This window comes from Nocardiopsis sp. NPDC057823 (assembly GCF_042797335.1).
Lineage (GTDB): Bacteria > Actinomycetota > Actinomycetes > Streptosporangiales > Streptosporangiaceae > Nocardiopsis > Nocardiopsis changdeensis.
Genome location: NZ_JBHVLR010000014.1, coordinates 57,672 through 113,445, shown reverse-complemented (window position 1 = coordinate 113,445; position 55,774 = coordinate 57,672). Strand labels below are relative to the sequence as shown.

Here is a 55,774-nt window from a genome sequence, read left to right as displayed (position 1 = left end):
GGCCGCAGCGGAAGGCTCTGCACGCCGCCGTCGCTGCTGCGGACCTCCAGCCGGTGGCCGATGAAGTCGAACTCGATCTCGAAGGCCCCCGAGCGGTGGGGGACGGCCGAGGTCGTCAGCCCGCGCGGGCTGACGTAGAGGGTCACCTGCCACCAGTGGTTGACCAGCGGTGTGTGGGCCATGCGGATCTTGCCCACGATCTGGGTCCACATGTGCAGGGTGTCGCGGGTGGGCGTCCAGTCCGAGACCCGCAGGACGGGCCAGTTCGTCGTCGACGGGCCGGTCATGGTCGTCACTTCCTTCGCTGTGTCGCCGGGGTGGCGGGGCGGTCGTGTACGTGTCCTGCGGGCGGGCGCCGCCCCGCCCCTCCCGCGGCGCGGGTGCGACGGCGGTGATCGACGCGCCCTCCGGATGGTAGATGATGAATCAACTTTTCGGTAGCGGGAATCCCCTGTACGGCGGGTTCCGGGGTTTCCGAGGCCTTGAGGTTGACACGTCAAGTACTGACCCTGAATAGTGGACGCGTCATCCACTTGGATGGAGCCGGGCCGCCCGCGCCGCGGGCGCCCGACACCGGTTCGCCGCATCGGCGAACCGGTGTGCCGACAGGATCGGGCGGCGCGGGGAGCCGGTCGATCGAACAGAGGGAGGGGCCGCATGGCGGTCGAAGTGAGGGACGCGCCCGAGGCCAAGCGCTACGAGGCCCGTGTCGACGGGGAGTCCGGGGTCGCGGGCGTCGCGGAGTACATCCGTACGCCGGAGCTCATCGCGTTCGTGCACACCGAGGTCGGTCCGGAGTACGGGGGCAGGGGGGTCGGGTCCGCGCTGGCCCGCGCCGCCCTCGACGAGGCGCGGGCCGCGAACCTGCGGGTGTTGGCGACCTGCCCCTTCTTCGCGGGCTGGATCGCCCGCCACCCCGACTACCAGGACCTGCTGTACCGGTCCCGCAGCAGGGTGGAGGACTGAGCGGACCGGGAGCCGCGCCGTGCCGCCGCGACGGGAATGGTTGAACGTTCAAGTGAGTTGACGGGGACATGAGCACACCGACACGTCTCGCAGCCGGCACCTCGATGGGCGCCGTCACCCTCAACGTCGCGGACCTGGACGCGATGACCGCCTACTACCGCGACGGGGTCGGCCTGTCCGTCCTGGAGCAGGCCGGGCCGCAGGTGACCCTCGGCCGCCCCGGCCGACCCGCCGTCGTCCTCGTGCACACCCCCGGCCTGCGCCACGCCTCACCGCGGGACGCGGGGCTGTTCCACACCGCGATCCTCTTCGACACGGAGGCCGCCCTGGCCTCGGCGGTCTACTCCGTCGCGCGCCTGCGCCCGGGGTCGTTCACCGGCTCCAGCGACCACCTGGTCAGCAAGGCGTTCTACTTCGACGACCCCGAGGGCAACGGCGTCGAGCTGTACTGGGACCGCGACCGCACGCAGTGGAGCTGGACCCACGGCCGGGTCGAGATGAACACCCTCTTCCTCGACCCGAACGCCTTCCTGCGCGACCACCTCGACGAGCGCGGGCTCGCCGGGGAGCCGATCGGGGACGCGCGGGTCGGCCACATCCACCTCTCCGTCGGCGACGTGGAGACGGCGCGCGACTTCTACTCCACCAAGCTGGGCTTCGACGTGACGCTGTCCCTGGGGGACCAGGCCGTGTTCGTCAGCGCCGGCGGCTACCACCACCACATGGCGATGAACGTGTGGAACAGCCGCGGGGCCGGGCGGCGCCGGCAGACCCTCGGCCTGGGGCGGGTGGACATCGAGGTGCCGTCACCCGACGACGTCGGCGAGCTCACCGAGCGCATGCGGCACTACCGCGTCCCGGTCCGCGACGACGGCCGGACGGTCGCCTTCGAGGACCCGTGGGCCAACGCCGTCCGCCTCAGCGTGGCCGCGACCCCGCCCGCCACGGCGGAGACCCCGACCCCGGAGCCCGGCCCGGAGGCCGAGCCGACCGGAACCGGCCCCGACCAGGACTAGAGCCCCCGGGCGGGCGGGTCACAGGGGCGGGGCGGGGAGCCAGGGGGCGATGGGGCCGAGGTCCAGGAGGGCGCTGCCGGCGGCGCGCTCGGCGGCGGCCGGGCGCAGGGCGTCGGCGGCGCGGCGCAGGGCCTCCGGGTGGCCGGCGAGGCGGGCGGCCTTGAGCACGAGGAGCCACAGCGCCTCCTGGAGGAGGTCGTGCGGGGGAGCGGGGACAGCATCCAGGAGGACCCGGGCGCGGTCGCGGTCGCCGGCGCGGACGGCGAGCCAGGGCAGGACCCAGGGTGCGTACGGGCCCGGGTCCAGGTCCGGGGCCGGGCCGGCCCCGCCGCCGTCGGGGAGGGACGCGGCCTCCAGGAGCGCCGCGGTGCCCTCGGCCAGACCGGCCATGCCGGAGCGGGCCAGGACCGCGGCGGCCTCGGCGGGCGGGCGGTCCTCGCGCATGCGGCGGTAGAGGGCCGTGAAGACCCCGGCGAGCGGCCGGTCGAACCGGTCGGCCAGGGCGTCCACCCGCTCCGCGTCCGCGTCCGCCTCGGCGAACAGCCCCAGCGCGCTGAGCGCCTGCATCCGGCTGATCCGCCCGTGGACCTCGAACGTCGCCAGGTCGTGGTCCACCGCCACGTCCACGACCTCCGCCGCCAGGTCGCGGCGCCGCCCCGCCAGCCCCGTGCGCCCGAACTCCTGCATCAGCCGCCCCGCCAGCGCCGTGCACAGCAGCCGCGGGTCCCCCAGCTCCCGGGCGATCCGCTCCGCCTCGCGCGCCTGCGCCCCGCGGTCCGCGGTGCCGCGGCTCTCCATCGCGACGGTCGCCAGCAGCCGCGCCCGCGCCGCCCGGCTCCCGCCGTCGCCGAGCCGGTCCAGGGTCCGCTCCGCCGCGGCGACGACCGCCGCCGCGCCCGCCGGGTCGTCCGAGCGCGTCCACACCCCCGGGACGTCGAACCGGCCGATGACGCGCGCCGTCAGTTCCGGGTCGCCGAACCGCTCGGCCGCCGTGATCGCCTCCAGCCGCTGCTCCGCCGCGGCCGCCACCGCCCCCGACACCGCCAGGTCGGAGATGAGCGCGGCCGTCGTCTCCAGCCGGCTGCGCGCCGGGACGGCCGCGTACGCTGCCGCGGCGTTCGACCACACGTCCCGCTCCGACGCCGGCGACCGCAGCGCCGGGTCGCCGCGCAGAATGCGCACCTCCAGCTCCGCCAGCCGGGGGTCGGGGTCCAGCCCGAGTTCGTCGACCAGCCGCGCGCGGGCCCCGGCGAGCGCCGCCAGGGCGTCGCGCCGCCGGCCGCCTCGGTACAGCCCCAGCGCCAGCAGCCGCCAGGCCTCCTCGCGCCAGGGGTGGGAGCCCACCAGGGCGCTCAGCGAGGCGACCGCCTCGTCGATCCGCCCGGTGTCCAGCCGCGCCCGGGCGAGCCGTTCGACCGTGCGCACGCGCAGCTCCGCCAGCCGGGCCCGCTCCGCCCGCGCCCATTCCGCGTCGGCGAACTCCTCGAAGGGCTCCCCGCGCCACTGCGCCAGGGCGTCGCCCAGAAGGCGGGCCGCCTCCTCGGGCGGCGCCCCGCCCGCCTGCTCCGCCCACCGCTCCGCCCGGCGGACGTCGACGCACTCCGGCGGCGGCCGCAGCGCGTACCCCGCGCCCTCGGTGACCAGCACCCGCGGCCGCCGCCGGTCGGCCTCGAGCGCCCGCCGCAGGTCGGAGACGAAGGTGCGCACCGCGCCCTTGGCGCGCGGCGGCGGGTCGTCCGGCCACAGCTCGTCGACCAGCCGCTCCACGCCGACCACCCGCCCGCGGGCGGTCAGCAGCAGGCAGAGCAGTTCGCGCTGGCGCCGGCCGCCCAGCGGGACCGGCCGCCCGTCGGCGCCGACGACCCGCACCGGGCCGAGGACGCGCAGATCCCAGGTGTGCACCGTCGTGACGCTAGCACCGGTGCCCGGCACCGGTACTGATCGGACACTGATCGGCGCCCGCGATGCTCGTCGGTGTCAGGCTCCACGCACCGAGAGAGGTATCCATGTCCCGCACCATCCCCGGCTCCGAGACCGTCACCGTCGAGGTGGCCCCCGGCGTCCCGATCACCGCCGCCGTCCTGGGCACCGGCCCCGCCGTCGTCCTGCTGCACGGCTTCCCGCAGACCCACCTGATGTGGCGGCACGTCGCCCCCGCGCTGGCGGCCGACCACACCGTCATCTGCCCCGACCTGCGCGGGTACGGGGCCAGCGGCAAGCCCGCCGAGTCCGGCCCCGACACCTACGCCAAGCGCACCATGGCCGCCGACATCGTCGCGCTGGCCGCCGCCCTGGGGCACGAGCGCTTCGCCCTGGCCGGGCACGACCGGGGCGCGTTGGTCGCCTTCCGCGCCGGGCTCGACCACCCCGGCACCGTCACGCACCTGCTGTCCCTGGACGTCCTGCCGACCCTGGACATGTGGGACGTGCTGCACGGCGCCGACGCCCGAGTGGCCTTCCACCTCTACCTGATGGCCCAGCCTCCCGGGTTCCCGGAGCGCATGATCTCCGCGGTCGCCGACGACTTCTTCGCGAGCTTCATCGACGGCTGGGGGGCCGACGACCGGGCGATCCCCGCCGACGTCCGGGCCGAGTACCTGCGGGCCTCGCGCGAGGCCGTCCCGTCGATCGTGGCCGACTACCGCGCCTCCGCCGGGATCGACCTCGAACACGACCGCACCGACCGCGCGGCCGGGCGGACCCTGGACATGCCGGTCACGGTGATCCAGCAGGACTGGGGCGCGGCGCTCGGCTACGACGCCGCGGGCCTGTGGGGCCGGTGGGCCACCGACCTGGAGCACCGCACCCTGGACGCCGGGCACTTCATGGCCGAGTCGGCGCCGGAGGAGATCACGGAGGCGATCCGCGCCCTGCTGCGCAGGTGAGCGGGCGCTCCCCGGGGGCGGGGCGTTCTTTGCCGATCCCGTACCGAACCGGGATGTGCCCGCGCCCCGCCCTCGGGGACACCTGACCCTGCCGCCGCGTCGGGATCCGAGCCCGTCGCGGCGCGTGCGCCCGCCCCCCACCGCCGACGGCAGAGCCCCGGCACGACCGCCCCGCCGCCCGCGCGCGGCGGGCCGGCACGGGCCCGGGGCGGGACGACGAAGGGTGAGGGTATGGATTCCACCGGGACGGCTCCCGGGGACCGCCGGCGTTGGGTTCCGCCGGGCTTCCGGGGGTACCGGCGGGCATGGCTGCGCGGCGACGTGGTCGCGGGGCTCACCGTGTGGGCGGTCCTGGTCCCGGAGTCCATCGCCTACGCCACCATCGCCGGGGTCCCGCCGATCGTCGGCCTGTACGCCGCCCCCGTCGCCCTGGTCCTGTACGCCCTGCTGGGGTCCTCCCGCCAGCTGGTGGTCGGGCCGATGTCCTCCACGGCCCTGCTGTCCGCGTCCGTGGTGGCCGCGGCGGTCGGCGGTGGCGGGGACGCGGTGGCCATCACCGCGGCACTGGCCCTGGTCACCGGTGTGATCGCGCTGGTCGCGGGCCTGCTGCGCCTGGGGTTCGTGGCCTCCTTCATCTCCGAGCCCGTCCTCAAGGGGTTCGTGATCGGCCTGGCGCTGACCATCATCGTCGGCCAGCTGCCCAAGCTCACCGGGACGGAGGGCGGCGAGGGCGAGTTCTTCGGCAGGCTGTGGGGGTTCCTCTCGGGCCTGGGGGACACCGACCCGCTCACCCTGGCCGTGGGCCTGTCCGCCCTGGCCGCGCTGCTGCTGCTCAAGCGCTTCCTTCCGGTGGTCCCCGCCTCCCTGGTGGTGGTGATCCTGGCCGTGGGCGCCACCTGGGTCTTCGGCCTGGACCGCCACGGCCTGGACATCGTGGGCCCGCTGCCCGGCGGGCTCCCGCCGGTGGGGCCGCCGGACCTGGCGCTGTCGCAGTACGGGGCCCTGGTCGCGGGCGCGGCGGGCATCGCCCTGGTGGGGTTCGCCGAGGGGCTCGGGGCGGCCCGCACCTACGCCGCCAAGTCGGGGGACCGCATCGACCCCGACCGCGAACTCCTCGGCCTGGGCGGCGCCAACCTGGCCTCGGGGCTGTGCTCGGGCATGGTGGTCAACGGCAGCCTGTCCAAGACCGCCGTCAACGGCGCGGCCGGGGCCCGCTCCCAGGTGTCCGGGCTGACCGCCGCACTGCTCACGGTCCTCACCCTGCTGTTCCTCACCGGCCTGTTCGAGAAGCTGCCCGAGGCGGTGCTGGCCGCCGTGGTGGTCTCCGCCGTCCTGGAACTGGTGGACGCGGCCGCGCTGCGGGAGCTGTACCGGCTCGCCACCCCGGCGCTGACCGCCGTCTACGGCCTGGCCGCCCGGACCGACTTCCTGGGCGCCGTCGCCGCCCTGCTCGGCGTGCTGCTGCTGGGCACCCTCCAGGGCCTGCTGGTCGGCGTGGGCATCTCGCTGCTGCTCCTGCTGCGCCGCTCCTCCCGCCCCCACCTGGCCGAACTGGGCAGGGTCACCGGGCCCGGGGGCGCCTCCCCCCGGTGGGTGGACCGGGCGCGCGACCCCGCCGCGGCCCCCGAGGACCGGGTGGCTGTACTGCGGGTGGAGAGCGGCCTGTACTTCGCCAACTCCGAGTACGTGCACGACCGGCTCGTGGACGCGGCCCGCCCGCGGGACGTGCGGGCGGTGGTCCTGGACATGCGCGCGGTGCCCTTTGTGGACGCCACCGCCGCGCGCATGCTCGACCGGCTCGCCGACGGGCTGTCCGGACACGGGGCCGACCTGTTCCTCGCCCGCGACCTGGGCCAGGTCCGTGACCTGCTGCACCACCCCGAGGTGCTGTACCCGTCGGTGGAGGAGGCGGTGCGGGCCGCCCGCGCCCGCATCCGCGGCGGTGCCGACCCGGGTGAGGGATCGTGAGCGGGCGCCGCCGGTTCCTGCCGCGGCCCCCGTCCCCGCCGCCGGGTGTGCGGCCCGTCCGGGGGTGGACCCGGGCGGGCGCGGCCCGGGACGTGTTCGCGGGGGTGTCGGTGGCGGCGGTCGCCGTCCCGGCGGGGCTGGCCATGGGCGAGCTCGCGGGGCTCTCCCCGGTGGCCGGGGTGTACGCCACCCTGCTGCCGCTGCTCGCCTACACCCTGTTCGGCTCCTCCCGCCACCTGGTGGTCGGACCCGAGGGGGTGCTGGCCGCGCTCACCCTGGGGATCGTCGCCCCGCTCGCCGGAGGGGACGCGCTGCGCTACGCGGCGCTCGCGGCCGCGCTGGCCCTGCTCGTGGGCACGGTGTACCTGGCGGCCGCGCTGCTGCGGCTGGGCTTCATGGCCGACTTCCTGTCCCGGCCGGTGCTGCTGGGCTTCGTCAACGGCACCGCCCTGCTCATCGCCGCCGTGCAGCTGGGCAAGCTGTTCGGGATACCGACCGAGGCCCGGGGGTTCTTCCCGGTCCTGTGGGAGGTGGCCGCGGGGCTGGGGGACACGCACGTGCCCACCCTGGTCCTGAGCGCCGCCCTGCTGGCCCTGGCCCTGGTCCTGCGCCGGTTCGTCCCGGCCGTCCCGGGCGCCCTGGTCGTGGTCGCCGCCGCGATCGCCGTGTCGGCCCTGGGCGACCTGGCCGGCCGCGGGGTGGCCGTGGTGGGCGAGGTGGCCGCCGGGCTCCCCGCGCCGCGCCTCCCGGACGTGGGCCGGGACGACCTGTCCGTCCTGCTGGCGCCCGCCCTGGGCCTGGCCATGGTGGGGTTCGCCGACGGGGCGGCGCTGACCCGCGGCTACGCCCGCACGTTCGGGTACACGGTGAGCGCGAACCGCGAGCTGGCCGGGCTGGGCGCCGCCAACATCGCCGCCGGGTTCACCCAGGCGTTCCCGGTCGGCTCCAGTGCGTCCCGCACCGCGCTCAACGTCTCCGTCGGGGGCTCCTCGCAGCTGGTGGGGGTGACGGCCGGGGTCGTGGTGGCGGCCGTCGCCGTGTTCGCGATGCCGCTGGTGGAGCCGCTGCCCAAGGCCGCGCTCGCGGTGGTCATCATCGTGGCCTGCGCGGGGCTGATCGACCTGCGCGGGTTCGGGGAGCTGCGCCGCGTCTCCCCGGTGGAGGCGGCGCTCGCGGCGGTCACCCTGCTCGCCGTCCTGCTGTGGGGGGTGCTCACCGGGGTGGGGATCGCGGTCCTGGTGTCCGTCGGCGTCTTCGTCTACCGGGCGGTGCGCCCGCACGACGCGGTCCTGGGCACCTCCGAGGACATCGACGGTTACCGCGACGTCACGACCACCGGCGCGCTCACCCACGAGGGGCTGATCGTCTACCGGTTCGACGCCCCGCTGTTCTTCCCCAACGCCCCCTACTTCGCCTCCCGGGTCCGGCGGCTGGTGGCGGAGTCCCGTGCGGAGGGGGAGGAGGTCCGCTGGTTCATGGTCAACATGGAGGCCGTCACTCACATGGACGCCACCGCGGTGGACATGCTCCGCGACCTGCGGGCCGAACTGGCGGCGGAGGGGGTGGAGCTGTCCCTGGCCCGGGTGAAGGGGCCGGTCCGGGAACTGCTGCGGCGGACCGGGCTGCTCGACGACATCGGCCGGGACCGCGTGTTCTGGTCGGTGCGCTCGGGCGTGGACGCACTGGGCGCGCGACCGCCCCGGAAACCGGGGACCGGAACCGAACGCGCTCCCGCATCCGACGACTGACCGGAGGAACCGTGCTCAACGCACTCGCGCAGGTCCTGCCGTTCGCGCTGGGGCTGATCGCCGCCCCGCTGCCGATCGTGGCCGTGATCCTGCTGCTCATGGCCCCGGGCGGCCGGGGCAAGGCCCTGGTCTTCGTCCTCACCTGGGCGGGCGTCGTCTTCGTCGTCTCCACCGCGGTGGCGCTCATCGCCGGAGCCGGGGACACCACCGCCGCCGGGGACTCCCCGGCGTGGGTCGGCTGGGTGCAGCTGCTGCTGGGCCTGCTGTTGCTGCTGGTCGCGGTCAAGAACCTGAGGGACCACATGAAACGGCCCGAGGGGGCCGACCCCGCGCCGCCCGCCTGGCTGACCGCCATCGACTCCATGGGCGCCGGCAGGGTCGTGGGGCTGGCGGCGCTGCTGGCCGGGGCCAACCCCAAGAGCCTGGCGATGGCGGCCGGCGGCGGCGCGGCCATCGCGGCGTTCGGCCCGGGGGCCGGTGGGACACCGGCGGCCGCGCTGGTCTTCGCCGTGCTGGGCAGCCTCGGCCTGCTCGTGCCGGTGGCCGCGGCCGCCGTTTCCGGGGAGCGCGGGCGCCGGGCGTTGGAGCGGGCGCGCACCTGGCTGATCGCCAACAACGACACCGTCACCATGACGGTGCTGTTCGTCTTCGGCGGCGTCTTCGCCGCCAAGGGGCTGGAGGCGCTGCTCTCCTGAACACCCCGTCCTCGACGCCCCGCCGGACCCTCCTTCCTCATGTGCGGATATCCGGCATTTCTTCGAAGGATCCCCCTGCCCTTTTCGTCCCTTCGAATTTGCGTTTTCCTTGGGTTCTCTTGGCGTGAAACTTTCACCGCCGGACCGAAACCCCGTAAAGGGGGATGGAACAGTGGGAGCCGTTCCATCGGGAAAGCATGAAAGGGAGGGCCATGCCCTACGGATCGGCAACGGGGTCGGGAGCCACACTGGCGGCCACGGGCCTCGCCACGGGACACCTGTGGCTCATCGCCATCGGGCTGGTGCTGACGCTCGTCGGAGCGCTCTTCATCAGGTTCTCGTTCCGTCCGGACCGGGGTCCGACCGAGTGACGACGGAACACGGCCCCGAGGAGCTTCCGACCGCGCGCTGCGTGCGCCCCGGAATGGCCGCCGCGCTCGCGGCGCTGGCCCTGAGCGGATTCTTCGCCTGGGGTGCGGCGCACCTCGTGGTGACGGTCCGCCACGGGATGGGATCCGAGACCAGTCTGGGGCTGGTGTGGCTCGCGTGCTTCGCCCTGCTGTGGTGGGTCCCGCTGGCCTGGTTCGAGCGCCCGATGCGGGCCACCGGCGAGCAGGCGGCCGAACTCGACCGCCTGTTCGTCACCGTGCAGATCCCGGTCTACAACGAGGACCCCCGGGTGCTGGAGATGTGCCTGCGCTCGGTCCTGGAGCAGAGCCGCCCGGTGGACCGGGTCCGGGTCGTCGACGACGGCTCCGCCGACCCCGACACCGGGGAGGCGGTCGACTACGCCGACATCCGGGACCGGTTCCTGGAGCGGGCGGCCGCCGCGGGGGTGGAGGCGACCTGGGACCGCACCCCGAACCGGGGCAAGCGCTACGCCCAGATGCACGTCCTCGCCCAGGACGACGCGGACGTCTTCGTGACGCTCGACAGCGACTCGGTCATGGACCGGCACGCCGTGCGGGAGGGGCTCGCGCCCTTCGCCGACCCGAAGGTGCAGTCGGTCGCCGGGCACGTCATCGTCCTCAACCGGAGCACCAACCTGCTGACCCGGATGACCGGCCTGCTGTACCTGCCGTTCACCCGGGGGCTGCGCAGCGCTCAGTCGGTCCTGCGCCGGGTCACGATCAACTCGGGGACGCTGGCCTTCTACCGGGCCCACCTGGTCCGCGACCGGGCCGGGGTCTACGAGAACGAGACCTTCATGGGCCGTCCGATGCAGATGAACGACGACTCCATGCTCACCTTCTACGCGCTGCTCGAAGGCGACACGGTCCACCAGCCCTCGTCGCTGGTCTTCACCCTGGTGCCCGAGCGCGCCGGGCACTACTTCGGCCAGCAGCTGCGCTGGATGCGCGGCACGACCGTCCGGCACCTGTGGTGGCTGCGCTACATGCCGGTGCGGGGCGTCGTGTTCTGGGTGACGGTGCTGGAGTACCTCCACCTGTTCCTGGGGTACGCGATCCCCCTGCTGATCCTGGCCCACCCGGGGCTGCGGGCGCAGGCGGGGGACATCGCCGTGGCCGCGCTGGTGATCGGGACGGCCGTCGGCTACCTGATGACGCTGCGGATCTTCACCATCGTGCGCTCGGACGAGACGGTGCTCCAGAGGTTCCTGCTGTTCCTGCTGGCACCGGTGGCCACGCTGTGGAGGCTCGTCCTCCTGAGGCCCCTGTACCTGTACGCGATGCTCACCTGCGGGCGCATCGCCGACTGGGGGACCCGCGACCGGGTCGAGGTCTCCCTGCCGTCGGAGGCCGCGGCGCGGTGAGGCGCCGGAGGGCGGCCCCCGGACCCGGGCGCCGCCCTCCGCGCCGCCCCGGCAAAAGAGACGTTGACCGCCCCTTGGCCCTGATCCGGGCGCGGGACGGGTAGATCCGACCCGGAACTTTCACGGTTCGGGGGTTGCCCCGGACCGAACAGCGCATCTTCAGGAGGGGTCCATGGCGCGTGCCACCGAGACCGGGAGCAGGACCGCAGGCGTTCCGCGGACCAGGGCGGGGGACGACCACACCGCCTCCGCGGAGCCCTCCCCGGACGACACCGCGGACTTCGACAACGCCGGCCGCGGGTTCATCGCCCCCGGCCCACAGCACATCACCGGTGAGGACGGCAGGACCGTCTGGGACGTGCGCGACTTCTCCTTCCTCCTCGACGGCGCCGAGACCGCGCCGCCGACCGTCCACCCGCACCTGTGGCGGCAGAGCAGGCTGACGGCGATCAACGGCCTGTTCGAGGTCGTCGAGGGCGTCTACCAGATCCGCGGCATGGACCTGTCCAACATGACCCTCATCGAGGGCGACACCGGGGTGGTCGTCATCGACCCGCTGGTCTCGGAGGAGGTCGCCGCCGCGGGGCTGAAGCTGTACCGCGAGCACCGCGGCGACCGCCCCGTCACCGCGGTCGTCTACACCCACCCGCACCTGGACCACTTCGGCGGCGTGGCCGGGGTCGTGGACGAGGCCGACGTCGCCTCCGGCAGGGTGCCGATCGTGGCCCCGGAGCACTTCATGGAGCACGCGGTCTCGGAGAACGTCTACGCCGGCACCGCCATGATCCGGCGCGGCATGTACTTCACCGCCTTCGCGCTCGACCACGGCCCCGAGGGGTTCGTGGGGGTGGGCCTGGGCCCGGGCACCTCCCAGGGGAAGGTGGGGCTGATCCCGCCGACCCTGGAGATCACCCGCACCGGCCAGGAGGAGACCCTGGACGGGGTCCGGTTCGTCTTCCAGATGACCCCGGGCACCGAGGCCCCCGCGGAGATGAACTTCCACCTCCCCGAGCGCCGCGCCCTGTGCACCGCCGAGAACGCCTGCCACACCCTGCACAACCTGCTCACCCTGCGCGGCGCCCAGGTCCGCGACGCCCGCATGTGGTCGCGCTACCTCAACGAGACCATCGAGCTGTTCGCCGACGACTCCGACGTCGTGTTCGCCTCCCACCACTGGCCGACCTGGGGCACCGAGGACATCCGCGGGTTCCTCACCGAGCAGCGCGACATGTACGCCTACCTGCACGACCAGACGCTCCGGATGATGAACAAGGGGTCGACGGGCATCGAGATCGCCGAGGAGCTGCCGCTCCCGCCCGGCCTGGAGCGGGCGTGGAGCACCCGCGGCTACTACGGCTCCGTCTCGCACAACATCAAGGCCGTCTACCAGCGCTACATGGGCTGGTTCGACGGCAACCCCGCCCACCTGTGGCAGCACCCGCCCCAGGCCCAGGGGGAACGCTACGCCAAGGCCATGGGCGGGGTCGACGCCCTCGTGGACCGGGCCCGCTCCTTCGCCGACGAGGACGACCTCAGGTTCGCCGCCGAGCTGGCCTCGCACGCCGTCTTCGCCGACCCCGACCACGCCGGGGCGAAAGACCTGCTGGCCGAGGTGCTGACCCGGCTCGGCCACGGGGCCGAGTGCGCCACCTGGCGCAACTTCTTCCTGGTCGGCGCGCAGGAGCTGCGCGAGGGGGTGCCGCCCACGGCCATCGCCCTGGCCGAGAGCATGGAGTCGGCGCTCAGTGTCACCCAGATCCTCGACTCGGTGGGGATCCGCGTCGACGGGCCGCGCGCCTGGAAGGAGAAGCTGTCGCTGGACCTGCACATGACCGACAGCGGCGAGCGGTACCGGGCGCTGCTGTCCAACGGGGTGCTCATCCACTACCCCGACCCCAAGGGCGGCGGCGCCGACCTGACGCTGACCCTGTCCAAGCCGGAACTGCTCGAGCTGCTGTCCACGGGCGACCTGGACGGGATCGAGCACGAGGGGGACGCCGGCGTGCTCCGGCGGCTGACGGCCGTCCTGGACGAGGCGCGCCCCGACTTCCCGATCGTCACCCCCTGAGGGGAGGCGGGCCGGGCCGGCGCCCCCCGCGGGCGCCCGGGACCCGCACCCCGCCGACGGAGCGGTCCGGCGGCCGGGGGCGTTCGTACGCCCCCGGCCGCCGCGTCGCGCCGGCCCCGGTCACCGTCCGACCGGGCCGGCCTCGACGAACTCGCCGCGCGTGGTCTCCACCACGATCACGAGCCGGTCGGGGACCCGGCCGCGCAGGTCGGCCAGCAGGGAGCCGACCGGCGGCACCTCCCGGGCGCGCACCTCGACGTGCATCGTCCGGGAGGCGGTGTACACGCGGGTGACCGACGCGTCCGGCTGCCGCGCGATCCAGCGGTCGGCGGCCTCCTCGACCCGGTGCGTCCACACCGCGATCAGGACGGTGGCGGTGGTGTTGACGGCCAGCAGGACGAACACGACCGCGAACAGCGCGCCCAGGACGATCCGCGGCCTGCGCCCGGACCGGGCGGCCCCGTCCCCGTCGGGGACGCCGTGCCCGGAGGCCGCGAACACCACCATGCCCGCGAAGACCAGGGCGAGCAGGTTGGACAGGAACAGCACCGCGGCCCCCGCCGACAGCCACAGCGCGCCCTGCCCCAGGCACACGCCCACCACGACCAGGGGCGGGACCAGGGAGATCGCGATCGCCACCCCCGGCAGGACCGCGGCCACGTCGCGGCGGCACAGGCCCACCGCCCCGGCCGCCCCGGTGGCCAGGGCGGCGACGAGGTCCAGCAGCCCCGGGGAGGTCCGCCCGGCGACCTGGCCGTTCTGGAGCAGGTCGTAGCCCCCGGGCACGACCAGGGAGAACACCACGCCGACACCGATCACGAGCAGGCACCCCAGCACGACCGTCCGGACCGAGTCGGTCCGGCTCCGGCGGACGATGCCCAGGGCGATCCCCATGATCGGGGTGGACAGCGGCGCGATGATCATCGCGCCGATCACCGTGGCCGTGGAGTCGGTCAGGACGCCCCCGGCGGCGATGAGCGCGGACAGCGTGAGCATCGTCCAGAACGCCGATCTCTTGGCACGGCTGTCCCCCGTGGACAGGTCGAGGTCGTCCAGCAGGTCGTCCGGGCTGCGCAGTTGCGAGGCGGGCAGGACGCGTTCGAGGATTCCGCTGAGCATGGGTCGAGTATCGCGACGCGCGTCCCGGGAGCGGCGAAGGCACGACGGGGGCGCCCGCGGCGGTCCGGACGGCGGCCGGGCACACGGAGCGGCCCCGCGCCCGGCCGGAGCCGGAGGCGGGGCCGCGCCCGGGCGACGCGGGGGTCAGCCCCGCACGTCCCGCACCCCGTCGGCGTCCACGAACGCCTGCTGCGCGGTCCACTCGCGCGCCCGCTCGCTGAGCGAGAACCCCAGCCCCGGCCGGTCCGGGACGCGCATGCGCCCGTCCGCGATCTCCAGCCGCTCCTCGAAGAGCGGCTCCAGCCAGTCGAAGTGCTCGACCCACGGGTCGATCTCGTAGGCCGCCGCCAGGTGCAGGTGGATCTCCATCGCGAAGTGCGGGGCCATGCGCACCCCGGCCCGCCGGCCGCGCGCCATGATCTCCAGGAAGGGGGTGATCCCGCCGACGCGCGGCGCGTCCGGCTGCATGAAGTCCACCGCGCCGGCCCGCAGCAGCTCCTCGTGCTCGGCCACGCTGGTGAGCATCTCGCCGGTGGCGATCGGCGTGGCCAGCTCGCGGGCCAGGGCCGCGTGACCCTCGGCGTCGTAGGCGTCCAGCGGCTCCTCGATCCAGACCAGGTCGAACTCCTCCAGCAGCCGCCCCATGCGCACCGCCGTGCTCCGGTTCCACTGCTGGTTGGCGTCCACCATGAGCGGGAAGTCGCCGAGCTCCTCGCGGACCGCGGCCACCCGGGCCAGGTCGACCCGCCTGTCGGGGTGCCCGACCTTGATCTTGATCCCGCCGATGCCCGCCGCCCGGGCGGCCCGGGTGTTCTCCACGACCTCCTCCAGCGGCGAGGACAGGAACCCGCCGGAGGTGTTGTAGCAGTCCACGGCGTCCCGGTGCGCGCCGAGCAGCTTGGCCAGGGGCAGGCCGGCCCGCTTGGCCTTGAGGTCCCACAGCGCGATGTCCATGGCGGCGATCGCCTGGACCGCCAGGCCGCTGCGGCCCACCGACGCCCCCGCCCACACCAGGCGGGTCCACAGGCGCTGGATGTCGCTGGGGTCCTCGCCGACCAGCTCGTGCGCCACCTCGCGGGCGTGGGCGTACTGGCCCGGCCCGCCGGCCCGCTTGGAGTAGGTGTAGCCGATCCCCTCCAGCCCCTCCTCGGTGCGGATCTCGGCGAACAGCATCGACACCGAGGTGAGCGGCCGCTGGCGCCCGGTCAGCACCTTGGCGTCGCTGATCGGGGCGGCCAGGGGGAGGTCGACCCGGGAGAGGGAGACCGAGGCGATCCGGTCGGCCGCGCCGCCGCGCTCCGGCGCGGCGCTCGGGGTCCCGGCGGACGGTGAGGGGGTGTTCATGAGGGCTCCAAGGGAAGGGGGCGGTGTCAGCGGACCAGGGCCGGGCGGTCGGGGTCGAAGGCCCATCCGGGGATCAGGTACTGCATCGCTGCGGCGTCGTCGCGCGCGCCCAGCCCGTGCTCCAGGTAGAGCCGGTGGGCCGCGTCCAGGGCGTCGCGGTCCAGCTCCACGCCCAGGCCGGGCGCGGTCGGGACGGTGATCCCGCCGTCCTCGATGCGCGGCGGCCGCCGGGTCAGCGCCTGTCCGTCCTGCCAGATCCAGTGCGTGTCCAGGGCCGTGATCGGCCCGGGGGCGGCGGCGCCCACGTGGGTGAACATCGCCAGGGAGATGTCGAAGTGGTTGTTGGAGTGCGACCCCCAGGTGAGCCCGAAGTCCCGGCACAGCTGGGCCACCCGCACCGAGCCGCGCATCGTCCAGAAGTGCGGGTCCGCCAGCGGGATGTCCACCGCGTGCGTGCGGACGCTGTGCGCCAGCTGCCGCCAGTCGGTGGCGATCATGTTGGTGGCCGTGGGCAGGCCGGTGGCCCGCCGGAACTCCGCCATCACCTCGCGGGAGGAGTAGCCGTCCTCGGCGCCGCACGGGTCCTCGGCGTAGGCGAGCACGCCGTGCAGGTCCGAGCAGAGGGCGACCGCCTCGGCCAGCGACCAGGCGCCGTTGGGGTCCAGGGTGATGCGGGCGTCGGGGAAGCGCGCGGCCAGTGCCCGGACGGCGGCCACCTCCTCCTCCCCGGAGAACACCCCGCCCTTGAGCTTGAAGTCGCGGAACCCGTACCGGTCCGCGGCGGCCTCGGCCAGCGCCACCACGGCCTCCGGCGTGAGCGCGGGTTCGCGCCGCAGCCGCTCCCAGTCGTCGGCGGGCTCCTTCTCGGCGAGGTAGGGGAGCGGTGTCAGGGCCCGGTCCCCGATGTAGAACAGGTAGCCCAGCATGGGCACCCGGTCGCGCCTGCGGCCCTCGCCGAGCAGGTCGCACACGGGCACGCCCAGGTGCTGCCCCAGCAGGTCGAGCAGGGCCGACTCCAGGGCGGTGACCGCGTGCACGGTGGTGCGCAGGTCGAAGGTCTGCCGCCCCCGACCGCCCCGGTCCCGGTCGGCGAAGGCGTCCTGCACCCGTCGCAGGAGCGGGTTGAGCTCGGCCACGGGGCGGCCGACGACGAGGTCGGCGGCGTCGGCGATCGTGGACCGGATCGCCTCTCCGCCCGGCACCTCGCCCAGCCCGGTGCGCCCCTCGCTGTCGGTGAGGATCGCGATGTTGCGGGTGAAGAAGGGGCCGTGCGCGCCGCTGAGGTTGAGCAGCATGCTGTCGTGCCCGGCGACGGGGACGACCTCGACGGAGGTGATGACGGGTGTGCTCATCAGGCCTGTCCTCCCGGCACCAGCGTGCCGTCGATCCGCCGGTCCAGCCGCCAGGGGTCGCCCTCCCGCAGCGCGGGCGGCAGCAGGGCGTCGGGCATCCCCTGGTAGGAGACCGGCCGCAGGAAGCGGTTCAGGGCGAGGCCGCCCACGGAGGTGCCGCGGGAGTCGGAGGTGGCGGGGTAGGGGCCGCCGTGCACCATGGCGTGCGCGACCTCGACCCCGGTCGGCCAGCCGCCGAACAGCAGCCGCCCGGCGCGCCGCTCCAGGACCGGCAGCAGGGCGTGCGCCGCGGCCAGGTCGCCGGGGTCCCCGGCGTCGGCGTGCAGGGTGGCGGTGAGCTGGCCCTCCATCCGCTCCAGGGTCCCGGCCAGCGCCTGCGCCGAGGAGTGGCGGACCAGCAGGCCCGCGGCGCCGAACACCTCCTCCTGGAGGCGGGGGTCGGCGGCGAAGGCATCCCCGTCCACGGTGAACAGGGCGGGGGCCGGGGCGTTGGGGCCGGGTCCGGCCTCGCCCCGGGCGGCGGCCTCGGTGCCGGGGTGGTCCTCCAGCGCCCGCACGCCCCGGTCGAAGGCGGCGGCGATACCGGCGGTGAGCATGGTGTTCCCGGCCGCCTCGGACACGAGCCGCGCGGCGCGGTCGACGAACCGGTCGCCGTCCGGGCCCTCGGGGACGAACACCACCCCGGGGTTGGTGCAGAACTGCCCCGAGCCCAGGGTGAGGGAGGCGACGTAGGCGTCGGCCAGCGCGGTCGCGCCCTCGCCGGCGAGGGCGCCGGGGAGGATCACGACCGGGTTGACCGAGGACATCTCGGCGAACACGGGGACGGGCTCGGGCCGGGCGGCGGCGAGGTCCATCAGGGCCCGGCCCCCGGCCCGCGAGCCGGTGAAGGCCACGGCCCTGATCCGGGGGTCGGTCACCAGGGCCCGGCCGATGTCGTTCCCCGCGCCGAACAGCACGGAGAACACGCCCGGCGGCAGCCCGGAGGCGGCGACGGCGTCCGCCACGGCGCGTCCGACCAGCAGCGCGGTGCCGGGGTGGGCGTTGTGCCCCTTGACCACCACGGGGCAGCCCGCGGCCAGCGCCGACGCGGTGTCGCCGCCCGCCGTGGAGAAGGCCAGCGGGAAGTTGCTCGCGCCGAAGACGGCGACCGGCCCGACCGGGATGTGCACGAGGCGCAGGTCGGGGCGGGGCAGCGGGGCGCGGTCGGGCAGCGCGGGGTCGATCCGGGCCTGGAGGGCGTCGCCCCGCTCGACGATGCCGGCGAACATGCGCAGCTGGCCGGTGGTGCGGGCGCGCTCGCCCTCGATGCGGGCGCGGGGCAGGCCCGTCTCGCGCACCGCCCGGTCCACCAGCTCCTCGCCCAGCCCGTCGATGTTGTCGGCGGCGCGGCGCAGGAAGGCGGCGCGCTCGGCCGGGGTCTGGGAGCGGAAGGCGTCGAACGCCTCCTCCGCGGCCCGGGTGGCCTCCTCGATCTGAGCCGCGTCCACCAGCCCGATGGGCGGGCCGAACTCCTCGCCGGTGGCGGGGTCGACCGCGAGCAGGGAGCCGGCGGCCCCCTCCACGGGCCGCCCCGCCACGAGGGGGCGGCCGTCCAGGGCCGCGGTCGCGGAGGCGGTGTGCTCGGACATTCAGGAGACCTTTCGGATCAGGGCGGCGAGTTCCGCGCACTCGTCCTCGGCGAGGGCGGTCAGCGGCGGGCGGACCGGCCCGCCGTGGCGGCCGACGGCGTCCAGCCCGGCCTTGACGATGGAGACGGCGTAGCCGCGGCCCCGGTCGCGGATCTCCAGGTACGGCAGCACGAACTCGTTGAGCCTGCGGTAGACCTCCGCCCGGTCCCGGGAGCGGACCGCGGCGAAGAACTCCAGGGCGAACCCGGGGACGAAGTTGTACATCGCCGAAGAGTAGGTGGTCACGCCCAGCTCCGTCAGGGGCAGGGCGAAGGTCTCGGCGGTCGGCAGGCCGCCGATGTAGATGAGGCGGTCCCCGACGGTGGCGTAGGTGCGCGTCATCGCCTCGATGTCCCCGACGCCGTCCTTGAGGCCGATGAGGTTGGGGTTGCGCTCGGCGAGGGCGGCCACCGTGTGGTGGGTGTACACGGCGTTGGCCCGGCTGTAGACGATCACGCCCAGGTCGGTGGCCCGGCACACGGCGCTCACGTGCTCGATCAGGCCCTCCTGCCCGGCCTCGGTGAGGTAGGGCGGCAGCAGCAGGACGCCGTCCGCGCCCGCCTCCTGGGCGGCGCGGGCCTGGGCGGCGGCCGCGGCGGTGCCGCCGGTCGCCGGGGCGAGCACGGGCACGCGCCCGCCGACCTCGCCGACCGCGGCGCGCACCACGCGGTCGATCTCCTCGGGGGTGAGGGAGAAGCCCTCGCCGGTGCCGCCCGCGGCGAACAGGCCCGCCACGTCGTGCTCGGCCTGCCAGGACAGGTGCTCCCGGTAACGGTCCTCGTCGAAGGCGAGGTCGGCGTCGAAGTGGGTCACGGGGAAGGACAGGAGGCCCAGGGAGAGCCTCCGTGCCAGGTCATCGGGGTGCATCGGGTTCACGCGTCGTCCTCGCGTAGGTGGGGGCGGCCCGGTGGGCCGGTGCCCGCGGGTGTGTTGCCGTTACCGTACGGAGTGAGTTTCGATGCTGTCCAAGACTGGTTTTGCATCAACTGATACCGGGGGGGCATCAAGGTCCTCGTGTTCCGGGCCGGGTCCCGCCGACGGGGGAGGCGGGCGCCCTCAGCCGGGGCCGATCTCCAGGACGCGCCGGACGACGGGGTTGCGCGTGGCCCGCGGCCAGATCAGGTGCAGCTCCACCGGGTCCTCGGGCAGCCCCTCCAGCGCCTGGTAGACCACGCCCTCCACGCCCAGGCCGGTGGCCGAGGCCGGCACGAAGGCGATGCCCCGGCCCGCCGCGACCAGCCACACCATCGTCAGCACCTGGCTGACCGTGTGGACGACGTTCTGGTGGGAGATGGGCAGCAGGCTCACCACCAGGTCGTAGAAGTACCGCGCCTTGATGGGGGAGTGCATGATCAGCGGCACGTCGATGAGGTCGTCGGGCCGCAGCGGCCCCGGCCGCGCCGCCAGCGGGTGGTCCCGCGGCACGGCCACGAGCAGCTGCTCGCGGTGCTGGACCCGGGATCCGAAGAGCTCCGAGTCGAACGGCGGGCGGCCCAGGCCCAGGTCGAGCTCCCCGGAGGAGAGCGCCGCGACCTGCTCGCGGGTGACCATCTCCGACAGCTCGATGTCGATCTCGGGGAGCTGCTCCTCCACGGTGTTGAGCAGGCGGCCCAGGACCCCGTAGGAGGAGGCCGCGGTGAACCCGATGTGCAGGGTGCCGCTGGACCCGGCCGAGATCCGCCGCGCCAGGTCGGGGGCGCGCTCGGCCAGGGCGAGCAGGCGCCGGGCCTCGGCCAGGAAGGCCTCCCCGGCGGCGGTGAGGACCACGTGGCGGCGGTCGCGCTCCAGGAGCAGGACCCCGACCTCGCGCTCCAGCTTCTGGATCTGGCGGCTCAGCGGGGGCTGGGTCATCGACAGGCGCTCGGCGGCCCGGCCGAAGTGCAGTTCCTCCGCGACCGCGACGAAACCCCGCAGTTGCTCGAAAGAGAACATGATGCCCTGAAGGTATCAGCTTATGCCGCATTCGACTTGGACATGCATGATCGAGGCTTTCTATGCTGCCACTCACCCGAACGCGTGACCCCGTTCACAGATGCGCCGGCCCCCCGGTACGGCATCGCAAGCAGGAGGAAACATGACCCACACACCGCGCGGGCGTTACGCGCGCCGCACGGCGGCCGCCGCCGCGGCCCTCGGCCTCTCGCTGACCGCCTCGGCCTGCGGCGGGAACCTGTCGGGCGGGGGCGGCGGTGGCGGCGACTACCCCCGGGGTCCGATCGACCTCCTCGTCGGCCAGGACCCCGGAGGCAGCACCGACCTCATCGCCCGCGCCCTGGCCGAGGGCGCCCAGGAGCCGCTGGGCGTCGCGATGCCCGTCGTCAACACCCCCGGCGCCAACGGCGCCCTGGCCGCGGGCGAGCTCGCCGCCCAGGAGCCCGACGGCCAGAACCTCATGGTCATCAACGCCTCCCTGGTCGCCATCACCCCGCTGGCCGTGGCCGAGGACGAGGCCGTCGACCTGGCCGACTTCGAGGTCGTCACCGGCATCTCGCGGGACGACTACGTGCTCGTCACCGCCGCCTCCTCGGACTTCGACACCCTCCAGGACCTGGTCGAGGACGGCGACGGCATCAAGTACGGCACGACCGGCGTCGGCACCGGCAGCCAGCTCGCGCAGGAGCTGCTCTTCGCGCAGGCGGGCGTGGAGGGCACCCCCGTTCCCTTCGACGGCGGCTCGCCCACCCTGGTCGCCGTCCTGGGCTCGCAGGTGGACGTGGGCGTGGTGCAGATCGGCGAGGCCATGCCGCAGATCGAGGCGGGCGAGCTGACCCCGCTGGCCACCTTCGCCGACGAGCGCAACCAGTACCTGCCCGACGTGCCCGCCGCCGCGGAGGAGGGCTACGACGTGCTGGTCTCCCAGTACCGGGCCGTGGTCGCCCCCGGCGGCACCCCGCAGGAGGTCGTCGAGACGCTGCGCTCGGCGTTCGACGAGGTCTTCGCCGGTGAGGCGTACCGGACCTTCAACGAGGACAACTTCTTCACCCCGCACGAGACCGAGCCCGCCCAGGTGGTGGAGGAGTGGAACGCCTCCCGGGAGTCCTACCGGGCCATGGTCGAGGAGTACGGGATCGACATGCGCGGAGAGGGCTGATGGGGGCCGGACCCGGAAAGCCCGTGGTGCCGGAGGCCGGACCGGCCTCCGGCGGGGCGCCCGCCCCGGACGCCGCGGACACCGCCCCGCAGGCTCCGGACACTGCCGCCGCGCCCCCCGAAACGGCCCTGGGCACGGAGGACCCCGGAGCGCCGGAGGCGGAAGCGCAGAACGCGGAAGTACAGGACGCGGACGCCGGGCCCGAGGACGCCCCGGAGCCGCTGGGCCCGGCGGCCAACGTCGCGGTCGCCCTCGTGGTCACCGCCTTCGGCGCGGCCGGATGCCTCGCCTCCTGGTTCCTGGGCGTCGGCACCCCGGCCGAGCCCGAGGCGGGCACCTGGCCCCTGGTCGTCTGCGCCGCGATCACCGTGCTGGGGTGCGTCCTGCTGGGGACGGCCCGCCGCACCGCGGACACCGAGGCCTTCTCCGCCGCCTCGTGGAAGATCCTCGCCGGGGTCGGCACGATGGCCGGCTTCATCGCCCTGATCGGCACGATCGGCTTCGAGATCCCCTCGGCGCTGCTGGCGTTCGTGTGGCTGCGCTTCCTCGGCGGCGAGTCCTGGCGGCTGTCCGCCGTGGCCTCGGTCCTCATCGTCGCGGCCTTCTACGCGGTCTTCGTGGGCCTGCTGTCCGTGCCGATCCCCCACCTCTTCTAGGAAGTGCCGATGGATTCCCTGGCCCCCATGATCAACGGGTTCGGCGTCGTCCTCGAACCGACCAACCTGCTCTACTGCCTGATCGGCGTCCTGATCGGCATGCTGGTCGGGGTGCTGCCCGGACTGGGCCCCGCGGCCACCATCGCGATCCTGCTGCCCCTGACCTTCGGCATCGAGCCCGTGACCGCGATCATCATGCTCGCGGGCATCTTCTACGGCGCCCAGTACGGCGGCACCATCACCTCGGTCCTGCTCCGCCTGCCCGGCGAGGCCTCGTCGGTGGTGACGGTGTTCGACGGCCACATGCTGGCCAAGCAGGGCCGCGCCGGGACCGCGCTGGGGATCGCCGCCATCGGGTCCTTCGCGGGCGGCACGGTCTCGATCGTCGCCCTGTCCGTGGTGGCCCCCCTGGTCGCGGGCTTCGCGCTGGACTTCGGCCCGCCGGAGTACACGGTGCTGGCCCTGCTGGGCATCCTGCTGGTGGCCACCGTCGGCAACGGCGGGCGGGTCAAGGCGCTGGTCGCCGCCGGGCTCGGCCTGCTGCTGGCGACCGTGGGCCGCGACACCTTCACCGGCGCCGAGCGGTTCACGTTCGACTCCCTGGCCCTGGCCGACGGGCTCGACTTCGTGCCGATCGCGATGGGCCTGTTCGGCATCGGGGAGATCCTGCACAACCTGGAGCAGCGCCACCGCGCGATCTCCGGCCCGGTGAAGGTCGCCAACACCTGGCCCTCCCGCTCCGACCTGCGCCGGTCCTCCGGGGCGATCGCCCGCGGCTCGGTCCTGGGCTTCGTCCTGGGCATCCTGCCGGGCGGCGGCGCCACCCTGGCGTCGATGGCCTCCTACGCCCTGGAGAAGCGCCGGTCCCGCACCCCGGAGCGGTTCGGCCGGGGCGCGGTGGAGGGCGTGGCCGCCCCGGAGACCGCCAACAACGCGGCGGCCACCTCGTCGTTCATCCCCCTGCTGACGCTGGGGATCCCGGCCAACGCCACCATGGCGGTCATCTTCGGGGCGCTGCTCATCCAGGGCGTGCCGCCGGGGCCGCAGCTGGTCTCCCAGGAGCCGGAGCTGTTCTGGGGGGTGATCAACTCGATGTACATCGGCAACATCCTGCTGCTGATCATGAGCATCCCCCTGGTCGGCCTCTTCGTGCGGATCCTGCGGATCCGCCCGGCGGTCCTCGCCCCGATCACGGTGCTCATCACCCTGGTGGGCGTGTACACGGTGCGCAACAGCGTCTTCGACATCGTCCTGGTGGTCGTCTTCGGGGTGCTGGGCTACCTCATGAAGAAGTTCGGGTTCGAGCCCGGGCCCCTGGTCCTGGCGTTCGTGCTGGGGTCGCTGCTGGAGAGCTCGCTGCGCAGGTCCCTGCTGCTGTTCGACGGCGACGTCCTGGGCTTCGCCACGCGCCCCATCTCGGGGACGCTGCTGGCGCTGCTGCTCGTGGTCGTCCTCCTGCCGGTGGCGCGGATGCTGTTCGCCCGCCGCGCCGCCGCGGCCCCGGCCGAGCGCGAGAAGGTCGGCGACGGGGCCTGAGCCCCGCACCCGACGCGAAGGCCCCGGGATCCCCCGGGGCCTTCCCCCTGTCCGGCGCCGCCCCCGCCCCGGGCACGGGACGGGGGCGGCGCCGCGGGAGGCGCGGCGTCAGTCGGCGCGGGCGATGGCGATGGTCGCGCCCAGGCGGTGCCCCGCCTCGTAGAACATGTACTGCACGCCCCGGTCGGAGCCGAAGGACGGCGCCGCCGACCTCCCCGAGTCCGGGGGACCGGCCATCGGCGTGTGGACCACCCCCAGGTGGTCGCGCCGGGAGAAGTCCGCGCCCACCTCGGTCGCCCGGATGTCCCCGGCGCTCGTGTGGTAGACGACCAGCGTGCGCCCGCCCCGGACCACCAGGTGGGGGCCGGACAGGTTCGCCACCCCCACGTCGGAGTGCCGGACCAGCGGCTCGCGGGCGAAGTCGAAGGTGATCCCGTCCGCCGACCACCCCCACCCGATGTCGCGGTGATTGTTCGTCCCGTTGCGCATGAACACCATGACGTAGTCCGCGCCCCGGTCCGCCAGCCGGTGCTCGAACATCCGGGCGTAGGAGGCCTCGGTGGTGCCCGGCACCATCGCGGTGTTCAGCACCACGCCGTGGTAGGTGAAGTCGATCCCGTTGCGGGAGCGGGCCAGCCGGGTGGTGGTGTTCTCGCCGTGGAAGTACAGCCACATCTCCCGGTGCCGGGTGTTCCACATGACGTGCGGCGAGGACACGTGGCTCACCGAGTAGTGCGGCGACCAGTCCCGGGACACGATCGGGTTGCCCGGGTGCTCGGTGAACGGGCCCTCGGGGCTGTCGGCGTAGGCCAGGCAGATCCCGCCCGGGGCGTCGTGCGGGGCGTAGTAGAGCAGGTAGCGGCCGGGGGCGTCGGACAGGCGGCCGACCGTCCCCCGCAGGCAGGGGAAGATCAGCTCCCCGGTCGGGTTGTAGGCCAGGTTCGCGGTGTCGAGCGCCTCGCGCACGAACCGGTAGGCGGGCAGCGCTTTCGCTGTGGAGGGCGCCGGGGGAGCGGCGGGGGCGGCGGCCGCCGGGACGGCCGCGCCGCCGGCGATCAGGGCGCCGGCGGCCAGGGTTCCGGCGCCCAGCAGGGCGGTCCGGCGGTCGATTCCCCGGGGGTTCGGTTCGGACATCTCGGGTTCCTTCGGGAGGGGGCGGGGGTGCACCGATGGCCACCGAGTCTCGACCAGGCGCGATGCGCTGGTCAAGGTTCTAATACGTATTAACGAAACTCTGCGGATACCGGCCGGAAATCTCCGCGGACCCCTTGACGAAACCCTGAGACGCGGCTCACAGTCATGGACTAATGCGCATTAGGACGCCGTATCGGAGGAGAAGCCGGTGGAGAACACTCGACAGCCCGCTGCCAGGGGACGGCGCAGGCCGCGCCAGTCCGACATCGCGCGGGCGGCCGGCGTCTCCCAGACCACGGTCTCCCTCGTCCTGCGCGGCACCACCGTGGGCATGTCCCTGGCCCGGGAAACGCGCCAGCGGGTCCTGGACGCCGCCGAGCGGCTCGGGTACGTGCCCGACCCCGTCGCCACCCGCCTGGCCTCGGCCGCCAACGCCATGCTCGGCCTCTACACCTTCAGCACCACCTTCCCCACCGACGTGGCGCACTCCTACTACCCGGTCCTGGTCGGGGTGGAGGAGGAGGCCGCCGCCCAGGGCCAGGACCTCATCCTGTTCACCGGCTCCTCCCGGGCCGGGACCGGGGCCGACGACCCCGCCGCGGTGCGGCGGGTGCGGGTCGCCGACGGCTGCCTGTTCTTCGGCCGCCACGTGCCCGACGAGCCGATCCGGCACCTGGTCGAGGACGGCTTCCCCTTCGTCTACATCGGCCGCCGCGACGAACCCGACGTCCCCTACGTGGGCGCCGACTACGTCTCGGCCTCGGCCGCCGTGCTGGAGCGGCTCGCCGCCGCCGGGCACCGGAACATCCGCTACCTGCGCGAACACGACCAGGCCCCGGCCTCCACCGACCGCGAGGAGGGCGTGCTGCGCGGCGCCCGCGCCGCCGGGGCCGGCACCGCAGGCCTGGTGGTGCGCACCGACGGCACCGACCTCGACGCCCTGCTGGCCGCCTGGCTCGCCGACGGCGTCACCGCGGTCGTCGTCGAGCAGACCGACACCGGCGCCGCCCTGTCCGGGCTGGGCGCCGCCATCGAGCGCGCCGGGCTGCGCTGCCCGCGGGACCTCTCCCTTGCCGTGCTCGGGGCGCCGGTCGGCGCCCGCGGCCGGGCACCCGGGGGAGGCGCGGTGTTCAGCGGGTTCGACGTGCCGATGCGCGAGATGGGCCGCGACGCGGTCCGCCTGCTGCTGCGCCTGATCGCCGGCGAGGAGGGGCTGCGGACCCGGAGGCTGCTGCCCTGCGAACCGGTCGGGGGCGGCACCATCGCCGCCCCGCGCCCGCGGTGACCCCCTCGCCCCATGGACCGATCCCCCGCCACACGTGCCGCACCGGCGCCACCGCCGCGTGCGACGAACGGAAAGGAGAAGGGCGCCGCCCCGCCACCCGGGGCACCGCGCCCGACCACCCCATGACCGAGAGCAGAACCGAGATCCTCGTCGTCGGCGCCGGACTGGGCGGTGTCGCCGCCGCCCTGGCGGCCGCCGACTCCGGCCGCAGGGTCGTCCTGACCGAGCCGACCGACTGGATCGGCGGGCAGCTCACCTCCCAGGCCGTCCCCCCGGACGAGAACCCCTGGATCGAGAAGTTCGGCGCCACCGCCTCCTACCGCCGCCTGCGCGAGGGCATCCGCGACCACTACCGCCGCGTCTACCCGCTGCGCGCCGAGGCCGCCGCCGCGCGCACCCTCAACCCGGGGGCGGGCCGTGTCAGCAAGCTTTGCCACGAGCCGCGCGTCGCCCTGGCGGTCCTGGAGGAGATGATCGCCCCGCACCGCTCGGCCGGGCGGATCACCGTCCTGGAGCGGCACCGCCCGGTCGCCGCGCTCACCGACGGCGGCCGCGTGCTGGCCGTGACCCTGCGCGACGCCGAGGGCGGCGAGCACACCGTCCACGCCGACTACGTGCTGGACGCCACCGAGGACGGCGACCTGCTGCCGCTGGCCGGCATCGACCACGTCACCGGGGCCGAGGCCCGCTCCGAGCACGGCGAGCCGCACGCCCCGCAGACCGCCGACCCGACCAACCTCCAGGGCATCACCTACTGCTTCGCGGTCTCGCACCACGAGGGCGAGGACCACACCATCGACCGGCCGGCGATGTACGGCTTCTGGCGGTCCTACCGCCCGGACTTCTGGCCCGGCCCGCTGCTGGGCTTCCAGGCCCCGGACCCGCGCACCCTGGAGCCCGTCGCGCGCACCTTCGCGCCCAACCCCGACACCGACCCCCTGACGGTCGACGCCGACCAGAGCGCCGACGCCGGGGACAAGGAGCTATGGGGGTTCCGCCGCATCCTGGCCCGCCGGCTGCACCGGCCCGGAGCCTTCGACTCCGACATCACCCTCGCCAACTGGCCGCTCAACGACTACTGGCTCACCCCGGCCCTGGAGATCGAGGGCCTGGTGGACGCCGCCACCGTCCGCCGGGCCCACGAGGAGGCCCGCCAGCTGTCCCTGTCGGTCCTGTACTGGCTCCAGACCGAGGCCCCGCGGCCGGACGGCGGCACCGGGTTCCCGGGGCTGCGGCCCCGCCCCGACGTCACCGGCGCCGAGCTCGGCCTGGCCAAGGCCGCCTACGTGCGCGAGTCGCGGCGCATCCGGGCGGTCACCACCGTCACCGAGCACGACGTGTCCCTGGACATCCGCGGCCCGCACGGCATCCTGCGCCGGCACGACTCGGTGGGCGTCGGCAGCTACCGGATCGACCTGCACCCCTCCACCGGCGGCGACAACTACATCGACATCGCCAGCGTGCCCTTCGAGATCCCGCTGGGGGCGCTGCTGCCGCGGCAGGAGACCAACCTGCTGCCCGCCGCCAAGAACATCGGCACCACGCACATCACCAACGGCTGCTTCCGCCTGCATCCCGTCGAGTGGAACATCGGCGAGGCCGCCGGGCGGCTGGCCGCCTTCGCCCTGGACCACGACACCACCCCGCACGCCGTGCACGCCAAGGACGAGCTCCTGGAGCGGTTCACCGCCCTGCTGGACCGCACCGGCGTCGAGCGCCACTGGCCCGACGTCCGCGGCTACTGACCCATCCCTCCATCCCCCCGCACCCTCCCCACCCACGAAAGGGGACCACCATGAGCGACCCGGGCACACGGGCGGCACGCGACCCCGTGCGCGTCGGCATCGACGTCGGCGGCACCTTCACCGACGCGGTGGCGGTCAGCGCCACGACCTTCGAACTCCTGGGCCAGGTCAAGGTGCCCACCAGCCACGACCACGAGGACGGGGTCGCGCACGGCATCATGACCGCCCTGGAGCGCCTGCTGGCGGAGGTCGGCGTGGCCGCCGACGACGTCGGCTTCCTCGCCCACGGCACCACCCAGGCCACCAACGCCCTGCTGGAGGGCGACGTGGCGACCATCGGCATCGTCGGCGTCGGCTCCGGCCTCGACGGCCTGGCCGTCGGGCGGCTGCGCTCGCTGGGCAGGCTGCGCCTGGACTCCGGTCACCGGCTGCCCGTCCGCTACGCCGCCCTGCGCCGCCCCGACGACCCGGAGGCCGCCCGGGCCGCCGTCGACGCCGTGGTGGACGCGGGCGCGGACGTGGTCGTCGCCGCCGAGCCCTTCAGCGTCGACGACGCCGAGGGGGAGCGGGCGGTCCTGGAGGCGGCGGCCGCCCGCGGGGTGCCCGCCACCGCCACCCACGAGATCACCCGGCTCTACGGCCTCACCAAGCGCGCCCGCACCGCCGCGCTCAACGCCGGGGTCATGCCGCGCATGCTCCAGACCGCCGACCTGGTCGAGAGCAGCATCCTCAAGGCCGGGATCACCGCACCGCTCATGGTCATGCGCTGCGACGGCGGCGTGATGTCCCTGGGGGAGATGCGCAACCGGCCCCTGCTCACCGTGCTGTCCGGCCCCGCGGCCGGGGTCGCGGGGGCGCTCATGGGGGAGAAGGTCAGCGAGGGCGTCTTCCTGGAGACCGGCGGCACCTCCACCGACATCAGCGTCATCCGCCGCGGCCGCGTCCAGATCAGGCACGCCGAGCTGGGCGGACGGGAGACCTACCTGTCGGCCCTGGACGTGCGCACCGTCGGCATCGGCGGCGGGTCCGTCGTCCGCCTGGGCGGCGGGGAGGGCGACGGGGCCGCGGTCCTGGCCGACGTGGGCCCGCGCAGCGCGCACATCGCCGGGCTGCCCTACGCCTGCTTCGCCGACCCCGCCGAACTCGACGGCGCCCGGCTGGTCCGCGTCGCCCCGCTGGAGTCCGACACCGCCGACCACGCCGTCCTGGACAACGGCACCCGGCGCTTCGCCCTCACCGTCACCTGCGCGGCCAACGCCCTGGGCCGGGTGCCCGAGGGCGACCACGCGCGGTCCGACCCCCGGGCCGCCCGCGCCGCCCTGGAACCGCTGGCCCGCGCCCTGGGCACCGACGTGGCCGGGGCCGCCCGGGCGGTCCTGGACAAGGCGACCGAACGCGTCGAGGCCGTCGTGGAGGCGCTGATCGGCGACTACGGCCTGGACCGGTCGGTGGCCGCCCTGGTCGGCGGCGGGGGAGGCGCCGCCACCGTCACCCCGCACCTGGGCGAGCGCATGGGCCTCACCGCCCGCATCGCCGCGCACAGCGAGGTGATCAGCCCGCTGGGCGTCGCCCTCGCCCTGGTCCGGGAGTCCGTCGAGCGCATCATCCCCGGCGCCACCCACGCCGACGTCCTGTCGGTGCGCGCCGAGGCCGAGGCGGCCGTGGTCGCCCAGGGCGCCGACCCCGACGGGGTGGAGGTCGACGTCACCGTCGACCCGCAGCGCAACCTCGTCACCGCCGTGGCCACCGGCGCCACCGAGCTGCGCACCAGGGACCGCACCGCCGCCGTCGCCCGGGAGCAGGCCCGCGCCGCGGCGGCCGACAGCCTCGGCGCCGACGCCGCCGACCTCACCGAGTACGCCGCCAACGGGCGCTACCGGGTGCTCGGCCTGGTGCGCAGGCCCCAGGGGCCGTTCGGGCGCCTGTCCCGCGAACGCCGGCACATCCGGGTCGTCGACAGCGAGGGCGTGGTGCGCCTGCACAACGGCGACGCCGAGGTGGACACCCTGGTCGCCGGGCAGGCCGAGGGCCGCCTCAAGGACCTGGTCGAGGAGCGCACCTCCTACGGCGACGGCGGGGCCGTCCCGCCCGCCGTGTGGCTGCTGCTCGGCCCCAAGATCGCCGACCTGTCGGGGGTCATGGACGCCGGGCACCTGCTGGCGCTGGCCGGGACGGAGATCGCCCGGCGCGCCCCCGACGAGGAGGTCGTCGCGATCATGGAGCGGCGCCGATGAACGGCCCCGCGCACCAGGACGGCCCCGGCGGACCCGGTGGACCCGCCGGCCCCGGGGCGCCGTACGCGGAGTACGCCCGCATCGGCGCCGCCGACGAGGTCGACCTCGCCGCCGGCCTGCTGTCCCTGATCCCCCTGCACGAGGACCGCGACCCGGAACGGCTGCGGGAGTGGGCCGCCCGCGCCCTCGCCTTCGGCCGCGAACTGGCCGCCTCGGCCGAACGGGCCCCGGCCGCGGACACCGCCCGGACCGAGGTCGTCGAGGAGGCCGTCGGCGGCCTGGCCCCGGGCGAGGTCCTGCTGGCCGAGTACCTGCACCGCCCCTCCGGCGACCGCATCGTCGTCTACACCGACGCCCTGCGCCACGCCCACCGGGTGGCCCGCGCCGCAGGTTGGGGCCGGGACTTCCCGCCCTCCGCGGTGCGCCGGGCCGCGCTGGCCCACGAGGAGGCCCACCGGATGCTGCACGGCGCCCGCGGCCGGGCCCTGCGCGACCGGCTCGGCCACGACCTGCTGCGCCTGGGGCCCCTGCGCCTGCGCGGCCACGTCGCCGGGGCCGACGAGATCGCCGCCCACGCCTACGCCCACGCCCGCTGCGGCCTGCGCCGCAGCCCGCTCGCCCTCACCGCGGCCATCGCCGCGACCCTCGAACACCAGGGGACCGGTCCCGGCGGACCGGACCCCGGCACACCCCTCGGAGACCGCCCGTGACCGCCCTGGGAATCCTTCTCGCCATGGCGGTGGGCGTCGGCCTGATGCTGACGCGCCGCCTGCCCACCGCCTTCGCCCTCGTCCTGCTCGCCGTCGCCATCGCCCTCATCGCCGGAGCACCGCTCACCGGCGAGGAGGAGAGCGTGGTCGGCACCGTCCTCCAGGAGGGCGCGCCGCGCCTGGCCGCGACCATGGTGGCCATCCTGCTGGGCAGCTGGCTGGGCACCCTCCTGTCCGAGACCGGCATCGCCTCCACGCTCGTCCGCAAGATCGTGGAGTTCGGCGGGGAGCGCCCCTCCCTGGTGGCGGTCGGCATCTTCCTGGTCGCGATCCTGTGCGGCAGCATCACCGGCTCGGCTCCGGCGGCGATGCTCGCCGGGGTGGTGGGCATCCCGGCGATGATCGCCGTGGGGGTCACACCCACGGTCGCGGCGGGCACGGTGCTGGTCGGCATCGCCGCCGGCCTGCCCCTGGAGCTCATCAACTGGCAGTTCCTGTCCGACGCCATCGGGGTGCCGGTGGCCACCGTCCAGCACTTCCAGCTGCGCATGTTCCCGATCGCCCTGCTCGGCGGGCTGGCCTACATCCTCGTGGAGATGCGCCGCAAGGGCGTGCGGCACACCTGGGCGGTGCGGGTCGGCGGGGGCGCCGGGACGGGCTCCCGGCGCGAGCGGGCCGCCCGGCGGCGGCAGCGCCGCGGGGACGCGCCCTGGTACGCCCTGCTCACCCCGCTGGTGCCCATCGTCCTGGCCCTGGGCCTGGAGATCCCCATCGTCCCGGCGCTGCTGGCCGGTGTGGTGTTCGCCCTGGCCACCGCCGTGCCCTGGCGGGAGATGACGACCACGGCCCTGCGCACCCTCTACCGGGCGTTCGACGTGGCGGCGCCGCCCATCGTGCTGTTCATCGCCATCGGCATGCTGCTGGCCGCGGTGAACCTGCCCGGCGCGGTCGCGGCCCTGAGCCCGGTCGTGGTCGCCGTCAGCCCGGGCCACGTCGCCCTGTTCGTGCTGGTGTTCGCCCTGCTGGTGCCGCTGGCCCTGTACCGGGGGCCGATGAACATCTTCGGCCTCGGCGCCGGTGTGGCCGGGGTGCTGGTGGCCGGGGGCATCTACCCCGCCCCGGCGGTGGTGGGGCTGATGGCCTCCTACGGCCAGGTCCTGGGCGTCTCCGACCCGACCAGCACGCAGACCGTGTGGAGCTCCCAGTACGCGGGGGTGCGCCCGGAGCGCTCGATGCTGTCCACCCTGCCCTACACCTGGGCGATCGCCGTCGCGGGCCTGTGCCTGACCGCCTACCTCTACCTGCTGTGACCGCCCGCCCGGCGGCCCAGGCCCCGCCGGGGCCGCCGGCGACGCGGCCCCGACGGGACCGCGCGGGCCCGCGCCCGCGCGGCCGCGCTACGCCGACCTCTGCTGCGCCTTCCACGCCAGGTGGAGTTCGCGCCGGCGGTCGTACTCCTTCTTGGCCCGCCGCCGCGGGTCGGCCTCGGGCGTCAGCGCGGCCGGACCCATGATGTGCAGGAGCGCGTAGTTGATACGGAACCCCGTCCTGTACAGCAACGAGAACGAGTCGTTCCCACTCGGCTTGTCCATGGCCGTCCACCTCACTGGTCTGCGTGATCGCGGATGCACGCCGCAGGAGGGGGCCGGATGGGGAATCCACCGCCCTGAAGTCCGCGGCCACCCGCCCGGCCAGCGTACCGGCCCGTTTCCGGACGCCCCGGCCACCCCACCCCGGGCGGGTCGGCCTCCGGAAGGCCGCCCGCCGGGGAGCCGGCCCGCCCCTCCGCGGAGGAGCCGTCCGGCCTCCCGGAGGAGTGCGCCGGGCCGCACGGGCGGGCGTCGGAACCCCCGGTCCAGGGCATCGCGCTGATCGGTCCTGGCGCGGACCTCGCGGACCTCGCCCGTCCGAGCCGTGCGGCGCACGGCCTACGGCCGTCTCCACCCGGGACAACGGCCCGGACGGCCTCGCGCATACCGAACAGGGATCCCGGTCATCGCAGGTTCCCGTCGGTGCGGGCGCTCCAGACCACCAGCGCGGCAACGAGGACACAGGCGGCGCCCAGCCACAGAACGCCTTGGAGGGCGAACGAGTCGACGACGACGCCGCCGACCAGTGCGCCCAGGCCGATGGACAGGTTGAACACCGACACCCACAGGGCGGAGGCCGCTTCCACGGCCTTCGGCGCGGCCTTGATCATCCACGTCTGCAGGCCGACCGACACGCCGCCGAACGCCAGTCCCCAGACGATCAGCAGTGCGGCCCCGCCGCCCGGCCCCCGGCCCAGCAGTAGGTAGAGCAGCATCGCGGCCGTCAGTGCCATGGTGATGACCAGCACGGTCCGGTGGGTGTCGCGCGCCAACGCCGCCCCGGCGACGAAGTTGCCGACCATGCCCGCCAGGCCGAACGCGAACAGCACCGGGCCGACGAGCCGTTCATCGATCCCCGACAGGCTCTGGAGTGCCGGACTCACGAAGGTGTAGGCCGAGAAGTGGCCGGTCACCATGAGGAACGTGGCGAGGATGCCGACGCGCACGCCGGGGTTGCGGAACTGTTCGGCCAGGAGGCGCGGGCGGACGGGCCGGGCGGCGGTCAGCGGCGGCAGCACGGTCAGCAACGCGAGCAGGACGACGAGCGCCAGGCCGCCCAGCGTCGCGAAGGCGATCCGCCAGCCGGTGAACTCGCCCAGCAGCGTGCCGATCGGAACGCCGAACACGTTCGCGGCGGCGACGCCTCCGAAGATGACCGCCGTGGCCCGTGGCACGTTCGCGGTGGTCACGAGCCGGACGGCCAGGCCGCCGGCGACGGCCCAGAAGCCTCCGATCGCCACTCCGACCAGTACCCGGGAGGCCACCAGGACGGCGAAGTCCGGGGCCAGGGCCGAGGCCGCGTTGGCAAGGGTCATCAGCCCCATCAGGGCGAGCAGCAGGAGCCGCCGGTCCATCGCGCCGACGAGTACCGGGACCAGCGGTGCCGAGACCGCGGCGACCAGGCTGGGCACCGTCACCATCAGCCCGGCCGTCCCTTCGGAGACCGACAGTGCCGACCCCACGCCGGTCAACAGGCCGATCGGCAGCTGTTCGGCGGTGACCAGCAGGAATGTTCCCAAGGCCACCGAGGCGACCGCCGTCCAGCGGTTCCTCGTCGGGGTCTGTTGACCGGCCGCCTGGGCGGCTGACTGCTCCGGGGTCGTCACCGGTGCCTCCTCGCATATTTGGGAGCGATCGCTCCCATACTTCGGTGAACCCTAGTATGGGAACGATCGCTCCACAAGTCGGGTAGGATGGCGGCCATGGGACGCCCCCGGCAGTTCGACGAGCGGGAAGCGGTCGTCAAGGCGACCGATCTGTTCTGGCGCCGCGGTTACAGCGCCACCTCGGTGCGCGATCTGGGTGATGAGCTCGAACTCACGCCCAGCAGCCTGTACCGGACGTTCAAGGACAAGCACACGCTGTTCCTGCGTGCGCTCGACCACTACCGGGCCACCGAGTCCGCCCAGGCCGAGCAGTGGCTGAGCGCCGACGGCCGCCCGGTCCGCGACGTGCTGCGGGACTGGATGCTGTGGCTGGTCACCTGCCCGGCCGGCGGCGAACCGGGGCGGGGCTGCCTCGTGGTCAATACGGCCACCGAACTCGGCACCGCCGACGACCAGGTCAGCAGGCGGACCGAGGCCGCCTTCGATGTCACCCGTCGGGCGCTGCGATCGCTGCTGCTCGAGGGTCGCGCCAGCGGCGAACTGCCCGCCGGCCTCGACATCGAGGCCGCCGTGGAACTGCTGTTCACCACGGTGCTCGGGCTGCGGGTGCGCGAACGCGCCGGTCACGACGCCGCCCGTCTGGCCACCGCGATCGACGCCGCGATCCGGGTGCTGGGACCCACGGCCGCCGACCCTTCCTGACCACCGGCCGTCCCGCACCCGTTGTGCCGCAGGCCCCACGGGCAAGGGCCGCCCCGTACCCCGGGCGGCGGGTCCTAGCCGTTGACCAGCAGGATCTTGCCGAAGTGCCCGCCCGCCTCCAGCAGCCGGTGCGCCTCGGCGGCCTCGGACATGGGCAGGGTGCGCTCGATGACCGGCTCGACGGCCCCGCCGGCGACCAGCGGCCAGACGTGCTCCTGAACGCCGGCCACGATGGCGGCCTTCTGCTCCGCGGAACGCGAGCGCAGGGTGGTGCCGTGGACCGACAGGCGCTTGAACACCAGGTCGGCGAGGTTGAGCGGCGCCTCGATGCCGTTCTGGAGGCCGATGACGACCAGGCGCCCGTCGGCGGCCAGGGAGCGGATGTTGCGCTCCAGGTAGCTCCCGCCGATGATGTCGAGGACCACGTCGTAGGGTCCGTGGTCGGCGAAGTCCTCGGTGCGGTAGTCGACGACCACATCGGCGCCCAGCTCCCGTGCGCGGGCGGCCTGCTCGGGGCCGCCGACGGTGGTGGCCACGCGGGCGCCCCGCGCCTTGGCGATCTGGATCGCCATGGTGCCGATGCCCCCGGCCCCGCCGTGCACGAGGAGGGTCTCCCCCTCGCGCAGGTGCGCGGTCATGAAGAGGTTGGACCACACGGTCGCGGTCGCCTCGGGCAGGGACGCGGCCTCGACCAGGCCCACCCCCTCGGGGACCGTGAGCAGCTGGCCCGCGGGGACGGCGACCTTCTGGGCGTAGCCGCCGCCGGTGAGCAGGGCGGCGACCTCGTCGCCCACCTCCCAGCCGGTCACACCGGAGCCGAGTGCGGCGATGCGGCCGGAGACCTCCAGGCCCGGGTAGGGGGAGGCGCCCTCGGGCACGGGGTAGAGGCCGATCCGCTGGACGGCGTCGGCCCGGTTGAGGGCGGCGGCCGCAACGTCGACGACGACCTCGCCGGGCGCGGGCACCGGGTCCTCGACGTCGGTCCACTCCAGCACCTCGGGGCCGCCGAACTCCTTGATCGTGATCGCCTTCATGGCATCTCCTTCGTGGCCGGGACGATTGGATGTGTGCACTGCTTACATTAGGTACGCGAGTATGCAGTGTCAACATTGGATCGCGCTCCCGGCCGGTGGTCTGCGCCACGCCGTGCGGGGCGGCGCCATTGATCGAGGTCGGCCGCCGAACTAATGTGAGCGCTGTAAACACATCGGGGGAGGGCGGAACGATGACGAGCGTGCTCTGCGTGATCAGTGCGGCCGACCGCTGGACGCTGAACGATGGAACGGTCCATCCCTCCGGCTACTGGGCCGAGGAGGTCGCCGTCCCGCACCGGATCTTCACCGAGGCCGGATGGGACATCACCATCGCGACCCCCGGCGGCAGGGCCCCGACCCTGGACCGCCTCAGCCTCGGCCTCGCGGGCGGGACCCCGGGCAAGCGCCGCGCGGTCGAGGCCTACCTGGAGGGGATCGAGGACGCCCTCGACCACCCGGTCGCGCTCGACTCCGTCGACGCCGACGACTTCGACCTGGTCTTCTACCCGGGCGGGCACGGGCCGATGGAGGACCTCGCCTACGACGCGACCTCCGGCGCCCTGCTGGCCGACCGGCTGGCCTCGGGTCGCCCCCTCGCCCTGCTGTGCCACGCCCCGGCGGCGATCCTCGCCGCGACCGGCCCCGACGGCGCCTCGCCGTTCGCGGGCCGCCGGATGACCGGGCTGTCCAACCGGGAGGAGCTGCTCAACCGGTTCGCCAGGAAGGCGCCCTGGCTCCTGGAGGACCGCCTCAAGGAGGCGGGCGTGGAGTACTCCAAGGGGCTGATCCCGCTGCGCCCGCACATCGTGGTCGACGGCGGCCTCTACACCGGGCAGAACCCGCAGTCCTCGGAGAAGCTCGCCGAGCGGCTGGTCGCCGACATCACCGCCGCGTCCTCCGGGGCCGGGCGCTGACCCGGGCGTGTCAGCGGCCGGCCCGTGCCGGCGCGGTCCGCGGGGCGGACAGCCAGGCCCGGTAGCGGCGCAGCGCCCGGCGCTGCCCGACCTGCTCGCGGAGCAGGGCGTACGCCGGGAGGGTGCCGGGCCGGGTGGACCTCCCGCGGGCGATGCGCCGCAGCTGGTGGCGCACCTGCGCCATGCTCGCGGCCGAGGCCAGCGCCTTGTTCGACCAGGTGACCGGCCGCATCTGCCGGTCGGCCTCGCGCCCGTCGCGCCAGCGGGCGGGCAGGTCCGGGGTGACGGCCAGTGCGGTACCCATGCCGACCACCGCGACGCCGCTCGCCAGCACCGCCTCGGCGGTGGCGCGCCGGGTGACGCCGCCGGTGAGCATCAGCGGCAGCGGGCTGGTCTCCACCAGTTCCCGGGCCAGGTCCAGGAAGTACGCCTCGCGGGCCCGGGTGCGCTCGTCGGCGGAGCGGCCGGTCATCGCCGGGCTCTCGTAGCTGCCGCCGGACAGCTCCACGAGGTCGGTGCCGAGGGGTTCGAGCATCGCGATCACCCGTCGCGCGTCGTCCACGTCGAAGCCGCCGCGCTGGAAGTCGGCGGAGTTGAGCTTCACCGCCACCGCGAAGGACGGCGAGACGGCGGCGCGGACCGCGCGCACCACGTCCAGCAGCATCCGCGCCCGGTTCTCCAGCGACCCGCCCCAGGCATCGGTGCGCTGGTTGACCAGCGGGGACAGGAACTGCGACAGCAGGTAGCCGTGCGCGGCGTGGACCTCCACCCCGTCGAACCCGGCCTGCTCGGCGCGGGCCGCCGTGACCGCGAACCTCTCCACGGTGGCTCGGATCTGCTCGGGGGTCATGGCGGTGGGGCGGCCGAAGTTCCTGCTGAGGCGGCCCAGGTCGACGCCCACCGCCGACGGGCCCCACACGACGCCGGGCATGTCGGCCTGCACCTGGCGGCCGGGGTGGTTGATCTGCATCCACACCGCGGCGCCGCCGGACTTGGCGGCCCGCGCCCATTCGGTGAAGGGCTCCAGCGGCGCGGCCTCGTCGAGCACCACGCCGGCGGGCCCGGTCAGGGCCTCGGCGTGGACCATGACGTTGCCGGTGATGAGCAGGCCGGTGCCGCCCGCCGACCAGCGCCGGTACAGCGACACCAGCCGCCCGTCGGGCAGCTGGCCCTCACCCGCCATGTTCTCCTCCATGGCCGCCTTGGCGATCCGGTTGGGCAGAACCGCCCCGGAGCGCAGGCGCAGGGGGGAGTACAATCCGCCGGTCATCACAGTCCTCTTTCCTCGGGTGCGCATATGATGTGTGCAATGCTCACATTAGAGGGGGGATGTGGGCACTGTAAACATGAGGGAGCGTGATCCGTGTCGCAAGCGAACAGCAAGTACCACCACGGCGACCTTCGGGCCGCCTGTCTGCGCGCGGCCCGGGAACTGCTCGAGGAGGACGGCGGAGCCGCGCTGTCCCTGCGGGCGGTGGCCCGGCGGGCCGGGGTGTCGGCCACGGCCCCCTACCGCCACTTCGCCGACCGTGACGCGCTCGTCTCCGCGGTCGCCGCCCAGGGGTACCGCGAGCTCGCCGAGTACCTCGCCGGAGCCCACCCCGCGCCCCGGACCCCGGACGACCTGGCCGAGATCGCCATCGCCTACGTCCGCTTCGCGCTGGAGCGCCCGGCCCTGTTCCGCGCGATGTTCGCCGAGCCCTGCGATCCCGACAGCGAGGAGCGGGTCGCCGCGACCGCCGCGATCTGGGAGTACGTCCATGGCATCGTGCACGGGGTCTTCCCCGGGGCCGACCCCGAGGCGCTCTCCGTCGGGGTGTGGTCGTTCGTCCACGGCCTGGCGTTCCTGCACCTGGACGGCAAACTCGACGCCGACGACCCCGGGGCGGTCGCCGACCGGGTCCGGGATGCCGTCCGGGCGCTGCTCACGGCCTCCGCCGCGATGCGGGGGGCAACGGCGTGACGGAGGGCGGCACCGGCCGTCGAAAGCCGGTGCCGCCCTCCGTCGGCGGGGACCGCCGCGCCTCAGCGCATGCCCAGGCGCCTCATCGCCTTCAGCGCGACCGTCAGGCCCTGTGCCCAGGCCCGGTAGGAGACCCCGGCGGGCGGGGTGAACCCCAGCAGGCGCTGGTGCGCGACCGTCTGCGGCTCGGTGTACTTGAGGATGCCCTCGGCGCCGTGGCGGCGGCCCAGCCCCGAGTCGCCCATGCCCCCCATCGGCGCGTCGATGCTGCCCCAGGCGGCCGCGAAGGCCTCGTTGACGTTGACCGTCCCGGCGTGCAGCCGGGCGGCCACCGCCCGCCCCCGGGCGCCGCTGCCGCTCCACACGCTGGCGTTGAGCCCGTACGGGGTGGCGTTGGCCCGGGCCACCGCCTCGTCGACGTCGCGGTACCGGTAGACCGACACGACCGGCCCGAAGGTCTCCTGGGCGTACAGCGCCATCTCCGGGGTGACGCCGGCGAGGATGGTCGGCTCGTGGAACAGCGGTCCCAGGTCCGGCCGCGCCCGGCCGCCCGCCAGCACGGTCGCGCCCTTGGCGACGGCGTCCGCCACGTGCGCGGTGACCGTCTCCAGCTGGGCCGGGGTGGTGAGGCTGCCGACGTCGTAGCCGTAGTCGTACCCGGCCCCCACCCGCAGCGCCCTGGTGCGGGCGGCGAACTCGGCGACGAACGCGTCGTAGAGGGCGTCGGCCACGTACATGCGCTCGATCGAGACGCACAGCTGCCCGGCCGAGGGGAACGCCGCCGCGATCGCCCCGTCCACGGCGCGGTCGAGGTCGGCGTCGTCCAGCACGACCATGGCGTTCTTGCCGCCCAGCTCCAGGGAGGCGCCGATCAGGCGCTCCCCGGCGTCGCGGGCGATCCGGCGCCCGCTCGCGGTGGACCCGGTGAACATCACGTAGTCGGCGTTGTCCATGAGCACCCCACCGATGGAGCTCCCGCGGCCGACCACCATCTGCCACACGCCGGCGGGCAGACCCGCCTCGTGCATCAGGTCCAGGGCCCACAGCGCGGTCAGGGCGGTCTGGGTGTCGGGCTTCTGGACGACGGCGTTGCCCGCCATCAGGGCGGGGATCGCGTCGCCCGCGGCCATGCTCAGCGGGTAGTTCCACGGTGAGATGACGGTGACGACGCCCTTGGGGTGGCGCAGCTCGGTGGTGCGGGTCAGCAGCGGCATCGCGCCGCGGCGCCGCTTGGGCGCCAGCAGCCCCGCCGCGCTGCGCGCGTAGTACCGGGCGGTCAGCGCGATGTCGGTGACCTCCAGGAAGGCGTCCCGGCGGGTCTTGCCGTTCTCGGCCTGCATCAGGTCCAGCGCCTCGTCGCGGCGCTCGATGACCAGGTCGTGGAAGCGCAGCATGATCCGCCTGCGCTCGCGCGGCGTGGTCGCGGCCCATGCCTCCTGGGCGATGCGGGCCCGCGCGAACGCCGCCTCGACGTCCGCGGGCGCGGAGACCGGCAGGTCCGCCAGCGGGCCGCCGGTGTAGGGGGCCGTGGTGGTCACCCGGCCGGCGTCCGGGGCGGCCGCGACGCGGGCGGTCAGCCGCCGGAGCAGGACCGGGGTCAGCGTCGGCGGCAGCCCGGGCCCGTCGGCGGTCGGCTGTACCGGGGTGAGGGGAACGGTGGTCACGGCGGTGCTCCGGTGCCTCCGGCTGGTCGGCGGAGCGAGCGGTGCGGCCGGGGCCGTCTCGGGACCGGGCGTTCCCGGCCCGGCCACCGGGGTGGTGTCGGTCATCGCCGTCCCCTCCGGTCTCCGCGCCGGCGGTCCGGGACCGAGACCGGCACCGGCATGTGCAGCGCGGCCTGGCCCTCGGTGGTGACGTCGAGCCGGAGCGTCCGGATCGGGTCGAGCGAGCGCAGGTCGTCGGACATGCGGCCGCGGCCCGCCTTGAGGACGAGTCCGCGCGGCGAGCGGGTGCCGCCCGCCGAGAGCACGTTGGTCTGGTTCAGGGTCGCGTGCCAGGCGCCGCCGATCGTCGTGTAGGAGGTGAGCGTCGAGACCCGCTCACCGGACGGGTACGCGGTCTGGGCGGGCGTGGGCGCCGACAGCGTCAGGTCGTCCCCGCCGGCGTCGTCGAGGACCCGGGCGGTGGTCCGGTCGGCGTCGATGTCGACGTCGAGGCCGGTGACCCACTTGGGGAAGCCGTAGCCGTCGTGCCCGCGCACCTGGGCGATGTCGCTGCTGACCGGCAGGGACAGGACGTAGGCGTGGAGGTCGTCGTTCTTGAGCCCCCAGGCGAGGTCGACGAACCCGAGGCGGCCGTGCCGGGCGGGCCGGACCGGGATCGCGACGGCGGCCTCGGTGTAGAAGTCGATGTCGCACACGTCGTAGCGGAAGAACACGACCGAGGCCAGACCGAGGCCGGGTGCGACCTCCAGCGGGTCCAGTTCCGCGGGCAGGCGGGAGCGGAGCGCGCGGGACCGGGCGAGCATCGTGACCCGGGCCGTGGAGATCCGGTAGTAGAAGTTCGGCGTGAGCGTCGGGCCGATGGGCGACTCGACCCTGGTCTTGGGCAGCCGGCGGAAGAAGTCGACGCCGCTGACACGCGGATCGCGGGCGACCTCCTCCAGGTCGGTGTCCATCCGGTAGCGGTCGTACAGGCCGCCCCTGGGAACGGCGACCGTGCGGCCGCCGAGGTCGACCTCGACCGTGTCCTGTGGGTTCGGTGACATCGGGCATCTCCTCGAACAGCTGATGTGTGCGGTGCTCACATGAGCGTAGGCGCCTGATGTATGCACTGTCAACAATGGCTGCGGTCACACACGACGAGGCCCCGTCCCGGCACCGGGACGGGGCCTCGCCGCAGGTCGCAGGAGTGCGCGGGCGCGCGCCGTCATTCCGTGACGGGGTCCGTTGCGGGCGCCCCGGCATCCCCGGCGGGCTCCGCGGCCTCCACGAGGGCGGCGAAGACCACGACGTTGTCCGTGTAGTGGCCGGTGGCGGCGTCGAAGTCACCGCCGCACGTGATGAGCCGCAGCTCGGGGCGCTCGGTGTCCCCGTAGACCTCCTCCGTCGGGAAGTCGTCCTTGGCGTGGCGTTCCACGGCGTAGACGGCGAAGTCCACCACGGTGCCGTCGGCGCGTTCGACCGAGACGGTGTCCTGCTCCCGCAGCCCGTCCAGCCGGTGGAAGACGGCCGGCCCGGTGGGGGAGTCCAGGTGGCCCGCCAGCACAGCGGGCCCCTCCTGGCCGGGCGCGGCACCCAGTGAGTACCATCCGACGGCGTCCCACTCCTCCGGTGCCTCGAGGCGGCGGTCGTGGCTCAGGCCGAGTTCCACCATGTGCGAGGTGCGCAGGCCGATCGCCGGAGCGGCCAGGGACATCGGAGCCGACCTCCCCAGCACCGCGGGGGCCTCGGCCTGCGCCGATGCGCCCGCCCGGACCGGGGCCTCGGGGGCCGGCGCGCCCACTTCGAAGGACGGCGGGGGAGGGGCGAAGGTCTGGCCCAGCCCCACCGTCAGGAGCGCGACACCGATCCCCGCGTACGCCGCCGTGACCGCCGCGGCGCTGGAATCGCCGCGGCGGTCGGGTCGCGTGTGGCGGCCCATCAGCCTTCGTGTCCCGGCCTGCGGGCCACGACGATCCCGCCCACCGCGGCCGCGACGAGGACGCCGCCCGCGGTGATCAGCCAGAAGTCGGAGCCGCCGTCGGCGGTCCCCCCGGCCCCGGTGTCGACACCGCCGACCGGGGTCTCCTCGTCCCCGCTCGGCTCCTCCTCGGTCGTGTCGTCGGGCTCCTCCGAGGCGTCATCAGCGGTCTCGTCCGTGGTGTCGTCGGAGGTCTCCTCCGTGCCGTCGTCCTCGGTGCCGTCGGACTCCCCGCCCATGTCGTCGCCCTCCTCACAACCGATGCCGTCCTCGTCGGCGTCGAAGTTGTGCGGGTCCCCCGGGCTGACCTCGAAGTTGCGCTCGGTGACGTCCGGGCAGTCCACATCCGGCCCCGTCGGCGGGACCGGGTCCTCCGCGAAGGCCGGCGCGGCGGTGCCCAGGGCGAGTGCGGTGCCGAAGACCAGGGTCGCGGCAGCGGCCGTGGCGGTACGCGTCATGTCCATGTGTTCCCCTTGTGCTCCTGAGGGGCCCGACGTCGTGCGCCTCGTGCGCACCGGCCCCCGATTCAGCTTTCGAATCCGACATAAAGCAACAATCCGGGGGAAACTGCTTTTGCCCGTGGTGCTGAAAGGCCAAACTTTGTCGACATTCCCGGGGGCTTCATTTCCGGTGATCACGCCCCTTGAATGGGCGATGGGGGACCGGACGCCGACTTTCACGGTTCGGCCGTTCACCGTGAAAGAAGCGGATGCGAAAGGCCGGTGCCGGGGAAGCACGACACCGGAGCGGTCCACCGCCCGGCGGTGCGAACCGGTGCGGGGCCGTTCCGCCGATGCCGTGTGGATGTGCAGCGGATTCCCGCGCGTCATCCGGACGGCGGGGGACCCGCGTACGCCGCCGTGACCGCCGCGGAGCGGTACTCCCACGGACCGGCGGGTGCGAGGGCCCGGCCCGGTTCAGGTCCAGGCGCGCTCGTCGAAGACGGGCCGGTAGTCCCGGGCCCATTCCTCCATCGTGGTGGCCGGGCGCCCCAGCAGCTCGGGCAGCGTCGTGGTGAAGGTGTCGTTCCTGTTCCACCGGGTGAGCGTGTACACGATCGCCATGAAACCCACCGTGTCCCAGGACACGCCCCGCCGGAGCAGGCGCGCGGCGAAGCGGAACGGGTCCGGCCGCGTGTAGCGGACCGGCCGGTCCAAGGCCGTCGAGAGCACCGCGGCCACCTCGTCCATGTCCAGGCCCCAGGGGCCGGTCAGGGTCAGCGTGCGCCCCGCGTGAGCGGCCGGGTCCTGGAGGACGATGCGGACGGCCTCGGCCACGTCCCGGGCGTCGAGGAAGACGGTCCGTCCCCGCCCGGCGGGGACGAACAGCTCCCCGCGCTCGACGATGTCCACCCCGTGCGTGGACACGGCCCGGCACAGGTTCTGCATGAAGAACCCGCAGCGCAGGATGGTGTACCCGACGCCGCTGGCCCGCAGGTGGGCCTCGACGCGGTTGTGCGGCACGATCGGCCCGGCCTGGGCGCCGGGCACCGAGACGTAGACGATGTGGCCCACGCCCGCGGCGACGGCGGCGTCGATGAAGGGCACCATCCGGGTGCGTACGGTGCGCGGGCTCGGCAGCGGGAACAGCAGGAACAGCGACGTCGCCCCGTCCAGTACGGCCGGCCAGGTCGACCGGTCGTCGTAGTCGAAGGCCACGGCGGGCACGTCCCGGCCCAGGCGGGCGCGCAGCCGCTCGGGCGAGTGGGCGGCGACGCGGTACGGCGGCGGATCCTCCTGTGCGCTCAGGAGGTTCAGCAGTTCCGTGCCGATGTTGCCCGTGGGGCCGGTCAGGACGATCATGGCACCACACTAGCCGGAGTGAGCGCTCACTCCGACTAGGATGGGGGCATGGACACGCCGCCCCCCAGGTCCCGGGCACCACAGATGGACCGGGACGCACGCCGGGAGATGATCGTCGCCCGCACCATCGACCTGCTCGTCGAACACGGCCGCCCGGCCACCACCCGTGAGATCGCCGCGGCCGCAGGCATCGGGGAGGGGACGATCTTCCGGGTCTTCGCCGACAAGGACGAACTGCTCCGGGAATGCCTGCTGGAGGCCATGCGCATGCGCGAGGCCACCGCCCGGATCGCGCAGACCGACCCCACGGGCGCCCTGGAGGAGCGCCTCGTCCAGGCCCTGTCCGTCATGCAGGACCACATCGCCCGGGTCGGGACCGTCGCCGCCGTCCTGGGGACCCACGTGCCCAAGGGCCCCTCCGCCGACCGCGACGCGGCCTTCTCCGCCGCGCGCGACGCGCTGGCCCGCCTGATGGAATCCGAGCGCGGAAGGCTGTCGCGCCCCCCGGAACAGATCTCCGCACTCCTGATCGGCCTGCTGTTCGAGCGCTCCTTCGGCCCCGCCGCGGCCATGGACCTGTCGGTGCCGGACCTGGTCTCCATCGTGCTGCACGGCACCCTCACCCCGGAACCGGGAGAGGACACCTGAGCGCCGCCTCACCGCCGCCGGTGCGCGCCACCACGGCGGCCGCGGCCGCGCGGGCGGTCCCCGCCCTCCAGCACGCGCCGGTCGGCGTCATCACCGGGTTCGCCCGGCCCCGCGTACCTGACACCAGCCGGGGCCGGTGAGCACCTTCCACCCGGAGAGGATCCGGCGGGGACGCAGAACCCGTTTCGGTGAGACCGAGTCCAGGGCGGAAGTTTCCTCTGTCCCTTTTCCGGCCTGTCCCGACCATCCCTCATGACCGTCTGTGGTCGGCGCGGTGCCCTCGGGAACGGCGGCGGGTACGGCTCTCTCGGGCCGGGCCACGTGGCCGGAGCCCGACGAGCACACCACCCTGGAGGGCCCTTGCTGAACCGGATCGCGCCACCGCCCCAGCAGTCCCCGAGAGGGAGGGGCTGAGGCCGTGTTCATCAGCGCACGCTCCTTCGAGGAGTACCGGGCCATGTTCGCCCTCACCGAGCACGACCTCTTCCTGCGGATCCTGGACTGCCCCGGCGGCGCGGCCGGCTTCGTGGCGGAGGCCGGGGCCCGCGGGGTGGACGCCGTGGCCGTGGACCCCCAGTACGGGGACGACCGCGGTCGACTGGGCGAACTGGCGCTGCGGGAGATCGAGCACAGGCACACCGAACTGGTCGACGGCGGCGCCGACTTCGTGTGGACCTGGTTCGAGGGCCCCGAGCAGTACACGCGGATGCGCTCGGAGGCGGCGCGCGCGTTCGCCCGCGACATCGCGGCCAGGCCGGACCGCTACGTCGAGGGCTCTCTTCCCCACCTGCCCTTCCCCGATCGCTCCTTCGACCTGGTGCTCAGTTCCCATCTGCTGTTCTCCTACGGGGAGCAGATGGACGAGGACTTCCACCGCGACGCCCTGCTGGAGCTGGTGCGACTGTCCCGGTGGCAGGTGCGCCTGTACCCGCTGTTCCTGCACACGCGCTTCCGGCGCTACCCGGCGCTGGAGGAGATGCGGGAGGCCCTGGCCGGGTACGGGATCGCCTCGCGGGTGGAGCCGGTGGACTACGCCTTCGACCCCGGAGACCAGGAGATGCTGGTCCTGGAGTGCGCCGACCGCGGGGCTCTGCCCGCCCGGGAGCCGGATCCCGACGCGGCCCGGCGCCATCACGACCCGGTGCGGTGGCGCCACCTGGGCGCCGACTCGGAGCGAACGGCCCCGTCCGAGGCGTAGACGGTCCCGGCGCGCGGCCAGGACGTGCAGACGACCGGAGGCCGCCGCCGAACCCTGCGGCGGCCCTCCGGCCCCGCCCCGGGCCCCGGCTAGGCGGATGTTGTGCTCCAGGGGCTCTCGCCGATGATGTCGAGAACCACGTCGTAGGGGCCGTGGTCGGTGACGGCCCTGTGCAGGATGGGGCCGGGAATGTAGGCGGTGGCCAGCCAGGGCGGGGCGGCGTCGGGGTCGGCGTCCACGACGGGGGCGGTGTAGAGTCCGCCGACCTTGCGGGCGGCGGCCACCTCGGTGGCTAACCGGTGCCGGAACTCGGGGTCCTGGGCCAGATCGGGGCGCACGACCTTGACCGCGACGGTGCGCCCGCCGGGGGAGTGGCCCAGGTACACCTGGCCCATCCCGCCGCCGCCCAGGCGCGCGTGCAGGGTGTAGGGGCCGATACGGGCGGGGTCGCCGGGCAGGAGGGGGTCGGGCATGGCACTGCTTCCAAGGGGACAGGTCCGGTCCAGAACCGATGTTCCCGGCGAACCCGTCCCTCATGCCCTTTTCGGGGGCGGTCCGAGTACGCCGAAAGGGGTCATGGCCTGTCCCGGCCACCGGGGGCCGTCCACCGCCGACGCGGGATAGGCCGTACCGGGAGCGGGCGCACCGGACGCCCCGGGGGAGGAGAATCCCATGCATAGATCCAGGGGCGGCGGCCCGTCGGCGGGCACGCGGGTGCCGTGGGATCCGCTCGACCCGGTCCCGGCTCCCGAGCCGGAGCCGGAGGCGGAGAAGCCCGGTACCGAGCGCAAGCCCGCTTGAGGCCACGCCCCCTTCAAGGCGGCCTCCGTGCAACCCCCGGTTGCGCGGGGGCCGTGCGCGTATCCGGATCGATCGGTCCCGGAGGCCCGCCCCCGGTTGGCGGTGCCCGCACGTCGGGGCAGCGAAAACCAATGGCCCTGCGCCCTGGCTTGGCCGATCATTCCTGAATGGTCGATCGACACTTCTCCGAGCCGGACCTGGCCGATCTGTACGACTACTTCAACCCCTGGGGCTCCACACCCCAGGACGATTTCTACCTCGATCTGGTCCTGCGGTCCCGTGCGGTGCTGGACGTGGGCTGCGGGACGGGCAAGATCCAGCGGGTGGCCCGCGAACGCGGGCACACCGGGCGCCTGGTGGGCCTGGACCCGGCCGCGGCGATGCTGGAGGTCGGCCGCCGCGACCGCGGGGACGTCGAGTGGATCCACGGCGACCTGCTCGCCGGCCCCTACGACGACCCCGGCCACGGCCCGTTCACCGAGGCGTTCGACCTGGTGATGATGTCCGGGCACGCCTTCCAGGTGTTCACCTCCGACGAGGAGCTGCACGCCGTGCTGGCCGCGGTGCGTCGGGCGCTGGTGCCGGGGGGACGGTTCGCCTTCGAGACCCGCAACCCCGCGGTCCGGGGCTGGGAGGCATGGACCCCCGAGCGGGTGCGCACCGTGCAGGGCCCCGGCGGGCGCCGGGCCACCTCCGTGCACCGGCTGCGGGAGGTGCGCGGCGACCTGGTGACCTTCACTTCGGACTACCGCCTGGAGGATTGGGCCGAGCCCGTGGTCAGCCGCAGCACCCTGCGGTTCCTGGACGCCGGGACCCTGGACCGCTTCCTGGCACGGGCCGGGCTCGTCGTGGACGAGCGGTACGGCTACTGGGACCGCACCCCGCTAACCGCGACCAGCACGGAGATCATCACCCTCGCCCGCCCTGCCTGATCCGCGCCGTTCGTGTGGCCGGAAGGCATGTCCTGCTCCTTCTGGTGGTGGGGTCTACTCGAACAGGAGTGGGCTCCATCGGAGCGGAGAACGACGAAGATGCCTGACCTGGGACCTTCGCCACCAGCGTCATGACCTGCCCGGCCCCGGGCAATAGGCGCGAGTGCCGCCAGGGGGAGCGGCGCCGGCGGTGAGGGGGCGCGTCGCCTCAGTCGGCCGCGGTGGCTTTTCGGACGCAGTCGCGGAGCAGGGCGCGGCGCTGGTCGTGTACGTCATCGGCTTCCCGACTGCTGGCCGCGTACACGTTGCTGACCGGCGACCAGGCCATGGACATGGCGATGACCATGGCCATGATGTCGAACGGGTCGCCCGCGCGGACCCGCCCGGCGGCCTGGGCCTCGGCGATGGCCGTGAGCTTGCGGTCGTCGTAGTGCTGGTGCATCTCGACGAGGTGCCCGGTGGGCCGGCGCTCCAGTCGTGTCCAGGTCGCCAGCCGGATGAGGTCGGGGCGGCGCAGGTATTCGTCGTACAGACGGACGGCCCACTCCGCCAGATCGTCGGCGTCGATGGGCACGACGTTGGTGATGCGCTCCAGTGAGTCGAGGAGGATCGCGTCGAAGAGTCGCTCCTTGTCGCCGAAGTAGGCGTAGAGCTGGGCCTTATTGGTGCGCGCCGCCGCCACGATGCGCTCGATGCGCGCCCCGGCGATGCCGTACTGGGCGAACTCTTCCGTGGCGGCGTCCAGGATGCGCTGGTAGGTCGCGGCGCCTCGCGAGGTCTGCGGTCGTTCCGGCATGCCCGCAGCCTACCAAACAGAACAGTTGGTTTGCCTCGGTGTGTGGTCGCCCCTAGGCTGAAACAGACAGAACGGTCTGTTTAAGGAGAGACGCATGCGGACGACCGACGGATGGCGGGCGACCGGCCCGACCGAGCTGCGGCGTGTCCGGCTGGAGCGCCGTGACCTGCGCCCGGACGACATCGCGGTGCGGGTCGACTACTGCGGCGTGTGCCACAGCGACCTGCACGCCCTGGGCACCCACGACCGGCATGCGGAAGCGCCCCTGGTCCCCGGCCACGAATTCACCGGCGTCGTGGCCGGAACCGGCTCCGAAGTGACCGCCTTCTCGGTCGGCGACCGCGTCGCCGTGGGCAACATCGTCGACTCCTGCGGCGAGTGCGCCATGTGCGAAGCCGGACAGGAGAACTTCTGCCGCTCCTTCCCGACCTTGACCTACGGCGGGACCGACCGGCGGGACGGGTCGACCACCCTGGGCGGCTACTCCCGCGAGTACGTCGTGCGCGACGCCTTCGCCCACCCGCTCCCCGCCGGGTTCGACCCGGCCGCGGCCGCCCCGCTGATGTGCGCCGGCGTCACCGTCTGGGAACCCCTGCGCTCCCTCGGCGTGGGCCCCGGCAGCCGCGTCGCCGTGGCCGGCCTCGGCGGCCTGGGCCACCTCGCGGTCAAGATGGCCGTGGCACTGGGGGCCACCACGACCGTCATCAGCCGTACCCAGGACAAGCGCGACGACGCCCGGGAGCTCGGGGCCCACGACCTCATCGCCTCCACCGACCCCCGACAGATGGCCGCCGCCCGCGACACCTTCGACGTCCTCATCGACACCATCTCCGCCCCGCACGACCTCGCCCCGTATCTGAAACTGGTGGCGATGGACGGCACCCTCAGCCTTCTCGGGTACCTGGGCCCCGTCACCGTCGAGACCACGGACCTGCTCATCGGCCGCAAGAAGCTCGGTTCCGCGGGCAGCGGAGGCCGCCCGGCGACAGCCGAGATGCTCCGATTCTGCGCCGACCACGGCATCACCGCCGACATCGAGATACTCCCGTCGTCACAGGTGAACACGGCCCTCGACCGCCTCCGGCGAAACGACGTCCGCTACCGCTTCGTGCTCGACATGTCCGACCTGGACTGAAGGGGCGGTGGGCCGGGCCGTGCCGTGCGGTCCGGACGACGGCCCGCGTACGGCCCGGCACCCCGTCCTCTCACCGTGGCGGCCGAACCACCGGCATCCCCGGCTTCCGGCACTGATCTTGTGGCGCGGTAACGGTCGGTCACCCGTGTGGAGCTTGGGGTCGCTTCTCCCAGACCGGTTCGGGCGGAAGGCCGCGCTCCCTGCGCGCGCGGTCGGTCACTTCCTGGATGAACGCGGTCTTCGCTTCGGTGTACTCGCCCGGGGCGGTGATGGTGGCCGCGAGTCTGCGCTTCAGGTCCGCATAGCGTGCCGCCTCCTCCGGGTGGGAGCGCAGGTGGTCACGGAGGATCCTCTGGTTGCGGGTGGGCCAGCTCGCCCGGGTGACGACGTGCAGGATGTGCGTGCGCACCCCGTCGGGTGCGCGCATGTAGAGCAGCCGGTCGGTCATGCCGTTCTCGTGCGGGGTGAAGCCGAGACGGGCCAGGGCGGGCTCGTGGTCGCGGACCTCCCGCAGGGATGCGGTGGCCGCCATCAGGTCGATGACGGGTTTGGCCGCGAGCCCCGGAACGGAGGTGGACCCGATGTGCTCGATCTCCGTGAACAGCCCGGGGCCGGCCTCCTGGAGTTCGGCGATGGCGGCAGAAGCCATATCGGGCCAGCGCGGGTCGTAGTCGGCGATCGCTATCGCGGCGGGTGTCATGGAGAACAGGCTGCCAGCGCCCCGTCTCCCGTGTGGGGAGTTGTCCTCTTGCCGCTCGACGACTCAGAGGGGGTGAAGGTCCCGAGGGCACGAGTGGTCGGAGGTCCTCGGCCGAATGTCCGCCTCTTGCGCACCGGGATTCGCACGCGGCCCAGGAACACCTGGCCCGTACCGCCGCCTGAGCGTGCGTGGGGTCGCCGGGCAGGAGGGGGTTGGGCATGGCACCGCTTCCAAGGGGGGCGGGTCCGGTCCAGAACCGATGTTCCCGGCGAACCCGTCCCTCATGTCCTTTTCGGGGGCGGGCCGAGTACGCCGAAAGAGACCATGGCCTGTCCCGGCCAGGTCGGTCTGTCCGCCGTCGGCGCGGGGTAGGCCGCACCGGGAGCGGGCGCATGCGACGCCCGCCGGGAAGGAGACCCCCGTGCACAGATCCAGGGGCGGAGGCCCGTCGGCGGGCACGCGGATGCCATGGGACCCGCTCGACCCGGTCCCGGCTCCCGAGCCGGAACCGGAGGCGGACAAGCCCGGCATCGAGCGCAAGCCCGCCTGAGGCCACGCCGGGATCACCCAGGCCCCGCGCGCCGCGCGAGGCCTGGGGGCGTGTCGGGTGTCGGCGCGGGAATAGACCCCCCATGACCGCACACCCCCTTCGCGCCCCCGCGGCGGCCCTGGCCCTGACGGCCGCACTGACCGCCTGTGGCGCACAACAGACCCCCGCGCCCGAACCGGAGACTGCACAGTCGCCCTCACCCTCTCCCACCGGCCCCTCGGAGGAGGAGCTGCAGCAACAGGAGATCGACACCGTCTCGGCGTGTGTCCACGGCCACCTGGCCGAACGTGCCTACACGATGGCCGAGGGGAGCGCGGAGGAGGACGAGTCCGGCGCGGACGGCGGTGACCTGGCGGAGGCCTTGCTGGCCGTCGGCCACAGCTACGCCGCGTCGGCCCAGGCGTTCCTGGACACGGCGCTGCCCGAGGCCGGTGAGGCGGTGGCCGACCAGACCGACAGCGAGGGCCTGGTCATCGCGCTGACCCAGTGGTGCGTCGACACCGGGGTCATCGACGCCGAGGGCGAGCCGATCGACCCGCCACCGGGGTACGAGCCCCCCGACGACACCGAGTGAGCCCCGGTGTCGGAACCGGGGTTCGAGCAGGGGGCGAGGCCGGCAGGAGCAGGGGCCGGCGCTATGACCTTCCGCGAGGCCGTCGGGGCTCGGGACCCGTTCGACCCCCTGTCGTCGCCCGCCCCGGCCCCCGAGCCGGATCGGGAGGAGGAGAAGCCGGGCACCGAGCGCAAGCCGGGCTGACACCGCACGCCCCAGGCCCCGCGTTCCCGCCTCCAAGATCCCCCGATCCCTACAGCGGTAGAAGGCACTGACCCGCCAGGGGCTGGGGCCCACGTCCTGCACCGGCCTGGAGGCCGCGGACGTGGGCCCGCTCGCGGGTGCCCGCGCCCTCGAAGCATTCGCGCTCCTCCGGATCGGCCTCGCCATGACCGGCCAGGCCTCTCGTACCAGCGGTCCTGTCCGCCGCTCGGGAGCAGCGGCGCCGGGAGAATGCCGGCGGAGCACTCCCGGCACTGTTCACCGGTCACGGCGCGCCGCCCGCTCTCGATGACGCCCCGTGGCCGAGGGCCCTCCTCCACCGGGACCGGCCCCTGCCCGAGCCCCGCGGCGCCGTGACCGTCTCCACGCACGGGGAGGACGCACCCCTCACGATCACCAACGCGGTCGCCGGCACCCCGCCAGGGCGTATCGGTCACGGGTACGCTGGCGCACCATCCGAACGCGCACGCACCCGACCGGTCATGAACCTCTTTCGCCTTTCGCGCATCTGATGTCGTTGTCCGTCCGGGAGACGGACACCCCGGTTCCCAGACCTTGCCACCCCCTCCAACGCAAGGAGCAACTGTGAGATCCCCGATCGCGGACCGCTACCGCCTCGACGAGGTCATCGCCGCAGGCGGTATGGGAACGGTCTGGCGAGGCCACGACACCCGGCTGAACCGCCCGGTCGCGGTCAAGCTTCTGAGGGATACCACCGCCGCGGACACCGAGGGCGCGCGCAGGCGGTTCGAGCACGAGGCCATGGCCGCGGCCAGGCTCCAGGGCCCCGGCTTCGCGGCCGTGTACGACCACGGCGAGGCCGTCGCCGATGGGGAGAAGATCGCCTACCTGGTGATGGAACTGGTCGAGGGGGCGTCACTGTCCACGCTGGTCGGGGGCGGGGAGCCGCTCGCGCCCGAGCGGGCGATGGAGATCGTCGCCGCGGTCGCCGACACCCTCCAGGTCGTCCACGGCGCGGGGATCATCCACCGCGACATCAAACCCGGCAACGTCCTCGTCACCCAGGACGGGGAGGTCAAGCTCGTCGACTTCGGCATCGCCCGGATCAACGACGTGACCTCGCTGACGTCCACCGGTGTCGCGCTGGGAACGCTCTCCTACGCCTCCCCCGAACAGCTCAACATGCGTGGACTCACCCACGCCACCGATATCTACTCCCTCGGCGCGGTCGCCTACCAGTGCCTGGCCGGGAAGCCGCCCTTCGACTCCAACGACCACGCCGCCGTCATCGCGGCCCACCTGACCGCCGAACCGCCCCCGCTTCCCGACCGGGTCCCGGCTCCGATCCGGCACGTGGTCCTCAGAGCGCTCGAGAAGGATCCGCGGGACCGGTGGGCCTCGGCGGAGGAGTTCGCCACGGCCTGCCGGGACGCCGCCGCCGGGGACCCGACGGTGCTGAGCCGGCGCGCCCCCGGCAGGGGTCGGAAGGGGCACGGAATGTGGTCCTGGCGAGGCGGGTTCGTGGCGGCCGCCGTGGCCGCCCTGCTGCTCCTGACCACGGCACTGGCCTGGTCCCCGCTGACGGGGGGCGACGACCCCTCGGCCGTCGCGGACGGGGGCGGCACCGTCGCGGCCACCGGGACCGACGACGACCCGACCGGTGGCGGGCCGTCGGATCCCGACCCGAGCGGCGATGCGCGGGAGACGCCCGGCGAGTCGGCCTCCCCCGCGGACGGCGGGGAGGCGTCGGCGGAAGGTACGTCGGGCGGGGCCGACGATGAGTCGGACGACGGCTCCGGGGAGGAGCCGGACGGCTCCGGCGGCGGGGGTGGAGAGGAAGGGGACACCTCTGGTTCCGGCGGCGGGGGAGGCACCGCCGGTTCGGGGGGCGGGGGTGGCGGCGGAGGCGGTTCGGGCTCGACCGACGGCACGGTCCCCGCCGTCGTCGGGATGTCGACGAGCGAGGCCAAGAGCGCCCTCCAGGCGAGCGGCTTCACGAACATCCAGGGCACGGCCGGCTACGGTCCCCCCAGCGGCGAGGGCAGGTTCATCCCCGAGTCGTGCGAGGTGCTGAGGCAGTCCCCTGAACCCGGTACGACCCTGGACAAGAGCGAACCGGTGCAGCTGACCTACTACTACGTGGGCAGCAACTGCGGCTTCCCTCCCTCCTACAACTGACGGACCCCGGCCGGGTGCCGACGGCGGCCCGGACGGTCCGGTGCACGTCGAATCCGTTGGACGGACCGCTCCACCCGGGGTGATGAGGTGTGGGCGCGTTGCCGGAACACGGCCACGGACTCCTCCTCGTCGGTCGGGATCTCCGAGTAGGCCGACCGGGCGTGGTCGTCCACGGCGTTGTGCGGGTAGGCGTACCCGGCCCCGGAGAGGTGTCCGCCCCTGGGCACGTCCCGGGGTCTTGTGTCCGCCTCGGTTCTTCTTTGAGAATCCCTCCGAGTGTCAGGAGCCCCTGGCATGCTGCTCGCCGGGTGATCCTGACGCGAACGGAGTCCTGTCATGGGATGGATCCACGACGCCTGGTACCTGCCCGCCCGCGAGCACGAGGGCGGCATCGAACCCGCTGCCGACCCCGGGGCCGCGGCCACCGGGTGGCGGGTCGCCTGCACCTGCGGATGGCGCTCGGAGACGGTGCGCGCGGACCGCTCCGCCCCCGGCTCCGCGGAGGAGGGTTCTGCCCGAGCCGAGTGGCGCGGGCACGTCGAGGCGGCCGTTCCCGAGCTGCACCTGCGCGCCCTGGCCGGGCGCGCCGCCATGTCGGCGGCCGCGGTCGAAGCCGAGGTGCGGGTGCTGCGCATGCGCGGAGTGTCCTGGGAGCGCATCGGTGCCGCCACCGGGATGGCCCGCCAGAGCGCCTGGGAGAAGTGGCGTCACCTGGAGCCGGCCGAGCGTGAGCGCGTCGGCGCCGATACCCGCCCACCTGAGGAGGCGTTCCTGCCCGCCCTCCAGGAGCTGAAGGCGCTGGCGGGCCCGCACCTGCTGTGTCAGGACGTCGACCCGGCGGTGGCCGCGGTGGAGAACGCCGCCATCGGACTGCGGCGTCTGCTGGCCCCCGCGGGCCCCGAGGACACCGACGACGCCGTGGCCCGCTTGGATCGGGCCGCCGACTACGCCCGCGCCGTCCACGCCGACATGGTGGACGACGTCCAGGCCTTCACCGACGCCCTGGCCGAGGAGACCGCCGACCCCGACCTGATCAGCGTGGAGCGGGCGACCGTGGCCGCCTACGATCCCGCCACCGACGACACCCACGTGTTGGACGTGCGCTGGGAGGGCGGCCTGAACCGCCCCACCACCCTGCGCGTCGGTGATCGCGCGCTCACCGACCCCATCGAGATCCAGCGGGTCGCGCACGCCCTGGCGGTGCTGGCCGAGGCCGCCGCGAACACCGTCCACCCCGAGTGACCCCCGGCAGGGAACGCACCGGGTGGTCGGGCGCAGGGCCCTGGCCGCAGTCGCAGCTGCTGGGACTCTGAGCCGGGGTGCGGGAAGTCGCGCTGTCGCGCATTGCGGTCTTTCCCGGTGGCCCGGGGCCGGTCGCGGTCGCCTTCACCCCGAAGTCGACCTGGGGGTTGGAGAGCCTGGAACGGATGTCGGCCTTCTGTCCGGACCGTGGTCATGGGCCTTCGTTCAGAGGCGAACACCCTGCTTCAGGATGACGGGGCAGGTCACAGGGGTTTTGGGTCGGCTGACGGCGGGGCCGAAAGGTAGTGCCCTGGTGGGCTCCCCGGGGCGGGCCGGGAGGGGCGGGTGTCCAATTTCGGGGGTGGGGTGGCTTCTTTCCCGGGTGGAAGGTTTTTCTGCTGGAGGGAGGGGGCGGTATGGGGGAGTCGGGGCGGGTGCGGCGGTGCCGGCACGGGGTGCGGCTGCAGGCGGTCGGCGAGCGCGGGGAGGCCGGGGCCGGGCGGTGGAGCGGACCGTGTCGGCAGGCCGGAGCGGACACGGTGACGGATGCCGGGATGGTGGAGCGGCGGGAGCTGGTGGAGGGGCTGCGGGCGCTGGCGCGTTTCCTGGAGGCGGATCCCCGGCTGCCGGTGG

51 protein-coding genes (2 of these 51 only partly in view) are annotated in these 55,774 nt (G+C 74.1%); 30 read left to right on the top strand and 21 right to left on the bottom strand.

The genetic code is table 11. The annotated features are described in order from the left end of the window. A protein-coding gene (locus ACFVNO_RS21735; RefSeq protein ID WP_378895276.1) for a DUF5996 family protein crosses the window boundary here: on the bottom strand, window positions 1-287 show its beginning. Its footprint begins 673 nt before the window's first position; only the first 287 of its 960 coding nucleotides appear in the window; its start codon is at window positions 285-287; its stop codon lies off the left edge, out of view. Between the two features lie 370 nt (window positions 288-657). Between ACFVNO_RS21735 and ACFVNO_RS21730 the strand changes: the two genes are divergently transcribed. Both ACFVNO_RS21730 and ACFVNO_RS21725 read left to right on the top strand, forming a co-directional pair. Beyond that, window positions 658-966, top strand: coding sequence for a GNAT family N-acetyltransferase (locus ACFVNO_RS21730; RefSeq protein ID WP_355258883.1), 309 nt, complete (start codon window positions 658-660; stop codon window positions 964-966). Between the two features lie 68 nt (window positions 967-1,034). Continuing rightward, complete coding sequence (locus ACFVNO_RS21725) at window positions 1,035-1,982, top strand: VOC family protein (RefSeq protein WP_378895272.1); 948 nt, start codon at window positions 1,035-1,037, stop codon at window positions 1,980-1,982. 18 nt (window positions 1,983-2,000) lie between these two features. On the opposite strand, the gene ACFVNO_RS21720 is transcribed toward ACFVNO_RS21725, so the two are convergent. After that, a complete protein-coding gene (locus ACFVNO_RS21720) occupies window positions 2,001-3,884 on the bottom strand; it encodes a BTAD domain-containing putative transcriptional regulator (protein WP_378895269.1) in 1,884 nt (627 codons plus the stop codon). Window positions 3,885-3,988: 104 nt separating this feature from the next. On the opposite strand from ACFVNO_RS21720, the gene ACFVNO_RS21715 reads away from it, so the two are divergent. From ACFVNO_RS21715 to ACFVNO_RS21685, 7 genes are all read left to right on the top strand, one after another. Then, window positions 3,989-4,867 carry an alpha/beta fold hydrolase gene (locus ACFVNO_RS21715; RefSeq protein ID WP_378895265.1) on the top strand — a complete coding sequence of 293 codons (879 nt, stop codon included), beginning with the start codon at window positions 3,989-3,991 and terminating at the stop codon, window positions 4,865-4,867. A 231-nt stretch (window positions 4,868-5,098) separates the two neighbouring features. Beyond that, the gene (locus ACFVNO_RS21710) at window positions 5,099-6,835 is read left to right on the top strand and encodes a SulP family inorganic anion transporter (protein ID WP_378895261.1); all 1,737 of its coding nucleotides are present in this window, start codon (window positions 5,099-5,101) and stop codon (window positions 6,833-6,835) included. Then, window positions 6,832-8,583 (top strand): SulP family inorganic anion transporter, encoded by a 1,752-nt coding sequence (locus ACFVNO_RS21705; RefSeq protein ID WP_378895258.1) that lies wholly within the window; start codon window positions 6,832-6,834, stop codon window positions 8,581-8,583. The genes ACFVNO_RS21710 and ACFVNO_RS21705 overlap by 4 nt, the downstream gene beginning before the upstream one ends. 11 nt (window positions 8,584-8,594) lie before the next feature. Further along, a complete protein-coding gene (locus ACFVNO_RS21700) occupies window positions 8,595-9,278 on the top strand; it encodes a GAP family protein (protein ID WP_378895255.1) in 684 nt (227 codons plus the stop codon). Between the two features lie 212 nt (window positions 9,279-9,490). Next, window positions 9,491-9,649 (top strand): LPXTG cell wall anchor domain-containing protein, encoded by a 159-nt coding sequence (locus ACFVNO_RS21695; RefSeq protein WP_220561860.1) that lies wholly within the window; start codon window positions 9,491-9,493, stop codon window positions 9,647-9,649. Next, window positions 9,646-11,052 (top strand): glycosyltransferase family 2 protein, encoded by a 1,407-nt coding sequence (locus ACFVNO_RS21690; protein ID WP_355258901.1) that lies wholly within the window; start codon window positions 9,646-9,648, stop codon window positions 11,050-11,052. The genes ACFVNO_RS21695 and ACFVNO_RS21690 overlap by 4 nt, the downstream gene beginning before the upstream one ends. Before the next feature lie 172 nt (window positions 11,053-11,224). Beyond that, on the top strand, window positions 11,225-13,120 hold the full coding sequence (locus ACFVNO_RS21685) for an alkyl/aryl-sulfatase (RefSeq protein ID WP_378895250.1): 1,896 nt from the start codon (window positions 11,225-11,227) through the stop codon (window positions 13,118-13,120). Between the two features lie 120 nt (window positions 13,121-13,240). On the opposite strand, the gene ACFVNO_RS21680 is transcribed toward ACFVNO_RS21685, so the two are convergent. The 6 genes from ACFVNO_RS21680 to ACFVNO_RS21655 form a co-directional block, all read right to left on the bottom strand. Beyond that, a complete protein-coding gene (locus ACFVNO_RS21680; RefSeq protein WP_378895247.1) occupies window positions 13,241-14,239 on the bottom strand; it encodes a DUF389 domain-containing protein in 999 nt (332 codons plus the stop codon). A gap of 144 nt (window positions 14,240-14,383) precedes the next feature. Then, window positions 14,384-15,583 carry a mandelate racemase/muconate lactonizing enzyme family protein gene (locus ACFVNO_RS21675; RefSeq protein WP_355258910.1) on the bottom strand — a complete coding sequence of 400 codons (1,200 nt, stop codon included), beginning with the start codon at window positions 15,581-15,583 and terminating at the stop codon, window positions 14,384-14,386. 26 nt (window positions 15,584-15,609) lie between these two features. Next, window positions 15,610-16,935: an enolase C-terminal domain-like protein gene (locus tag ACFVNO_RS21670; RefSeq protein WP_378895243.1), complete on the bottom strand. Its 1,326-nt coding sequence runs from the start codon at window positions 16,933-16,935 to the stop codon at window positions 15,610-15,612. Next, on the bottom strand, window positions 16,935-18,563 hold the full coding sequence (locus ACFVNO_RS21665; RefSeq protein ID WP_378895240.1) for an aldehyde dehydrogenase (NADP(+)): 1,629 nt from the start codon (window positions 18,561-18,563) through the stop codon (window positions 16,935-16,937). Before ACFVNO_RS21665 ends, ACFVNO_RS21670 begins: the two co-directional genes overlap by 1 nt. Continuing rightward, window positions 18,564-19,469, bottom strand: coding sequence for a 5-dehydro-4-deoxyglucarate dehydratase (gene kdgD, locus ACFVNO_RS21660; RefSeq protein WP_255647260.1), 906 nt, complete (start codon window positions 19,467-19,469; stop codon window positions 18,564-18,566). Window positions 19,470-19,658: 189 nt separating this feature from the next. After that, window positions 19,659-20,534, bottom strand: coding sequence for a LysR family transcriptional regulator (locus ACFVNO_RS21655; RefSeq protein WP_355258919.1), 876 nt, complete (start codon window positions 20,532-20,534; stop codon window positions 19,659-19,661). Between the two features lie 142 nt (window positions 20,535-20,676). On the opposite strand from ACFVNO_RS21655, the gene ACFVNO_RS21650 reads away from it, so the two are divergent. The 3 genes from ACFVNO_RS21650 to ACFVNO_RS21640 are packed head-to-tail and all read left to right on the top strand — an operon-like array spanning window position 20,677 to window position 23,885. After that, window positions 20,677-21,693, top strand: a complete 1,017-nt coding sequence (locus tag ACFVNO_RS21650; RefSeq protein WP_378895236.1) for a tripartite tricarboxylate transporter substrate binding protein — start codon at window positions 20,677-20,679, stop codon at window positions 21,691-21,693. Next, window positions 21,693-22,349 (top strand): tripartite tricarboxylate transporter TctB family protein, encoded by a 657-nt coding sequence (locus ACFVNO_RS21645; RefSeq protein ID WP_378895233.1) that lies wholly within the window; start codon window positions 21,693-21,695, stop codon window positions 22,347-22,349. The genes ACFVNO_RS21650 and ACFVNO_RS21645 overlap by 1 nt, the downstream gene beginning before the upstream one ends. A gap of 9 nt (window positions 22,350-22,358) precedes the next feature. Further along, window positions 22,359-23,885 carry a tripartite tricarboxylate transporter permease gene (locus ACFVNO_RS21640; protein WP_355258928.1) on the top strand — a complete coding sequence of 509 codons (1,527 nt, stop codon included), beginning with the start codon at window positions 22,359-22,361 and terminating at the stop codon, window positions 23,883-23,885. A gap of 108 nt (window positions 23,886-23,993) precedes the next feature. On the opposite strand, the gene ACFVNO_RS21635 is transcribed toward ACFVNO_RS21640, so the two are convergent. Further along, on the bottom strand, window positions 23,994-25,019 hold the full coding sequence (locus tag ACFVNO_RS21635) for a hypothetical protein (protein ID WP_378895229.1): 1,026 nt from the start codon (window positions 25,017-25,019) through the stop codon (window positions 23,994-23,996). A 208-nt stretch (window positions 25,020-25,227) separates the two neighbouring features. On the opposite strand from ACFVNO_RS21635, the gene ACFVNO_RS21630 reads away from it, so the two are divergent. The 5 genes from ACFVNO_RS21630 (at window position 25,228) to ACFVNO_RS21610 (ending at window position 32,303) form a co-directional block, all read left to right on the top strand. Beyond that, on the top strand, window positions 25,228-26,304 hold the full coding sequence (locus ACFVNO_RS21630; RefSeq protein ID WP_355258934.1) for a LacI family DNA-binding transcriptional regulator: 1,077 nt from the start codon (window positions 25,228-25,230) through the stop codon (window positions 26,302-26,304). 122 nt (window positions 26,305-26,426) lie between these two features. Then, window positions 26,427-28,049 (top strand): FAD-dependent oxidoreductase, encoded by a 1,623-nt coding sequence (locus tag ACFVNO_RS21625; RefSeq protein WP_378895225.1) that lies wholly within the window; start codon window positions 26,427-26,429, stop codon window positions 28,047-28,049. Between the two features lie 50 nt (window positions 28,050-28,099). Beyond that, complete coding sequence (locus ACFVNO_RS21620) at window positions 28,100-30,283, top strand: hydantoinase/oxoprolinase family protein (protein WP_378895222.1); 2,184 nt, start codon at window positions 28,100-28,102, stop codon at window positions 30,281-30,283. Next, a complete protein-coding gene (locus ACFVNO_RS21615) occupies window positions 30,280-30,993 on the top strand; it encodes a hypothetical protein (protein ID WP_378895219.1) in 714 nt (237 codons plus the stop codon). Before ACFVNO_RS21620 ends, ACFVNO_RS21615 begins: the two co-directional genes overlap by 4 nt. After that, on the top strand, window positions 30,990-32,303 hold the full coding sequence (locus ACFVNO_RS21610) for a transporter (RefSeq protein ID WP_220561835.1): 1,314 nt from the start codon (window positions 30,990-30,992) through the stop codon (window positions 32,301-32,303). The genes ACFVNO_RS21615 and ACFVNO_RS21610 overlap by 4 nt, the downstream gene beginning before the upstream one ends. Before the next feature lie 87 nt (window positions 32,304-32,390). Here the strand turns inward: ACFVNO_RS21610 and ACFVNO_RS21605 are convergent, their stop codons facing one another. Together ACFVNO_RS21605 and ACFVNO_RS21600 are read right to left on the bottom strand one after the other, a co-directional pair. Beyond that, a complete protein-coding gene (locus tag ACFVNO_RS21605) occupies window positions 32,391-32,585 on the bottom strand; it encodes a hypothetical protein (protein WP_220561834.1) in 195 nt (64 codons plus the stop codon). Between the two features lie 401 nt (window positions 32,586-32,986). Then, complete coding sequence (locus ACFVNO_RS21600; RefSeq protein WP_378895214.1) at window positions 32,987-34,189, bottom strand: MFS transporter; 1,203 nt, start codon at window positions 34,187-34,189, stop codon at window positions 32,987-32,989. A 96-nt stretch (window positions 34,190-34,285) separates the two neighbouring features. Between ACFVNO_RS21600 and ACFVNO_RS21595 the strand changes: the two genes are divergently transcribed. Then, window positions 34,286-34,891, top strand: coding sequence for a TetR/AcrR family transcriptional regulator (locus tag ACFVNO_RS21595; protein WP_378895211.1), 606 nt, complete (start codon window positions 34,286-34,288; stop codon window positions 34,889-34,891). Between the two features lie 74 nt (window positions 34,892-34,965). Here the strand turns inward: ACFVNO_RS21595 and ACFVNO_RS21590 are convergent, their stop codons facing one another. Then, window positions 34,966-35,925, bottom strand: a complete 960-nt coding sequence (locus ACFVNO_RS21590; protein WP_378895208.1) for an NAD(P)H-quinone oxidoreductase — start codon at window positions 35,923-35,925, stop codon at window positions 34,966-34,968. Between the two features lie 191 nt (window positions 35,926-36,116). On the opposite strand from ACFVNO_RS21590, the gene ACFVNO_RS21585 reads away from it, so the two are divergent. Next, on the top strand, window positions 36,117-36,839 hold the full coding sequence (locus ACFVNO_RS21585) for a type 1 glutamine amidotransferase domain-containing protein (RefSeq protein ID WP_378895205.1): 723 nt from the start codon (window positions 36,117-36,119) through the stop codon (window positions 36,837-36,839). 10 nt (window positions 36,840-36,849) lie between these two features. Here the strand turns inward: ACFVNO_RS21585 and ACFVNO_RS21580 are convergent, their stop codons facing one another. Continuing rightward, window positions 36,850-38,109, bottom strand: coding sequence for an NADH:flavin oxidoreductase/NADH oxidase family protein (locus ACFVNO_RS21580; RefSeq protein ID WP_378895202.1), 1,260 nt, complete (start codon window positions 38,107-38,109; stop codon window positions 36,850-36,852). A 93-nt stretch (window positions 38,110-38,202) separates the two neighbouring features. Here ACFVNO_RS21580 and ACFVNO_RS21575 point away from each other — a divergent pair, with 93 nt between their 5' ends. Beyond that, window positions 38,203-38,802, top strand: coding sequence for a TetR/AcrR family transcriptional regulator (locus tag ACFVNO_RS21575; protein ID WP_378895199.1), 600 nt, complete (start codon window positions 38,203-38,205; stop codon window positions 38,800-38,802). A 62-nt stretch (window positions 38,803-38,864) separates the two neighbouring features. Here ACFVNO_RS21575 and ACFVNO_RS21570 read toward each other — a convergent pair whose 3' ends face one another. The 5 genes from ACFVNO_RS21570 to ACFVNO_RS21550 all read right to left on the bottom strand — a co-directional run bounded on the left by ACFVNO_RS21570 (window position 38,865) and on the right by ACFVNO_RS21550 (window position 44,225). Then, window positions 38,865-40,571 carry a succinic semialdehyde dehydrogenase gene (locus tag ACFVNO_RS21570; protein ID WP_378895196.1) on the bottom strand — a complete coding sequence of 569 codons (1,707 nt, stop codon included), beginning with the start codon at window positions 40,569-40,571 and terminating at the stop codon, window positions 38,865-38,867. Continuing rightward, the gene (locus ACFVNO_RS21565; protein ID WP_378895193.1) at window positions 40,568-41,509 is read right to left on the bottom strand and encodes an acetoacetate decarboxylase family protein; all 942 of its coding nucleotides are present in this window, start codon (window positions 41,507-41,509) and stop codon (window positions 40,568-40,570) included. Before ACFVNO_RS21565 ends, ACFVNO_RS21570 begins: the two co-directional genes overlap by 4 nt. A 161-nt stretch (window positions 41,510-41,670) precedes the next feature. Then, on the bottom strand, window positions 41,671-42,384 hold the full coding sequence (locus tag ACFVNO_RS21560) for a class F sortase (RefSeq protein ID WP_378895190.1): 714 nt from the start codon (window positions 42,382-42,384) through the stop codon (window positions 41,671-41,673). Beyond that, window positions 42,384-42,887 carry a hypothetical protein gene (locus ACFVNO_RS21555; RefSeq protein WP_378895187.1) on the bottom strand — a complete coding sequence of 168 codons (504 nt, stop codon included), beginning with the start codon at window positions 42,885-42,887 and terminating at the stop codon, window positions 42,384-42,386. Before ACFVNO_RS21555 ends, ACFVNO_RS21560 begins: the two co-directional genes overlap by 1 nt. A 453-nt stretch (window positions 42,888-43,340) precedes the next feature. Next, the gene (locus ACFVNO_RS21550; RefSeq protein WP_378895184.1) at window positions 43,341-44,225 is read right to left on the bottom strand and encodes an NmrA family NAD(P)-binding protein; all 885 of its coding nucleotides are present in this window, start codon (window positions 44,223-44,225) and stop codon (window positions 43,341-43,343) included. 48 nt (window positions 44,226-44,273) lie between these two features. Between ACFVNO_RS21550 and ACFVNO_RS21545 the strand changes: the two genes are divergently transcribed. Then, window positions 44,274-44,873, top strand: coding sequence for a TetR/AcrR family transcriptional regulator (locus ACFVNO_RS21545; RefSeq protein WP_378895182.1), 600 nt, complete (start codon window positions 44,274-44,276; stop codon window positions 44,871-44,873). A 418-nt stretch (window positions 44,874-45,291) separates the two neighbouring features. Further along, window positions 45,292-46,071 (top strand): methyltransferase domain-containing protein, encoded by a 780-nt coding sequence (locus tag ACFVNO_RS21540; protein ID WP_378895179.1) that lies wholly within the window; start codon window positions 45,292-45,294, stop codon window positions 46,069-46,071. 89 nt (window positions 46,072-46,160) lie between these two features. On the opposite strand, the gene ACFVNO_RS21535 is transcribed toward ACFVNO_RS21540, so the two are convergent. Continuing rightward, window positions 46,161-46,544 carry a hypothetical protein gene (locus ACFVNO_RS21535; RefSeq protein WP_378895176.1) on the bottom strand — a complete coding sequence of 128 codons (384 nt, stop codon included), beginning with the start codon at window positions 46,542-46,544 and terminating at the stop codon, window positions 46,161-46,163. Between the two features lie 199 nt (window positions 46,545-46,743). On the opposite strand from ACFVNO_RS21535, the gene ACFVNO_RS21530 reads away from it, so the two are divergent. Together ACFVNO_RS21530 and ACFVNO_RS21525 are read left to right on the top strand one after the other, a co-directional pair. Further along, window positions 46,744-46,872: a hypothetical protein gene (locus tag ACFVNO_RS21530; RefSeq protein ID WP_378895173.1), complete on the top strand. Its 129-nt coding sequence runs from the start codon at window positions 46,744-46,746 to the stop codon at window positions 46,870-46,872. Between the two features lie 167 nt (window positions 46,873-47,039). Beyond that, window positions 47,040-47,804, top strand: a complete 765-nt coding sequence (locus tag ACFVNO_RS21525; protein ID WP_378895169.1) for a class I SAM-dependent methyltransferase — start codon at window positions 47,040-47,042, stop codon at window positions 47,802-47,804. A 208-nt stretch (window positions 47,805-48,012) separates the two neighbouring features. Here the strand turns inward: ACFVNO_RS21525 and ACFVNO_RS21520 are convergent, their stop codons facing one another. Next, window positions 48,013-48,600, bottom strand: coding sequence for a TetR family transcriptional regulator (locus ACFVNO_RS21520; RefSeq protein WP_378895166.1), 588 nt, complete (start codon window positions 48,598-48,600; stop codon window positions 48,013-48,015). A 94-nt stretch (window positions 48,601-48,694) separates the two neighbouring features. On the opposite strand from ACFVNO_RS21520, the gene ACFVNO_RS21515 reads away from it, so the two are divergent. After that, on the top strand, window positions 48,695-49,735 hold the full coding sequence (locus ACFVNO_RS21515) for an NAD(P)-dependent alcohol dehydrogenase (protein WP_378895163.1): 1,041 nt from the start codon (window positions 48,695-48,697) through the stop codon (window positions 49,733-49,735). A 139-nt stretch (window positions 49,736-49,874) separates the two neighbouring features. Here the strand turns inward: ACFVNO_RS21515 and ACFVNO_RS21510 are convergent, their stop codons facing one another. Then, entirely contained in the window at window positions 49,875-50,435 is a 561-nt protein-coding gene (locus tag ACFVNO_RS21510) for a GrpB family protein (protein WP_378895160.1), read from the bottom strand. A 421-nt stretch (window positions 50,436-50,856) separates the two neighbouring features. On the opposite strand from ACFVNO_RS21510, the gene ACFVNO_RS21505 reads away from it, so the two are divergent. The 5 genes from ACFVNO_RS21505 to ACFVNO_RS21485 form a co-directional block, all read left to right on the top strand. After that, window positions 50,857-50,985, top strand: coding sequence for a hypothetical protein (locus tag ACFVNO_RS21505; RefSeq protein ID WP_378895157.1), 129 nt, complete (start codon window positions 50,857-50,859; stop codon window positions 50,983-50,985). A gap of 82 nt (window positions 50,986-51,067) precedes the next feature. Continuing rightward, the gene (locus tag ACFVNO_RS21500; protein ID WP_378895154.1) at window positions 51,068-51,559 is read left to right on the top strand and encodes a hypothetical protein; all 492 of its coding nucleotides are present in this window, start codon (window positions 51,068-51,070) and stop codon (window positions 51,557-51,559) included. 786 nt (window positions 51,560-52,345) lie between these two features. Then, window positions 52,346-53,899: a serine/threonine protein kinase gene (locus ACFVNO_RS21495; RefSeq protein ID WP_355258996.1), complete on the top strand. Its 1,554-nt coding sequence runs from the start codon at window positions 52,346-52,348 to the stop codon at window positions 53,897-53,899. A gap of 336 nt (window positions 53,900-54,235) precedes the next feature. Beyond that, entirely contained in the window at window positions 54,236-55,141 is a 906-nt protein-coding gene (locus ACFVNO_RS21490) for a hypothetical protein (RefSeq protein ID WP_378895150.1), read from the top strand. 416 nt (window positions 55,142-55,557) lie between these two features. After that, window positions 55,558-55,774, top strand: the 5' portion of a protein-coding gene (locus tag ACFVNO_RS21485) for a hypothetical protein (protein WP_378895147.1). It continues 146 nt past the right edge of the window; only the first 217 of its 363 coding nucleotides appear in the window; it begins with the start codon at window positions 55,558-55,560; the stop codon falls past the right edge of the window.

Coding starts and splice junctions, on each gene's coding strand:
- ACFVNO_RS21730 (WP_355258883.1), top strand. CDS start 658: ATGGCGGTCGAAGTGAGGGACGCGCCCGAGGCCAAGCGCTACGAGGCC.
- ACFVNO_RS21725 (WP_378895272.1), top strand. CDS start 1,035: ATGAGCACACCGACACGTCTCGCAGCCGGCACCTCGATGGGCGCCGTC.
- ACFVNO_RS21715 (WP_378895265.1), top strand. CDS start 3,989: ATGTCCCGCACCATCCCCGGCTCCGAGACCGTCACCGTCGAGGTGGCC.
- ACFVNO_RS21710 (WP_378895261.1), top strand. CDS start 5,099: ATGGATTCCACCGGGACGGCTCCCGGGGACCGCCGGCGTTGGGTTCCG.
- ACFVNO_RS21695 (WP_220561860.1), top strand. CDS start 9,491: ATGCCCTACGGATCGGCAACGGGGTCGGGAGCCACACTGGCGGCCACG.
- ACFVNO_RS21685 (WP_378895250.1), top strand. CDS start 11,225: ATGGCGCGTGCCACCGAGACCGGGAGCAGGACCGCAGGCGTTCCGCGG.
- ACFVNO_RS21680 (WP_378895247.1), bottom strand. CDS start 14,239: ATGCTCAGCGGAATCCTCGAACGCGTCCTGCCCGCCTCGCAACTGCGC.
- ACFVNO_RS21675 (WP_355258910.1), bottom strand. CDS start 15,583: ATGAACACCCCCTCACCGTCCGCCGGGACCCCGAGCGCCGCGCCGGAG.
- ACFVNO_RS21670 (WP_378895243.1), bottom strand. CDS start 16,935: ATGAGCACACCCGTCATCACCTCCGTCGAGGTCGTCCCCGTCGCCGGG.
- ACFVNO_RS21665 (WP_378895240.1), bottom strand. CDS start 18,563: ATGTCCGAGCACACCGCCTCCGCGACCGCGGCCCTGGACGGCCGCCCC.
- kdgD (WP_255647260.1), bottom strand. CDS start 19,469: ATGCACCCCGATGACCTGGCACGGAGGCTCTCCCTGGGCCTCCTGTCC.
- ACFVNO_RS21655 (WP_355258919.1), bottom strand. CDS start 20,534: ATGTTCTCTTTCGAGCAACTGCGGGGTTTCGTCGCGGTCGCGGAGGAA.
- ACFVNO_RS21650 (WP_378895236.1), top strand. CDS start 20,677: ATGACCCACACACCGCGCGGGCGTTACGCGCGCCGCACGGCGGCCGCC.
- ACFVNO_RS21645 (WP_378895233.1), top strand. CDS start 21,693: ATGGGGGCCGGACCCGGAAAGCCCGTGGTGCCGGAGGCCGGACCGGCC.
- ACFVNO_RS21640 (WP_355258928.1), top strand. CDS start 22,359: ATGGATTCCCTGGCCCCCATGATCAACGGGTTCGGCGTCGTCCTCGAA.
- ACFVNO_RS21635 (WP_378895229.1), bottom strand. CDS start 25,019: ATGTCCGAACCGAACCCCCGGGGAATCGACCGCCGGACCGCCCTGCTG.
- ACFVNO_RS21625 (WP_378895225.1), top strand. CDS start 26,427: ATGACCGAGAGCAGAACCGAGATCCTCGTCGTCGGCGCCGGACTGGGC.
- ACFVNO_RS21620 (WP_378895222.1), top strand. CDS start 28,100: ATGAGCGACCCGGGCACACGGGCGGCACGCGACCCCGTGCGCGTCGGC.
- ACFVNO_RS21615 (WP_378895219.1), top strand. CDS start 30,280: ATGAACGGCCCCGCGCACCAGGACGGCCCCGGCGGACCCGGTGGACCC.
- ACFVNO_RS21605 (WP_220561834.1), bottom strand. CDS start 32,585: ATGGACAAGCCGAGTGGGAACGACTCGTTCTCGTTGCTGTACAGGACG.
- ACFVNO_RS21595 (WP_378895211.1), top strand. CDS start 34,286: ATGGGACGCCCCCGGCAGTTCGACGAGCGGGAAGCGGTCGTCAAGGCG.
- ACFVNO_RS21590 (WP_378895208.1), bottom strand. CDS start 35,925: ATGAAGGCGATCACGATCAAGGAGTTCGGCGGCCCCGAGGTGCTGGAG.
- ACFVNO_RS21585 (WP_378895205.1), top strand. CDS start 36,117: ATGACGAGCGTGCTCTGCGTGATCAGTGCGGCCGACCGCTGGACGCTG.
- ACFVNO_RS21580 (WP_378895202.1), bottom strand. CDS start 38,109: ATGACCGGCGGATTGTACTCCCCCCTGCGCCTGCGCTCCGGGGCGGTT.
- ACFVNO_RS21570 (WP_378895196.1), bottom strand. CDS start 40,571: ATGACCGACACCACCCCGGTGGCCGGGCCGGGAACGCCCGGTCCCGAG.
- ACFVNO_RS21565 (WP_378895193.1), bottom strand. CDS start 41,509: ATGTCACCGAACCCACAGGACACGGTCGAGGTCGACCTCGGCGGCCGC.
- ACFVNO_RS21560 (WP_378895190.1), bottom strand. CDS start 42,384: ATGGGCCGCCACACGCGACCCGACCGCCGCGGCGATTCCAGCGCCGCG.
- ACFVNO_RS21555 (WP_378895187.1), bottom strand. CDS start 42,887: ATGGACATGACGCGTACCGCCACGGCCGCTGCCGCGACCCTGGTCTTC.
- ACFVNO_RS21550 (WP_378895184.1), bottom strand. CDS start 44,225: ATGATCGTCCTGACCGGCCCCACGGGCAACATCGGCACGGAACTGCTG.
- ACFVNO_RS21545 (WP_378895182.1), top strand. CDS start 44,274: ATGGACACGCCGCCCCCCAGGTCCCGGGCACCACAGATGGACCGGGAC.
- ACFVNO_RS21535 (WP_378895176.1), bottom strand. CDS start 46,544: ATGCCCGACCCCCTCCTGCCCGGCGACCCCGCCCGTATCGGCCCCTAC.
- ACFVNO_RS21530 (WP_378895173.1), top strand. CDS start 46,744: ATGCATAGATCCAGGGGCGGCGGCCCGTCGGCGGGCACGCGGGTGCCG.
- ACFVNO_RS21525 (WP_378895169.1), top strand. CDS start 47,040: ATGGTCGATCGACACTTCTCCGAGCCGGACCTGGCCGATCTGTACGAC.
- ACFVNO_RS21520 (WP_378895166.1), bottom strand. CDS start 48,600: ATGCCGGAACGACCGCAGACCTCGCGAGGCGCCGCGACCTACCAGCGC.
- ACFVNO_RS21515 (WP_378895163.1), top strand. CDS start 48,695: ATGCGGACGACCGACGGATGGCGGGCGACCGGCCCGACCGAGCTGCGG.
- ACFVNO_RS21510 (WP_378895160.1), bottom strand. CDS start 50,435: ATGACACCCGCCGCGATAGCGATCGCCGACTACGACCCGCGCTGGCCC.
- ACFVNO_RS21500 (WP_378895154.1), top strand. CDS start 51,068: ATGACCGCACACCCCCTTCGCGCCCCCGCGGCGGCCCTGGCCCTGACG.
- ACFVNO_RS21490 (WP_378895150.1), top strand. CDS start 54,236: ATGGGATGGATCCACGACGCCTGGTACCTGCCCGCCCGCGAGCACGAG.